This is a genomic window from Rothia sp. (in: high G+C Gram-positive bacteria), from assembly GCF_015265375.1.
In the GTDB taxonomy this organism is placed as follows: domain Bacteria; phylum Actinomycetota; class Actinomycetes; order Actinomycetales; family Micrococcaceae; genus Rothia.
The window spans coordinates 1-57671 of the sequence record NZ_JABZXW010000004.1; the positions used below are offsets into that span (position 1 = coordinate 1).

General features: G+C 58.1%; 35 protein-coding genes (1 of these 35 running past the window's edge). 23 read left to right on the forward strand and 12 right to left on the reverse strand.

The window, feature by feature from the left end:
* Positions 1-57: 57 nt before the first annotated feature.
* From HXO69_RS01230 to HXO69_RS01240, 3 genes are all read right to left on the reverse strand, one after another.
* A complete protein-coding gene (locus HXO69_RS01230; protein ID WP_296544825.1) occupies positions 58-786 on the reverse strand; it encodes a DUF6318 family protein in 729 nt (242 codons plus the stop codon).
* A 130-nt stretch (positions 787-916) separates the two neighbouring features.
* Complete coding sequence (locus HXO69_RS01235) at positions 917-1156, reverse strand: hypothetical protein (RefSeq protein WP_005507323.1); 240 nt, start codon at positions 1154-1156, stop codon at positions 917-919.
* A 237-nt stretch (positions 1157-1393) separates the two neighbouring features.
* A complete protein-coding gene (locus HXO69_RS01240) occupies positions 1394-2056 on the reverse strand; it encodes a hypothetical protein (RefSeq protein WP_296544828.1) in 663 nt (220 codons plus the stop codon).
* 346 nt (positions 2057-2402) lie between these two features.
* Between HXO69_RS01240 and HXO69_RS01245 the strand changes: the two genes are divergently transcribed.
* The 6 genes from HXO69_RS01245 to HXO69_RS01270 all read left to right on the forward strand — a co-directional run bounded on the left by HXO69_RS01245 (position 2403) and on the right by HXO69_RS01270 (position 15272).
* A complete protein-coding gene (locus HXO69_RS01245; protein WP_070614785.1) occupies positions 2403-2894 on the forward strand; it encodes a hypothetical protein in 492 nt (163 codons plus the stop codon).
* Between the two features lie 27 nt (positions 2895-2921).
* Entirely contained in the window at positions 2922-3824 is a 903-nt protein-coding gene (locus HXO69_RS01250; protein ID WP_296544829.1) for a hypothetical protein, read from the forward strand.
* A gap of 348 nt (positions 3825-4172) precedes the next feature.
* Positions 4173-7196 carry a chitinase gene (locus HXO69_RS01255; protein ID WP_296544830.1) on the forward strand — a complete coding sequence of 1008 codons (3024 nt, stop codon included), beginning with the start codon at positions 4173-4175 and terminating at the stop codon, positions 7194-7196.
* Positions 7197-7345: 149 nt separating this feature from the next.
* Positions 7346-8623: a molecular chaperone Hsp90 gene (locus HXO69_RS01260; protein ID WP_239662215.1), complete on the forward strand. Its 1278-nt coding sequence runs from the start codon at positions 7346-7348 to the stop codon at positions 8621-8623.
* Positions 8624-8741: 118 nt separating this feature from the next.
* Positions 8742-13130, forward strand: a complete 4389-nt coding sequence (locus HXO69_RS01265) for an FtsK/SpoIIIE domain-containing protein (protein ID WP_296544831.1) — start codon at positions 8742-8744, stop codon at positions 13128-13130.
* Positions 13131-13247: 117 nt separating this feature from the next.
* The gene (locus HXO69_RS01270; RefSeq protein WP_296544832.1) at positions 13248-15272 is read left to right on the forward strand and encodes a serine/threonine-protein kinase; all 2025 of its coding nucleotides are present in this window, start codon (positions 13248-13250) and stop codon (positions 15270-15272) included.
* A 105-nt stretch (positions 15273-15377) separates the two neighbouring features.
* On the opposite strand, the gene HXO69_RS01275 is transcribed toward HXO69_RS01270, so the two are convergent.
* The 3 genes from HXO69_RS01275 to HXO69_RS01285 form a co-directional block, all read right to left on the reverse strand.
* Entirely contained in the window at positions 15378-16064 is a 687-nt protein-coding gene (locus tag HXO69_RS01275) for an ECF transporter S component (protein ID WP_296544834.1), read from the reverse strand.
* Positions 16064-22243, reverse strand: coding sequence for a DUF6531 domain-containing protein (locus HXO69_RS01280; RefSeq protein ID WP_296544836.1), 6180 nt, complete (start codon positions 22241-22243; stop codon positions 16064-16066). Before HXO69_RS01280 ends, HXO69_RS01275 begins: the two co-directional genes overlap by 1 nt.
* A gap of 317 nt (positions 22244-22560) precedes the next feature.
* Positions 22561-22845, reverse strand: coding sequence for a pyrophosphorylase (locus HXO69_RS01285; protein WP_005507345.1), 285 nt, complete (start codon positions 22843-22845; stop codon positions 22561-22563).
* 304 nt (positions 22846-23149) lie between these two features.
* On the opposite strand from HXO69_RS01285, the gene HXO69_RS01290 reads away from it, so the two are divergent.
* Positions 23150-23620 (forward strand): DUF4190 domain-containing protein, encoded by a 471-nt coding sequence (locus tag HXO69_RS01290; RefSeq protein WP_294626405.1) that lies wholly within the window; start codon positions 23150-23152, stop codon positions 23618-23620.
* A 223-nt stretch (positions 23621-23843) separates the two neighbouring features.
* Here the strand turns inward: HXO69_RS01290 and HXO69_RS01295 are convergent, their stop codons facing one another.
* The 3 genes from HXO69_RS01295 to HXO69_RS01305 form a co-directional block, all read right to left on the reverse strand.
* Positions 23844-24704, reverse strand: coding sequence for an IS3 family transposase (locus HXO69_RS01295; protein WP_365667991.1), 861 nt, complete (start codon positions 24702-24704; stop codon positions 23844-23846).
* Positions 24704-25159, reverse strand: a complete 456-nt coding sequence (locus HXO69_RS01300) for a helix-turn-helix domain-containing protein (protein ID WP_296544840.1) — start codon at positions 25157-25159, stop codon at positions 24704-24706. The genes HXO69_RS01295 and HXO69_RS01300 overlap by 1 nt, the downstream gene beginning before the upstream one ends.
* Before the next feature lie 169 nt (positions 25160-25328).
* Positions 25329-28322, reverse strand: coding sequence for a choice-of-anchor M domain-containing protein (locus HXO69_RS01305; RefSeq protein ID WP_296544842.1), 2994 nt, complete (start codon positions 28320-28322; stop codon positions 25329-25331).
* Positions 28323-28596: 274 nt separating this feature from the next.
* Between HXO69_RS01305 and HXO69_RS01310 the strand changes: the two genes are divergently transcribed.
* The 6 genes from HXO69_RS01310 to HXO69_RS01335 all read left to right on the forward strand — a co-directional run bounded on the left by HXO69_RS01310 (position 28597) and on the right by HXO69_RS01335 (position 36958).
* Positions 28597-30939, forward strand: coding sequence for a TIGR03773 family transporter-associated surface protein (locus HXO69_RS01310; protein ID WP_296544843.1), 2343 nt, complete (start codon positions 28597-28599; stop codon positions 30937-30939).
* Positions 30926-32677, forward strand: a complete 1752-nt coding sequence (locus HXO69_RS01315; RefSeq protein ID WP_296544845.1) for an anchored repeat ABC transporter, substrate-binding protein — start codon at positions 30926-30928, stop codon at positions 32675-32677. Before HXO69_RS01310 ends, HXO69_RS01315 begins: the two co-directional genes overlap by 14 nt.
* Before the next feature lie 93 nt (positions 32678-32770).
* A complete protein-coding gene (locus HXO69_RS01320) occupies positions 32771-33868 on the forward strand; it encodes a TIGR03773 family transporter-associated surface protein (protein ID WP_296544847.1) in 1098 nt (365 codons plus the stop codon).
* A complete protein-coding gene (locus HXO69_RS01325) occupies positions 33865-34743 on the forward strand; it encodes a metal ABC transporter ATP-binding protein (protein ID WP_296544848.1) in 879 nt (292 codons plus the stop codon). Before HXO69_RS01320 ends, HXO69_RS01325 begins: the two co-directional genes overlap by 4 nt.
* The gene (locus HXO69_RS01330; protein ID WP_070833153.1) at positions 34740-35594 is read left to right on the forward strand and encodes an anchored repeat-type ABC transporter permease subunit; all 855 of its coding nucleotides are present in this window, start codon (positions 34740-34742) and stop codon (positions 35592-35594) included. Before HXO69_RS01325 ends, HXO69_RS01330 begins: the two co-directional genes overlap by 4 nt.
* 293 nt (positions 35595-35887) lie before the next feature.
* Positions 35888-36958: an alcohol dehydrogenase catalytic domain-containing protein gene (locus tag HXO69_RS01335; RefSeq protein ID WP_296544852.1), complete on the forward strand. Its 1071-nt coding sequence runs from the start codon at positions 35888-35890 to the stop codon at positions 36956-36958.
* Between the two features lie 560 nt (positions 36959-37518).
* On the opposite strand, the gene HXO69_RS01340 is transcribed toward HXO69_RS01335, so the two are convergent.
* Together HXO69_RS01340 and HXO69_RS01345 are read right to left on the reverse strand one after the other, a co-directional pair.
* Positions 37519-38850 carry a CoA-disulfide reductase gene (locus HXO69_RS01340; protein ID WP_296544854.1) on the reverse strand — a complete coding sequence of 444 codons (1332 nt, stop codon included), beginning with the start codon at positions 38848-38850 and terminating at the stop codon, positions 37519-37521.
* 197 nt (positions 38851-39047) lie between these two features.
* Positions 39048-40613 carry an MFS transporter gene (locus HXO69_RS01345; protein ID WP_049341972.1) on the reverse strand — a complete coding sequence of 522 codons (1566 nt, stop codon included), beginning with the start codon at positions 40611-40613 and terminating at the stop codon, positions 39048-39050.
* Between the two features lie 173 nt (positions 40614-40786).
* Between HXO69_RS01345 and HXO69_RS01350 the strand changes: the two genes are divergently transcribed.
* From HXO69_RS01350 to HXO69_RS01370, 5 genes are all read left to right on the forward strand, one after another.
* Positions 40787-41371 (forward strand): TetR/AcrR family transcriptional regulator, encoded by a 585-nt coding sequence (locus tag HXO69_RS01350; RefSeq protein WP_296544855.1) that lies wholly within the window; start codon positions 40787-40789, stop codon positions 41369-41371.
* A 102-nt stretch (positions 41372-41473) separates the two neighbouring features.
* Entirely contained in the window at positions 41474-41794 is a 321-nt protein-coding gene (locus tag HXO69_RS01355) for a putative quinol monooxygenase (RefSeq protein ID WP_296544856.1), read from the forward strand.
* A 245-nt stretch (positions 41795-42039) separates the two neighbouring features.
* Entirely contained in the window at positions 42040-42852 is an 813-nt protein-coding gene (locus HXO69_RS01360) for an NrtR DNA-binding winged helix domain-containing protein (RefSeq protein WP_296544858.1), read from the forward strand.
* Positions 42853-43448: 596 nt separating this feature from the next.
* A complete protein-coding gene (locus HXO69_RS01365; protein ID WP_296544860.1) occupies positions 43449-45272 on the forward strand; it encodes an ATP-binding cassette domain-containing protein in 1824 nt (607 codons plus the stop codon).
* Positions 45273-45516: 244 nt separating this feature from the next.
* Complete coding sequence (locus HXO69_RS01370; RefSeq protein WP_296544862.1) at positions 45517-46992, forward strand: RNA-binding domain-containing protein; 1476 nt, start codon at positions 45517-45519, stop codon at positions 46990-46992.
* Positions 46993-47127: 135 nt separating this feature from the next.
* Here HXO69_RS01370 and HXO69_RS01375 read toward each other — a convergent pair whose 3' ends face one another.
* The gene (locus tag HXO69_RS01375) at positions 47128-47751 is read right to left on the reverse strand and encodes a superoxide dismutase (protein ID WP_296544864.1); all 624 of its coding nucleotides are present in this window, start codon (positions 47749-47751) and stop codon (positions 47128-47130) included.
* Between the two features lie 1446 nt (positions 47752-49197).
* On the opposite strand from HXO69_RS01375, the gene HXO69_RS01380 reads away from it, so the two are divergent.
* From HXO69_RS01380 to HXO69_RS01400, 5 genes are all read left to right on the forward strand, one after another.
* A complete protein-coding gene (locus HXO69_RS01380) occupies positions 49198-49749 on the forward strand; it encodes a MarR family winged helix-turn-helix transcriptional regulator (RefSeq protein ID WP_296544865.1) in 552 nt (183 codons plus the stop codon).
* Between the two features lie 536 nt (positions 49750-50285).
* Positions 50286-50810, forward strand: a complete 525-nt coding sequence (locus tag HXO69_RS01385) for a ferritin (RefSeq protein ID WP_049333759.1) — start codon at positions 50286-50288, stop codon at positions 50808-50810.
* 243 nt (positions 50811-51053) lie between these two features.
* A complete protein-coding gene (gene nhaA / locus HXO69_RS01390; RefSeq protein WP_296544867.1) occupies positions 51054-52418 on the forward strand; it encodes a Na+/H+ antiporter NhaA in 1365 nt (454 codons plus the stop codon).
* Between the two features lie 38 nt (positions 52419-52456).
* Positions 52457-55807 carry a bifunctional lysylphosphatidylglycerol synthetase/lysine--tRNA ligase LysX gene (lysX, locus tag HXO69_RS01395; protein WP_296544870.1) on the forward strand — a complete coding sequence of 1117 codons (3351 nt, stop codon included), beginning with the start codon at positions 52457-52459 and terminating at the stop codon, positions 55805-55807.
* Between the two features lie 337 nt (positions 55808-56144).
* Positions 56145-57671, forward strand: the 5' portion of a protein-coding gene (locus tag HXO69_RS01400; protein ID WP_296544872.1) for a sodium:alanine symporter family protein. The gene runs 36 nt beyond the window's last position; 1527 of the gene's 1563 nt are visible here — the first part of the coding sequence; its start codon is at positions 56145-56147; the stop codon falls past the right edge of the window.

Genomic DNA, 57671 nt, shown 5'->3' on the forward strand with positions numbered 1-57671 from the left:
TCCACGGGGCGGGCGCCTTTCTGTTGCTAGAAGCTATGCGCTTCTAGACTGAAATTTTTAGGAAGCAGAAGCCGATGCAGAAGCGGAAGCCTCAGAATCAGACTTCATGCCAGTCAGCTTCCATGCACCGTTCTCGTATACACCACGCAGGGTACGCTCGTTGACGTTCTCACGGCCGCTTTCGGGAACCTCCAGAACCTTATCCTTAGATGCCATGAATTCGCCGCGGGTAAGGGTGAAGCGAACATTCCAGGTGTATGCCTTACCATCGCGAGTGGGCTGAGCGGTAAGCATGGTGATGGTGACGGTCGGGTCGTGCATCCAGACTTCGCCCTTGACCAGCTTTTCGCCGAGGGTGCCATCTTCCGGCTCGAGCATCGACTTGAGTTCGCTCTTGTCCATGGCGCTTTCACGCAGGGGCTCGGTCTTGCCGGTGCGCATGTAGTATTCCATGGCTGCGCCGAAGAATGCGATGGACTGGTACAGCCCCTCTACGCTGTTCTCGTTGGCAACGGCAGGCTTGACGGGTACGGGTACGTTCTTGGCCGGCTCAGTGCGGGTTGCCAGCTGGTAGTCGGCAGGCTTGGAGGTGTAGCCGTCCAGGACAGCAGCACCGGAGTAGTCGGCGCGTGCGTTGTTCACTTCGGCGTCCGAGGTAGAAGCGCTACCGGATGCAGATGCGGAGCCGCTGGATGCCTGAGACTGCGAACCGCATGCGGCGAGGAGGGTTGCGCCACCGGCGGCTACAACCAGGCCGAGTGCGGATCGGCGGGTTACGTTCTTCATTTTTCTCTCTATCTGTGGTGTGTTTTCCGCACCGTGGTGCGGGTGATGCCTGCGGCATCTAACGGGAAGACGGCACCACATGAGTGTGGTGCCGTCTTCCAGTATATGTCTTGGGCTGGGACCGTAAGGCTTAGCCGCCGTAATAGTAGTAGTGGCTGTAGGAGCTGCCGTAGTAGTCGCTGATGACGATGCGGCCGCGGCGGCCGTAACGGTGCGAGTAGTAGCCGTTGTAGGGGGTGCGGCGCACGGTGGGGCGGTAGGTGGTTGCCTGCGCGGGGGTGAGCAGTGCGCCGAGGGCGGTTGCTGCGCCTGCGCCTGCGGCGGCAAGTGCTGCGCGGCGGGTGAGGCGTGCGGGCTTCTTGGTGGCCATGATGTGCCTTTCGGGGTCGGTGTTTCTGTGAAGTGACATGGTGCGTGCACGGCGTGCGGCTGTGCGTTGAACCTTTCTTATTGTAAGCCTCAACGTTAATGTTTTTGCGTGCAGAGTGCACCTTCTAGTTGAGGGTTAGACCATGCGGGCTAGTCAACGTTTTTCCGGCAGAAAAACTGCGGAAATATTGGTTGAGAAACACGCCGGGCACGCACTCTATACGGGCTGAATCGCGGGCTACATGTCTACTTCGGCGAGGCCCGAAATTTCCTTATCCTTGATGTGCGGGATGGTGGAGTTCCAGTTCATCCACGCCTTGACCTGGGCGGCTTCTTCGGGGTTGTTCATGTCTGGCCAGCGCTCGTTTTCGATCCTGAATCGGGTCATTGCGAGGAGGTAGTAACCATCATCGCCGGGGCTGAAATTCGTAATTGTCTTGCCTGATTTTGTTTTAAAAGTAACGCTGTCTGACTCGTCACTATCAGAGGCCTGACTGTATGAGACTGCGTCGATTGCGTTGAGCGGGTAGAAGACCGTGTCTAGAAATGATTCACCCCTTTCGATTCCTTCCGGCGAGATTTCGGTGTAATCCTCAACAGGTCCGTAGAAGAAGCAGATAGCCATGCACATGGCGCAGAACGCTGCGATGTCGTAGAAAAGGTGGAATCCCATGTCGCCGAGTAGGTGCGTTAGGAACATTGCGACAGGAAATATGAGAGCTACAAAGCCGGCCAGGATGATATTGCGAAGCTTGCCTCGGATGATGTGGATGTTTTCGGCGCGTAGCTTCTTGTCGTGGCGGCGGCTCATCTCATGGACGATAGCGGTGCGGCAGATTTTGTACATCAGCCCAAGGCATAGTACGCCCCATACGGCAATCATGGTGTAGGTAATTATCATGGTGGTCAACTGCCCTTTCTGTTTATCGGTGACCGGCAGCCTTCCGGCAGCGATGCGGAGGGTGCGGGTTCGTTCTCAGAGTAGCTAACGAAATCGGGTGGTTAAGCCCAGATTCGCGTTATCCGCGGAGTGGTTGCCGAGTCTTCACCGGAGCATTGCGTCGAGTTAACCTTCTGGTCAGATACCGTGCGATAGGCTAAGGATGTACCCGCCACCTCACCGGGGCGAGCACGATTCACCAACCACCACACAAGGACGTACACACCATGAGCACAGTTTTTGAGACGACCCGCTTTGAAGACATCACAGAATAACAGCCTGCAGCCCAGAAAGAAGGTGAAGAGCAGTGAAAAAGAACTCCCCGAGGAAAAAGAACGTTTCAAAGAAAAGAAACAGTTCAAAGAAAAATGGTTACCCAAAGAAAAAATCTATTATCACAAAGAAACCCACAAAGAAAGTCGCTTTCAAGAATTTTCTTCGCTCAAAGGCTAACGATATTTGGCGTGACCGCGAGAGAATCCTACTGATGTTGTGCCTTCTGGCATTTCCTGCATCCTTATATTTCATTTCTTATGTAAATCCGTACAACGACTCCACTATCTGCACTGTTACGTCAGTAGAAATCGTTGAACATGAGGACCCCTACTCAATCTCCGGTGAATTCGAGACGGAAGAGTGCGGAATCATCACAACATCGAACGCCCCCGATGGAGAACGTATCTACCCCTACCTCCAGAACTTCAAGACGGGCAAGAAATACAGGGCATATAAGTCTCTACTGACCCGAAACGATGAATTCGACTTCAGCGTCCTCCGCTTCGAAGAGATCAAAGAGTAACCCCACCCCCGCAGAAAGGATTCCACCATGGAAGATATCGGCGACTTTATCATCGGCTTTTTTGAAGTGGCCCTCGCGTCCTCAACAACCCTGCAGCGAGTATTTCTGTGGATTCTGTTCTCTATATCCATTCTTCTCATGTTTGTCCCCACCGTGACGGGTGAATACGCGTGGAGCATCCTATCCATCTCGATAATGCTTTTTTCGGTCGTGATGATTGACGGCACACACAAGCACAGTGTGCAGGATGCAAAGAACGGCGGCGCGTACCATTACTTTCTGCTGACGGTGGGCACGTTCTGCGTTGCCGCAATTGCTCTGCTCGCTACTCTCTCCCTGGTGGGTGTCCCGCAGGTTGCCTCCACCCCGCAGGTGGACGGCATCAATTTCGCGCCCTGGTATGTGGCGGCGTCGGCGCTGGTTCTGCTGCTGTTCTTCTATAACGCCGCGCAGCCGAGCGAGGAGATCCCTTACCTGCACCGTATGGAGCGCATCAACCGGTACGTGCGCACGGTCGTGCTGGGTGTGAGTGCCCTGATGGCGTTCTTCTGCCTGCTGATTCCGGTGGTTTCGTTCGCCGCTGCCGGTTATGAGCCTGTGGGTGTTTCGGTGGTGCTGTGCCTGGTGCCGGTTTTCCTGATTTTTGTGCGCCGCGCCCTGTTCAAGCTGTGGGCGGCGACCTTTGAGGAGGGCACTGCCGGGTATGGTGTGTTGCGTGGCTTCTGCGTGACCCTGGTGGGTTTGGGTGGATGCTTGGCGGCAGCCCGTCTTGCCGTGGATGTTGTGCAGTCTGGTAGCGGCTTGTCGCTGGTGTACGTGGTGCCGGTGATTGCCTCGTACCTGCTGGTGAAGAGGTACCTGACTGTGGGTGTCGCTATTGCCGAGAAGGAAGATGAGGAGGACCCGGAGGCTGAACCTGCAGCCAGCTAAACCGTGGAACCCCGCGGGCTGAGGGATATTCATTCCCCACTGTAGAACCATACTGTTTTATCGAATCTATAGGCCTAGTACATATATCAGCCAAGAGAATTACTTGAGTGATAAAAGGAGGAGTTGATTTAACTATCACCTCAAGGTTGAATCGAATCTCCTAATGAGGCACCGACTAGGACGAAATATTATCAGTCCTCTCAGATTAGGCTGATAAAGTGGTACCGGGTTCTATCTTTTTGACTGGGCTCAAATCTTCACCTATCTCCTGCAGACATCGCATGATCGCGTTCCGGATATGCCACTATCCATTGTTTGCATGACACATAACTCAACGAAAAGATCATCATGACCGACCACACCACTACACGTCAGCGTTTGCTCCGCTTCCCTTTGATTTTGGGTGTAACGACGGCGCTTATTTTCTCTTCCTGCTCCACGGGTAGCAACAATAACAACCCGTCTCCCGATAAGGGTACTGTTACTTCTCAGAGTCCCCGCCAGGTAGAGAACGCTACTAATGTTCTGCAGAACGTGAATATTCAGATGGGTCGTGACGGCGAGGTTTCGTCGATTGAGTCGACCAACATTTACGTCAATGACAAGGATCGTACGAGCTCCTCGAGCAATGTGCAGTTCAAGCCGAAGGACGTCGTTAATGACCTTCCTGTGCGTGTGAGCCTGCAGTATTCTACTGAGCGCGGTAGCGGCACTAACCTGAATGATTTGAATGGTTACAGTGGCGAAATCACGATTAAGGTTACGGTTGAGAACCTGACGGTGAAGACCGAGGACGTCACCTATGATGCATCCGGTACTAGCCGTACTAGCCCTGCACCGGTTGGCACTCCGTTCTCTATTGCTGCTTCTACTGTTCTTTCGGGTTCTCCTACTCAGGTTATTACGACCCCTGATGCTGCTGATTCGTCGACGAATGGTGTGGTGAGCACCAATGATGAAGGTAAGGCTGTTGTTCAGTGGGGTGCTATTTCGGCGCCTCCTGTGACTGGTAGTTCTTCCTCTTTTGTGTTGAAGGTTAAGGCGAAGGATTTTAGTGCGCCTACCTTCAACATTTCGGTGCAGCCTGGTTTTGCTTCTGATTTGTCTGGTGCGGGAATCATTACTAACGGTTTCACCTCTCAGGATGCGTCTCAGGTGGCGCTCCTGCAGCGCACTATTGATACCGTCAACGAGGTTAATACGACGTTGACTAGCGCTAGTTCGCAGGTTGCTCAGGTGCGTCAGAGCCTGGATGATACGTCTGCGACCTTGGGTAAGGACACTGCCGAGCATCTGAAGACTCAGAATGAATCGTTGACGAAGACTATGCAGGGTCTGCAGGCGAATATTGAGAGCCTGCAGAAGGATCTTTCTGAGGCTTCGCGTACTAATAATTCTCAGCTGATTTCTCAGTTGGAGCGTACTGTTGCTGCTCTTCACTCTATGCTGGGTGATACGACGGCGCGCCCCAATGTGTCTGTTTCACATAGCGGCGGTCGTTGTGTTGTGCATCGTGAGGAGGGTGCGAGTAGCCGTAGCGTGTACGGTAATTTGGTTCAGCTGTCTGCTGTTCTGAATGCGTATGCGGAGGCAAGTTCGGATTGCCAGCAGGATCTTACGGCTTCGATTCGTGAGATTGTTGGCCCGGAACACCCGACCGCTGAGACTTGTTCTTCTAACGGTTCGGTGACCTGCGCCCTGTTCGGTGCGTCGGTGACGGTGCAGAGCTCTCTGATTGCACTGGTTGCTACCGGTGAGAAGATTGTGGATCACCTGCAGCCGGAGTATTTGAAGGGTGCGAACAACAACTATTCGGCGTTGAAGCGTCAGATGGATGAGCTTGTTGCGCAGGTGGAGAAGGACCCGTCTTCTCTTGATGCTGATGCTGTGCGTTCTTTGAGTGAGAAGGTTAGTGCGGCTCGTCAGAACGTGAATCAGATGAAGGAAACGTCGAACCGTCTGATTGAGAGTATCAAGAACGTTCATTCTCGTGCGGCTTCTGCTCGTGCAGAGCTGGTGGACGGTTCTGGTTCTATGAGCGCTCAGAATAAGGAACTGGCGGAGCAGCTTTGTGCTCTGTCTACTGAGCGTGGCGGTTCTCTGTCTGCTGAGCAGGTGGAGCATCTGCGTGGATACCTGACGGCTTCTTCTTGTGGTGGCGCGGCTTCGCCGTCTGCTTCCCCGTCTTCTGAGGCGCCGTCTGAGGCTCCTAGCCCTGCACCGTCTGAGTCTGCTTCTGTTGCTCCTTCTGAGGAGCCGTCGAAGAAGGTTGAGGCTCCTTCCGCCGCTCCTTCTTCTGAGGCGCCTTCCGCCGAGCCTACTGCTACGGAAGGTAATACTCGCGTCATTACGGTGGAGAACGCGAACGAGCGTACCTACACGTCGAACACCCCTGCCGCACGTACTCCGATGGAGCAGCGTATTGCTGCCGCGGTAGCCGCGTGGGATGAGGTTCTTGCCGCCACTTCGATGGATGACCCCAAGGAGGGTCTGGCTCGCGACGCCAAGGACCTTAACGACGCTGTGAACGCGGTAGATGGTGCCCTGGGCGAGGTTGAGAAGACCCTGAACGATGCCGCAAACGCGCAGAACCAGGACGCGGAGAAGAAGGAAGAGCCTACTGAGGAGGCTAAGGTTTCTCTGCGTGATCGTATCCATTCAGCTTCGGATGCTGTCAATGCTTTGGGTAAGAACCTGGAGGATATGACGAACATGCAGGCTGACCTCTCCACCGCTATTAAGGAAGCGTTCAAGGAGTCTGCCGATGAGACTCGCGAGAGCCTGACGAGCATGATTAGCGAGGAGATTCGTAAGGTTTCGAGCGATGGTTCTTCTAGCGCTTCGGCTGCTAAGGAGGCGTTCTCCGCTTCGGTTGCTGGCATTACTGATACCGCGAATACTGTGGTTCAGGTGGCTGGTGAGTCTATCGAGGTTCAGCACAAGGATATGAATGATCGTATTGAGGGCCTGCGTCAGTCTCTGGATTCGGTGACTGAGCGTTCTCTGGTTGCTCTGAGTACCCGCGCTGAGAACGCTACCCGAGATTTGGCTGGTGCATCCGTTCAGCTGAATAACGACCTGTCGAAGCTCATGCTCGATTTGGGCGATAGCAACGCTGAGGGCGCTGGCCTCTTGGGCGCGCTCAAGAGCAATAGCGCGAAGGCTGGTGCGGCTGATTACCAGCTTGCTTTGGCGATGCAGAATGCTCAGGGTTACACGAACCTCCGTTCTGAGGACATCGCTGCTCTGCAGAAGCGTCAGGCGCAGTTCAAGGCGTCCCTGCAGCGTCTGCGTTCGCTGCCGACCTTCCACCTGTCGAATGCTGGCAGTGCAGAGGTGAAGACGGTGTACACCTTCCAGATTGGTGATTAGCCGTGGGGTTTTCCCCTCATTTGGGCTCTGATTCAGGTCCTCACCGCCGCGAGGGCAGGCGGCTCACTCAGCGCACCGTGGTGTGGTGTGTCAGTCTGTGTGTGCTGTTTAGCCTTGCGGTGGTGGGGATCTGGTATGGCGTGCGCGCTGTGACTCCTCAGCCTTTGCCGCTTGGCACGGGTACGAACCCTGCGTCTGCGGTGACGGTTCAGCAGGCTATTTCTCTTCCTGCGTCTGGTCGTGAGCCTGTTATTGGTGTTGTTACTACTTTTGGTGATGATGCTGAGGGGTCTGCGTGGCGTCTGAATGCTCAGGGTGCTCGTGTTGCGCAGTACCGTCTGGCTTTGGGTAAGTCTTCTGTGAAGGTTCTTTATGCGAACGATAAGGGAACGGAGCAGGGTGCCCGTGAGGCGGTAGAGAAGCTCTCTTCTGAGGGTGCTCTGGGTATTGTGCTTGCTTCTCGGGGTGAGCATCTTCGGGGTGCTACGGCTGCCGCTAAGGAACGCAATGTTGCGGTGATTGAGGCGTATGACCGGGTAGATGCTGGCGATGGGGTATGGAGTTTTGCTCTGGACCCTGAGCAGGAGAAGCAGGTCTATACGACTGCTATTCGTTCGCTCGCCGGTGCATCCAGCACGGGTTCTTCGCAACAGCTTAATGGTGTGCGCACCATCCTGCTGGATGCGGGTGAGGGCTCTGCACCGGACCTTCCCTATACGAATCGCGTTCAGGTTTCTGCTGATGAAGACAGCATGAAAGACATTCTCAAGGAGCTGACGCGCCTTCTGGGGGACAAGTCTTCGGGCTCTTCTCCTGTTCTGGTTTTGACGGGTTCGGCGTCGACTCAGGCAAAGGTTCTTCGTTCTCTTCAGAGGGCGGGTATTACTTCTCCGGTGATTGCGGGTGAGGAAGCTTTGACGGAGCCTTTTATACGTCTTCTTCTGGAGAACGGTGGTTCCTTGACTGACAATATTCGCATTGTGGGGCGTGTGCAGGCACGTGCTGCGGCGTTGAGTGCTGATGATGCCGGTCGCGCTTCTTCGGCATTTGTGTCAACGGTTGAGCGTATGAAGAATGATTCTTCGCTCAAGGATTTGTCAGGCGAACAGTCGTTCTCGAAATCGGCAGTGTGGGCGGATGCTCCCTCCCATAACGCGCTTTTGGCTTTTGCGTATGCCACGAGCCAGGTTCGTGAATACACTCCTGAGGCGGTTCGACGGGTTCTAGGAACCCTTCGTTTGGACGCTAAAGATTCTACGGTCGCGTATCCGTTGGATTTTTCGTCTTCTTACGCCGCTGGAGGGCAGGTGGGTCTTCTTTACCCGACCGCGGAAGCTTCGATGATTCAGGGCGGGTCTTCCTCGACGGATGCGGTGAACCCGCCCGTGTGGATGCTTCGCACGTTCACCTCAGAATCTCGCGACTAGCTTTTCCGAGCAAAGCCTAATCCGTACAGAGCCAGCCCATCACACCCCGGCTTTCGGGTATTACTTCTAGTCCGTCCACCAGCGGGGCTCACGATTTATCTATTTTGGAGAACACCTTATGCGCTTTTTCCTTGATCTTGAAGAGCATAACGGGAGCTATGAACTAGACTCCTGGCAGCCTGAGACGACCATCGCTGATCTCATCCAGGCGACCGGTGGCCCCTCTCTGCCTGCCGACGAGCCGCTGTATTGCGATAACCGCCCGGTGACGGCATCCTCCACCCTGGCGGAGGTCAAGCCGATGGAGGGTATGCGCATCTCTAGGGCACCGCTCTCCTACCCTTCCCTGGTGCAGGGCTGGAGCGTCTGCTTGAGCGGCGGTTCGACGGTTACCCTGCCGCGCCCTATCCCCTCTTCGCGTCCTCTGGTGGCGGGTCGTTCCCCGTACGCCGACATTGTGCTGCCCACGGCGAGCGCGTCGTGGGAGCATCTGCACCTGCAGGTGGTTCATGATGAGTCGACAAACACTCAGAAGGTGCGTATCACTGACCCGGGTTCTACGAACGGTAGTTTTGTGGACGGCCAGAAAATCCCTGAGGAGGGTCTGACTGTTTCTGAGAGCACCACTATCCATGTTGGGGATTGTATTCTGACTCTGCAGCCTGCTCCTCAGGAGAAGGCTGCGCCTCGCCCCGGTAGCGCCCCGAATGTGAGCGCGTCGGGTACTGCACCGTTTAACCGTCCGCCGCGTCAGGGTGCGTTGAGCGCCCCGGATAAGGTGGAGGCACCTACCCGCAAGAACGTTTCTGACCCGCCGAAGTTCAATATTGCGATGGCGGTGGGTCCGATTATTATGGCGGCGGCAATGGTCGCCATTATGCAGGAGATTCGTTACGCCCTTTTCGCGATGCTCAGCCCCATCCTGAGTATTGGCATGTGGGTGGAGCAGAAACGTCGTCACGCTAAGGATAAGGTGAAGGAGCGTGTGCGTTTTGAGCAGGAAATGGAGAAGTTCAAGGAACGTATCGCTCTGAGTAACCGTGAGGAAATTGAGCGTCTTCACGACCTTGCCCCGGCACCGGATGCCGTTCAGCTGCGGGCGCTTCTTCCTGCAATGACGCTGTGGCGTCGCCGGAGCACCAGCCCTGACCTGTTGACTTTCCACATGGGTACTGGGCATATTCATTGGGCTCCTGAGCTGACGAAGCCGAGCAATCCTGAGCCTGAGGTTCAGCATATTCTTGAGCACAATACCCTGTGGGATGCCCCGCTGGTTGCTGACCTGCGTGAGGGTGGCGCTATCGGTATTGTGGGTCCGCGTGAGCAGTCTCTTGCCCTGGCGCGTAGCCTGGTGCTGCAGGCGGCGACCCACACGGGTCCTGCTGATATGACGATTGCGGTCTGCGCAGATTCGGCGCGCTCGCAGGACTGGGTGTGGACGTCGTGGCTTCCACACATGCATATGGCGCAGAACCAGCAGATGCGTTGGTTTGCTTCTGGTAAGGAGCAGTCGGACCAGATGCTACGCTCTCTTTACCACGACATTGAGTCTCTTCCGACCCGCGGCCTGTGCGTGGTCGTTGATTCGGATACCCTCACTGAGGGCCGTGAGTCGCCGGCACGCGACCTTTTGGCGTATGGCGATGAGGTGCGTCTGATGGCGAATAAGACTGCTGCTGCGGGCGCTCGCCGTGTTGCCGGTATTGTGTTGGCTTCTTCTGTTGACCGTCTTCCGGCGTCGTGTACTTCGGTCGTGGAGATTGGTGAGGAGGCTTCTATGACCTATTCGGAGCCTCGCCGCCGTTACACGGTTACCGATGGCGTGCTCGCCGGTGTGAGTGCTGAGGATGCTCTTCATGTGGCGCGTACTTTGGCACATCATGAGGACCCTGAGCGTCTGCTGCTGGGTGGCGGTTTGCCTCAGCTGGTGAAGCTGCCTGAGCTGGTTGGTTTGCCGACCCCTCCGGGTGCTGAGGATATTGAGGCATTCTGGTCGCAGGCTAATGGTTTCAGCACCGAGATTGGTGTGGGCGACTCTGGTGCGTTCACGCTGGACTTGGTGAAGGACGGTCCTCACGGTCTGGTGGGTGGTACCACTGGTTCGGGTAAGAGTGAGTTTTTGCGTTCGTTGGTGGCGGGTTTGGCTGCGCACCACGATCCGAGCCGTTTGAACTTCATTCTGGTTGACTTTAAGGGTGGCGCGGCGTTTAAGACGTGTGAGCGTCTGCCGCATACGATTGGTACTTTGAGCAACTTGGATGCTCAGTTGGCGCACCGCGCTATTGAGTCGTTGGAGGCGGAGATGGACCGTCGTCAGCGCCTGTTTGCGGCCGCTGGCGAGGGTGTGGACAACATTAAGGATTATTTGGCGACGAACCCGCCGGAGCCGATGCCTCGCCTGCTGCTGGTGATTGACGAGTTCGCGATGCTGGCAAAGGACTTCCCGGATGTCCTGTCGTCGCTGGTGAGCATTGGTGCGGTGGGTCGTACCCTGGGTGTTCACATGATTCTGGCGACTCAGCGTCCTGCTGGCGTGGTGAATGATGACATTCTGGCGAATACGAACTTGCGTGTGGCGTTGCGTGTGCAGAGCCGTGAGGATTCTTCGAACGTGATTGGTGTTCCGGATGCTTCGGAGATTTCGCGTTCGCAGATGGGTCGCGCCTATGTGAAGCTGGGCCAGAATGATATTTCGCCGGTGCAGACTGCCCTGGTGACGGGTCAGAGTGGCACTGAGGTGGTGACTTCTCTGGAGATTCGTGCAACCGATAGTATCGGTATTCCTCGTTCGGAGCGTGCACGTCCGAAGGTGTCGTCGAGTGATGCGAATGACCTGGATCTGCTGATTGATGCTGTTGTGGCGGCTCATGCGGCTCGTGGTGCGGTTGCTCCTCGTAAGGTGTGGCCTGAACCGTTGGGTTCGTATGTTGATTTGGCTGATTTTGGTGTGCGCGGCTTCCCCGACCCGGACCTTCCTACTGTGGGTGGTGTCCAGGACGGTGTTCTGATGTGCACTTTGGGTGATGAGCCTGAGCTGCAGCGTCAGGTGCCTATGGGCTGGAATATTGAGATGAGCAACCTGCTGCTGGTGGGTGTTGCCGGTAGTGGTACGACCACGACGATTCAGTCTGTGGTGCTGGGTTTGGCTCAGCATTATTCGCCGGAGGACATCGATATTGTTCTGGTGGATATGGGCGCTGATGGCTTGTTGCCGTTGGGTTCTTTGCCGCATGTTGTGTCTGCTGTGGGTACCGGTCAGGGCGCTAGGGAGCGTCAGGCTCGCTTCTTGCGTTTTGTGAAGTCGGAGCTTGATGCTCGCCGTGCTGACGCGTCACGCCGTAAGCCTCTTTTCATTGTTTTGGATGGTTTTGCGACGCTGCGTGATGAGTTCTCTGACGCTGTGAGCATGGATTTGTTGGCGAATTTCTACCGCGTGTATGCGGACGGCCCTGCTGTTGGTATTCACTGCGTGGTGTCGACAAGCCGCGCGAAGAATATTCCGTCACAGATTCTTGACGCTTCGTTGCAGACGTGGTTCTTCCAGCTGAGCGATATTCACGATTATTCGTCGCACGGTATTCGCGGTACGAATGTTCCGGCTGCGGTTCCCGGCCGTTGCGTTGATCCGAAGCGCCTGCGTCAGATGCAGGTGGCTACTCCCGCTGTTGGCGTGGAGGAGGCCGTCTCTATGATTCGTGAGCGTTTCCCGCAGGCTCCCGCTAAGCGTGACGTGATTGGTCAGCTGCCGTCGTGGGTTTCGTGGGAGAGCATGCCTGCCGCTGAGTTTTCTCCGAGCCTGTGGCGTATCCCTGTGGGTATTGCGGAGGCTACGTTGGAGGCGTGCGCTTTCGAGCTGTACGAGGGTGAGCACGCCATGGTTGCGGGTAATCCGCGTTCGGGTAAGTCGTCTCTGCTGGTTGCGTTTGCTCGTCTGGTTTCTCGGGCGAGGGCTGCGGCGGAGCAGGCGGTATCTGCCGCGTTAGCGTCTGGTGATGCTACCGCGGCGGAGAACGCACGCATGGATGCCGCTGAGGTTCCGGAGGTTTGGGCTGTCTTCGATCAGCGTTCGGGTCTGGTGAATGCGCCGGAGGGCGTTTTTGACCGGGTGTTTGAGAGCAAGAACGCTTCTGCTCAGGTGCAGGCGGCTTTGCAGGATGCCGCGGGCCCGGTGCTGTTGCTGATTGATGATGGTGACCGCGTGGATGACCCGATGAACGTTTTTGATGCGATTGTGAAGGGTGATTTCCCGGACGTTCACATTATTGCTACGGGTAAGCCGACTGATTTGCGTCCTTTGTATAGCCATTGGACGAAGGCTATTCGTAAGTTCCGTACTGGTGCTGTAGTTCAGCCGAATGTTGACACGGACATGGACATGTTCGGTTCTATTCCGAGGCGCGCCCCGGTTCAGCTGAGCGTTGGTCGTGGCTATGCGTTCCTTGCTGGGTCGCCGGTTCTGGTGCAGCTGATGAGCCCTGAGGATTCTCAGCACCGTGGCGGGCTGTAGGGCTTGTCTGGCGTGTGGTGAGGTATCGTGTAACTTTACCGGCTATTTTGCTGTAGGGGTCGCCTCGTCTGGGGCGTCTTCCTGCTTGTTGTGAAGTTGATGTTAAGGAGTTAGCCCGTGACTGTACCTGCTGGTTCGCCGCAGTACTCCGGCTCGGAGCGTCGTGATGCTCATCCTGCCCCGCAGGCTGCTGGTCAGCCTGCGGGGGGCTTGGTTGCGGGCGCTCCCCTTGGCTCTTCGTATCGTTTGGTGCGCCGGGTGGGTTCTGGTGCGGTCGGTGAGGTGTGGGCTGCTACGATGAGCGGCTCGTGGGCTCTATATGCGGCGAAGATTCTACGCCCGGAGCTTGCGGAGAACCCTGTGGTTCTTGAGTCTTTTGTGCGTGAGCGTTCGGTGTTGTTGGCGCTGTCGCATCCTCATATTGTGCCGTTGACGGATATGGTGGTTGAGGGTGGCGTGTTGGCTCTGGTGATGGAGTTTCAGCATGGCGGTTCGTTGCGTCAGAAGCTGGATTCTGAGGGTCCGCTGCCGGTTCGTTTGGCGTTGAGTCTGATGGTGCAGGTTCTGAATGCGGTGGAGTTTGCTCACCGTCAGGGCGTGATGCATCTGGATGTTAAGCCGGAGAATGTTCTGCTGAGCGGTCTTTTGGGGGAGTCTCTGGATCAGCAGGTTCGTGTGGCTGATTTCGGTATTGCTTCTTTTACTGGCTCTGCGGGTTCGGGGGCTTCTCGTTCGTTTTCTGGTACTCCGGGGTATATGGCTCCGGAGCGTTCTGCGCATGGTGTGGCTACTCCGGCGGTTGATGTTTATGCGTGCGCTGTGACTCTTCATGAGTTGTTGGTGGCGGCGCGTCCTCTTCCGGCGCGTGGTGGTGCGGTGCAGGTGTCGCCGCAGATTCCGGCTGAAATGGCTGAGGTGCTTCACGGGATGTTGGCGGAGAACCCGGCTCAGCGTCCTGGGGCGGCTGAGGCTGCCGCTAAGTTGCGTCTTTTGGCTGAGGGTTTCGCTACTGATGTGGTGCTTCCTCGGTGGGTTGAGGTGTCTTCGGGTGCTGTGGGCTATACGCCTACGGTGGTTCATGGTGCTGAGCCTGCTGTTTCTGCGGTGCCTGGGCAGAATGTTACGGAGCTGTATGGTGCGGGTATGCCGTCGCTGGGTCAGGCGCAGAATGAGACGGTTATCCGGGCTCCTTTTGCGGTGGAGCAGCCGGTATATGTGCCTGATGAGGTCGGTGAGGAAGAGGAGCCTGCCCGTTCGCCGTTGCGCCGCCCGCTGGTGTGGGGCGCTATCCTGGGTTCTTTGATTCTTGTGGGTGTGCTCGCTTTTGTGGGTTTGAACGGCGGTAAGGGGGCGTCTAAGACGGCTGAGTCGTGGTCTGCGTCGAGCCGTAGTTCGGCGTCTTTGCCGAGTGGTTTGGGTACCCGTATTGAGGGTACGTATAACCCGCGGGATAAGAGTGCCCGCCTGACGTTTGAGTTTTCGTCGCAGAAGTCGGCTCTTCGGGGCGATATTTTGCAGGTGCTTCCCGGTGTTGAGGGTGGTTCGTGTGCTTCAGTGACGTGGGATGCCGGTCAGGTGTCTTCTGGTGTGTCGAAGAATCAGTCGAGTGTGACTGCGGTGGATGTTCCGTGTTCGTGGAATCTGTCTGGGGTGAGTATCCCGGCTAATGGTGTGGTGCAGGTTCGGGCGAATGTGTCTGCTGAGTTTAAGGATTCGCGTGCTTTTGAGGAGTGGGTGAACCGTATTGATTCTGAGACGTCGAAGGCTATTTCTGACAGGGAGGTTCGTTCGACGGCGTACCCAATTCAGCGTTTGCGGTCGATTGAGTTGCGGGTTCCTTCTCGTGTGGTGAATCAGAGTGTTTTGCCGGTGACGGTGGTTCCGGTGTGGCCGAGTGGTGCGGATGAGTTGAACCCGTTGATGGTTTTGCCGCGTACGGGTGAGTTTTCGACGCTGGTTCAGGCGATTTCTCCAGATGCTCAGTTGATTAGTTTTTCGGATGGCTGTTCGGGGCATGTGTTGGTATCTGAGGATCAGCGGGTGGTGACGGCGCTGTCGGTGACGTCTAAGTGCCGCCTGAACGCGCAGATTGGTAATTTCACGAACCTGTCCAGCAGCGACTTCGCGATTATCACCCGATAATGGTGGCGCTTAAATGAGCCGCCGCTGGTACGCAGAAAGCCTCTGGGCTGAGAGGTAATCTCTCAACCCAGGGGCTTTCATTTTTAAGCTCCATTCTCAGAAGACTTACTCTATTTTGCCTCGACGCATCTGACGCTCACTCTTCGTCACGCCCACCACATACTTCGTCTCACACAAGTCATAAAACTGGGCATAAATATCGCGCGAAGAGCCATACATCCCCACCACGCTCATCGCATCCAGGCCGTCCTCCTCAGCCCAACGTCCGTGATCATCACGGTAAAGCACCTGCGCCATAAGGATCGTGGCATCAAACTGATACGGGTCAAAACTACAAGTGCGCTTACCCATCTCAGTACTGCCGATACGCAAGAACCCGTTCTTCATGTTCTTCTCCACATGGGCGAACGTGATGGAGGGGTAGGTGAAAGTGCGTTCCTTCCATCGCCAATTACGCCACCGCACGTGGTCCTCGCGCAGCTCGAGGTAAAAGGCGTAGCAGTGATTCAACGGGATAGCACCCAGCAGGCCTATACCTAAGACACCAATCAGAAGGGCGGCAATAACCAGCCCTGCCTGTGACTCATCAGCAAGGTCATCGTATGCACCTATAGAGAGGAAAATTAGCGGCACGCCAATAAACCCTAAGATGGTGAAAAACCAGAAGGTGATAAACGCCGCGAGGGGCCTCTTCTGCCTCTTGTTTAGGGTGGGTTTGCCGAGCTTAATGCGGTAGCCCGGTATTAGGGCGACGATAAGTCCTCCGAGAAGTCCGTCTTCAACAGCGCTCATTACTTCCTACCTTGTTTCGATTGAGTCTGTTTACCATTAGTATTGTCCTGCTTAGGCTCATTAGGGGCATTTGTATCAGGCGTTTGTTCCCCCTTTGATTCCTTATAGCGGTCATATAAATCCTCAAGGCTATCATTAATATGAAGTCGTTCATCCGCATAACTTGTCACCGAATTACGTGCTTCATCCGCAAAATATTTCCTGGTACTTTCTGCCCGGGACGTACTATTCAAATACGTTCCCACCGTGTACGGACGAGTGCCCATTTGTTTCAACGTACTCGGATCCCCCACGTTACCGGCAGGGGCCTCATAATCCCCATACCTATTCTTTGCGCTTGTTATACCATTCCATACCAGCTCTTCAACACGTACTTCTTTACCCGTACTCCACGAATCAAAGGCGCTCTGACCAGCCGATGATACAGCATTAGCCGTCACATCAATTCCCTTGCGAAGTGCTTTTTCATTCACTCCAGGAATATGTTTAGATGCAACCTTAGACAGGGAACCAGACACCGGACTAATCATGCTGTTGAGGCCACTAAACGCCATGCTAGATGCAACCTTGGTAGCGTGCTCCTTCAGCGAATACTCATGTTTACCGCCCGTAGCCAAATTCAATGCCAAGTCCTTAGTACCATCAACGGCGCTAGTCACACCGCCCTTGATACCTTCAACCGTCATACGAACCCCCGTAGCCTTCAGTACACGCGTCGGGGTAGAGGCTAGTAGCCTACCGGTACCATTCGCAGCGCCTTTGAACAGCTTGGTTGCAGCACCGTTCGCCCACTTGCCCATACCACCGCTGATGGCGCCGAAAATACCACCAATTACGCCTGATTTGGCAACATTACCCCAGTCGACTTTTCCAGTATTAGGGTCTTTATTTTCATCAATAGCGTTAGCTGCCGCCATAGTACCACCGGCGATAGCGCCTAAGACGACAAGAGCAGTTCCACCCGTAACAAAGATAGCAGCGATAGAAGCTACCACTCCGACTACAGTAAGAATGCCTTTAATGCGGTTCGTCCACTTATCTCGAATACGCTCCTCACGGAACTTATCGAAGTCCTCTACCGACACCGGCGACAGGCCCCACGGGTCCACCAAAGAAACCGGGTTACCACCAACCAGCGAGAACGGGTCAGCACCCCAACCAGCACCCACTGGCGCGGCCAAAGGATCAGGCGCCGTAAAGCGAGCCACACGCGAATCCACCACGCGGGCACCCAATACCTCAAAACCAGTAGAACCCAGCACCACGCCCGAAGCTGCAGAAACACCAACCAGCGAATCCGGCAACACAGGCGCACCACCAGTAGCAGAAGCGCCCTGGGCAGACGGCACAGCAGGGGCAGCAACACCCAAAGAATCCCAACCGTACGGATCCAGCAAACCGGCACCAGAACCGGCACCAGGAACCAGTGAACCCACAGAAGGCATCGACGAACCGCCCACGCCCAGCACACGCGGAACAAACGAATTCTCATCCCACACCAGCGGGTGCATCATCGAAGCATCAAAACCAGCCGCAGAACCAACACCAGCACCGGTTGAGGGCACACCAAACTCAGGTGCACCAGTAGGCGCACCACCGGCAGCAAGCACACGACCATCAGTAGAAGCACACAGCAGCGAGAAGGACACGGCAGAATCGTCAGCAGAGCCCCACGATGCCACCGAGTTCACAAACCCAGCCGCACCATAAGTCAAGGACGAGCCGGAACCATCCGAAGAAACCTGCAGAAGACGCGAATCATTACCGTCATAAGAGAACACGCTCGTCGAGACCGGCACCAAAGTGACGCCTTCAAGTTCCACGGACTCCGGGCACTGGCCCAGCCACGCCTGAGCGTCCTCAACAGCAGAGGCAAATTCAGCCGACTGGGAGTCGGTCTTTGCCTCATCCTGCACGCCGTAGACGCACACTGCGCGAACGCGGGCACCCTCATCAGTGACCAGCACCTTCACCCAAGCGTGCTGAGGCTGGGCGCTATCAAAGTACTCAACGCGCACCAGCGCGCCAGCGGCATCATAGGTCCAACGCAGGGTCTCGGTGCCGCGAACGGCAGACGAGAGCATCTGCGCGTCAGTGTAGGTGTACATGACCAGGCCAGCGGGCGAATCCACACCGCTAATACGGCCCAGATCATCACGAATAATCTCAGTGTGCAGAGCCTCAGAAGAGTCTGCCACAGCCGAGTCTGCCTCAGCGGGCTGCTCGGTCACAGAGGTCATGTGTGCGCCACGGTAACCGAACTCGCGAACCCAAGTGCCCGCCAGGTCAGACACCTGTGCACGCACCAGTGCGTCTACCGCGTTGTACTCGAAGGAAGACTCCACACGAGACTCAGAGGTAACGGTGGTTCCTTCCAGGCGATACGCGGTGATGTCAGTCTGCTTGACCATGCGGCCTGCAGCATCATACGCATAAGCGCTCGAACCCAGAGGGTGCACAAACTCAGTGCGCAGACCATCAGCATCGTAAGCGTAGGACAGCTCGTAGCCGCCGGTCTCGTCCATGTAGGCGGTACGGAAAGACTCCGGAATCTGGGCACCAAACTCACGGCGCTGACGGACCAGACGGCCCAAGCGGTCGTAGGACTCGACCGTTACCACGGGAGCACCAAACGCATCAACGCCCGCGTGGTCATAAGTCGTCATCGTACGGCGCGCAGAACCACGCTCCATACGGTACAGCAGAGAGCCGTTCACCGAATGGGAACAGGGAACACCGTCACGGTCATAACCAAAGGAATGTACAGCACCATTACCGTCAGTGCTGGTCAGCAGACGACCGGCAGCATCATAGGTAGAGGTAGTGCGTACACCCAGCGGATCCGTTACCGCCAGGACATTACCCATCAGATCATACTCGTAGCGGGTAATACGACCGGCAGGGTCCATTACGGAGGTAACGTTACCCGCCTCGTCATAGCGGTAATGGGTCACGCCACCGGCGCCATTAGTCACCGCGACCACCTGAGAAGCGGCGTCATAGGTGAACGAACGAGTACCCCACTTGTTATCGCGGATGCTCTTCACGCGGCCGCAGGAATCCCAGGTGTAGAACACCGGAGAAGCTACGCCGGAACCGGTAATGGACAGCACACGACCGCACGCGTCATAGCGAACGCGCGCCTCAGAACCGTCACCGTACACCTGGCGAATCAGTCGGGAGTCAGCGTCGTACTCGTAACGAGTCACAGACTGCTCCGCAGTGCCGGCAGCCTCATAGGTTGCAGCCAGTCGACCGCACGCATCGTAGCTGTACTCGGTCACACGGCCCGCGGGGGAAATCATGCGCACCATCTGGTTCGAACCGTTGTACTCGTAACGGCTCAGACCGCCCTCAGCGTCCAGCACCTCCACGGGGTTACCCGCACCGTCGTAAACCATCGTGGAGACAGTCGGGTCGTCCGCATCTGCACTAACCTGCGGACCAGAATCATCGGAGAGAACCTCGCTACGCACCGGGCGGCCCAGGTGGTCGCACGAGATACGCACCCGGTCAACACCATCATTAGTGGTGAAGGTCTTGCGCGAGGAATCGACGGAATTACGTACGCTCACGCCGGTCGGGTCAATCAACGCGGTCAGGGCGCTCGCGGCATCATACTCGCGAGTCCACACACCACCGGCGGGGTCAATGGTGCGGACCAGACGCATCAAACCATCGTAGGCGTAGTTGAACTGCGCGCCCCCCGGCAAGGTAATGCGGTCAATATTGCCGTTCGTATCAAAGGAACGCTCCATACGGCGGCCCAGCGGGTCAACCACGGCAACAATGTCACCGCTCGGACCATACTCGTACTCAGTGCGAGCACCAGCAGGGTCCACCGATGCTACCAAGCGACCGCCAGCAGCATACTCAAAACGCCAGCGGGAACCATCCGGGTTCTGACGGCACACCATGTGACCGGCAGAATCATAGGTGAACTTAGTTTCATGGCCAAGAGCGGAAATAATCTTCACCAGGTGCCCTGCAGCAGAATACTCGCAACGGGTCAGCTGTTGCTCAGCGTTACGAATACCGGTCAGCAGACCACACTCGTCATACTCAAAGGAGACGGTAACGCCCTCAGGGCTCATTACACGCTGCAGCAGGCCATCAGCCCACTCAAAACGGGTCACATGACCGTTGCCGTCGGTCATGGAAGAGGGATTACGCTCAAAATCATTCGCGTACTCGTAAGTCACCGTAGTCATCGGGCTTACGGCAGGGCTCTGGGCAGACTCCTGCCCTGAAGTAGTCTTATCGAGGGCGTTACCCTGAGCCTTAGCCTCCATACGGGCACGACGAGCCAGACGGGCAGCACGGCGAGCGCGCGGGTCCGTCTCAATAGCACTCATTGCCACGGAGACTACGCGGTCATACTCGTCATAGGCGAAGAGGGTTTCAGCGCCCTCATCGGTGACCTCACGAATAATGCGGCCGCGCTCATCACTGTAGCGAGTAGTACGGGAACCATCGCGGTCCACCACGCTCACACGGTTGCCAAAGTCATCGTAAGCATAGCTAGTACGCCCACCTTCCGCATCAACAATAGCGGTCAGGCGTGCGTACTGGTCATTGACCCAAAGGTTCGTGTAGGAGGCGTCTTCGTTCGAAACATCGGTAATGCCGTTCGGCAGGTAGCGGTAGCGCACACGACGACCGTATTCGGTGTCCTGCTCGGTAATGCGACCGGTCGGGTCGTAGTAGTTCGTCACCTCAACAGCACCGGTACTAGCCACCACGCGGTGAATCAGGCCAGCAGCGTCATGTTCATAACGGCGGGTACCGGCGTCACCGTACACAGCACACAGGTGAGTACGACCGTCAAGGGTGACGTACTCGTAACGCACAGACTGGCCGCGTGAAGAATGAATAGCACCGACAAGACCAGCTTCGGTGTACTCCACGTTGATACGTGCACCACGCTGATGCACGATAGCGCCAACACGATCCTCTTCATCGCGCAGGTACGCGACAGCGGTACCTGCTCCAGCGCTCATGCCCAGGTAAACACCGGTGAGGCTAAAAATGTGCTGAGTGCCAGAGTTGTCGGAAATACGCAACAGGGACGAGGCATCGTAACCCGTAGCGTGCAAAATATAACGCAGGGAGGGGTCAGCACTAGAACCCTCTTCACCCATCAGCTGGGTGAGGGGCAGTTCTTCAAGCCACCACGCTTCACGCGGAGCACGAGCATAACCGTGGGTGCCGTCTTCACGAACAATTCGGTCGAAGGTAACCTCACGGCCTTCAGGCATCGTCCAGACAGCATTCTCAGCGTTCAGCTGCACGCGGCTCTCAATATTCGAGGACCAGCCAGCACCGAACACACCGGATACAGCATGCTGACCGAAGACAGCCACACTGTTGTACATACGGGTCACAGTGCAGGCAGAAACCACACCCGAGAATGCCATATCGGTCTCTTCTTCAATGAAGTTACCGGTCGCAACGTTCACGGGGTCATTCACATAACCACTGGTAGCGGGCTTACCTACAACAGCAGGTGCAGGAACTTCCAAATCATGACGTTCGGTGCTGACACCCGCTGCAGCAATTGCATTGCCCAATGTCTCATTCGAGACGGCGCTAATCTCGCCCTCACCACCAGCCTGTTTGAAGGTATCGGCTACAATACCCAACCAGGTCTTATCGTTGGCGTTCGACTTATTCCATTCCTCAAAGGTGGCAATAAGACTTTCAGCATCAATAGTTCCCCACTGGCACTTAGCCGCAAAGTCAGAAGCAAGGCCACGAATATGACCGGGCTCAGCGTCAAAGCTAGCGCCAAGGTTTCCCAAGGTATTAGAGAGAGCACGCACGGTCGAAGGGCGCGCCGAAGAAACAGCCATACCCGAGGAACGGGTTTCAGTATTCTCACGATTACCCAGTGATTTAGTATCAATCGCGGTATTCGGCACATACGGCTCCACCTTCGCAGGAGCGTTTCCCCAGAAGTCATCCCACGCCTTGTGGAGACCAAACCACTCGTTCTCATAGTCGCGTGCCTTCTGACGGTTCGCCTGCTCCTTGTGAGCCGCTTCCTTCAACTGATCAACGACACTTGCTAACTGGCTGAATATACGGGCAATGTCATAGCCATCGCTTACAGCAGTATCAATGTTAGAAGCAGTAACCTCCGCATAGTGTCCTTCAAAATCCTCGAGAGCAGTTGCCAAAGAGGACTTGAGCCCAGGCATAGCATTATCGATGTTTTGTGCTACTTTACGGCACGCATTCGCCAAGGCATCGGATGTTGCATCGTCGAACTTAACATCCTCTTTATTAGCGTAGGGGGGATTCGGGCCGGAAGACATGATAGGACCTCTGAAAATATCTTAAGTGCGGAAGTGGGGTGATTAAACACGTTATGACAGGCACGCGCACCATGCCTGGAAATAACATGTGTTGAAGCCGGATAACAGAAAACGCCGCCTACCGCACACCGCCCCACAGCTGGGGATCGGGGCGGTAAACGGCGTTTACCAGGGGAGGCTTAGGAGCCGCCACCTGCCTGGAAAATATCGGTAGAAATCTGATTGAGCTGCTCACGCAGGTCGGTCAGTTCCTGAGTCAAGTTACGCAGGGTGTTTTCTACACCGGGCCAGGTGTCATTGCGGAAACGCTCAGCCAGGGGGCCGTCCCAGTTGTTGGGATCCTTCAGCTGGTTACCCTGCTGGTTGAGGTTATTGATTTCGTTCTGCAGGCCGCCGTTGATGATGTTCTGCAGGGCAGTAATAGCATCCTTGGCTGCCTGCGATGAGAGTACGCGATCAGACACGGTGATCCTCTTTCGTCGTTGAGTTGCCGGAAGATGTGCATTAGATACGCGAATATCAAATACGCACCTTTAGTGCTTCGCACCACTTTGAACATTACACCATCTCATGCTAAAAAACACTCCAAACATCCCCTTATGGGAAAAATTTCCAACAGTGGACACTGCGCCATAGCGTGTAGACAAACCCGTTTCTAGCTCACTAAAGAGCTTCTTCAAGTACGGTATGCTTGTGAGATATACGCCACCTCACTAGAGGATATACACATTTAAGCGATTCGCAACCACACACGAAAAGAGGACTTTCATGTCTGAAAACACCCAGCAGCCGGCTGCACCGCAGCAGCCGCAGTTCACCCAGCAGGCACCCGCCGTACAGCCTGCATACGGCGCACCCGTCGAGGCACCGAAGAAGAAGTGGGCGGCAGTAACCGCGCTAGTCCTGGGCATTATCTCTGCCCTGACCGGTATTTTTGTGATTGGTTCGTTCCTGACCATCCCGACCATCATTTTCGCTGTAATCGCTCTGGTCATGGTCAAGAATGGCACCGGTAAGGGTAAGGGCATGGCGATTACCGCCCTCGTGCTGGTTCTGGTGGCATATATTGCGACCTTTGCTTTCTTCCAGATTCGTGCGGCGAACCTTGAGAAGTCTAACCGAGAGGCCCGTGAGGTTATCCAGAAGTGCGAGAACCACGAGCCTGGTTACTACATCACTGAGAAGGACGGTAAGCGTTACTGCAACGCTGGCGGCTGGGTCTACGAAATGGACAAGTAAACCCATTTATATGGTCCGATAAAAGCCTCATTTCGAGACGGAGGGGCGTTCGCACACACGCGGCAGTCGCCGCGCCTGCGAGCGCCCCTCAACCATATCTTTAGTGAGCACTACGCATCTGAATCGTCCAGATAACTCCTGGAGCACCGAATAGAGAAAGCCCCCGTAGCCGAGAGTCATCCTGAACTGCGCCCCGAAACTTGGACGCTTTAAATACTAGCCGTTATGCGGCCTCCTGCAGGGCCTGATCCCGGTACTCTACCGGAGTCAGGCCCCTAAGCTTCACCTGACGCCTTACCGTATTCCAATGCGTAGTATAGGCATCAAGATCAGCTTTGAAACTCTCAAAGGTCTGCCAGTCTTGGCCGCGAAAAAACTCGTCCTTCAGATGCCCAAAGACCTGCTCAGTAGCGCCGTTATCGATGCAGTTACCTTTACGTGACATACTCTGAACAAAACCATTATCAGCAAGCATTCTGACATAGGTCTCGTGCTGATACTGCCACCCCATATCCGAGTGCAAAATCGGTTCAACCCCTTCAGGTTTAGCATCCATAAGTATCTGAAGCATCTCTTGCTGCTGGGCAAGATTAGGGCACATCGAGATCGAGTGGGCAACAATCTCCTTGCTGGCAAAGTCGTAAACCGGCGCCAGGTAGGCCTTACCAAAGGAAAGCTTGAACTCAGTGACGTCGGTACCCAGTTTCTGCCAGGGGCCATCGGCCTTGAAATCGCGACCGATGATGTTCTCGAAACTTTGCCCCACGTCCCCCTTGTAGGAGTTGTACCTGTGGTAGGCCCTCTCACGGCGTATACCGCAGCGCAACCCCATCTGACGCATCATCTTCAAAACCGTCTTATCGGCAATGCGCACCCCTTCCTCAGCGCGCAGGCACATGGCTACCTGCCTGTGACCGCACCCGTTGGGGGTTCGCGAAAAGATCTGTGCGACCTTGGGACGTAGCTGCACTCTGGTTGGCTGTTGGGGGTGAGCCAGTGCGTAGTAGTAGCTCGACCTGGCAAGGCCAGCAGCTTCGAGGAGATCACGCACCGAGTGTCCCTGCCCTGAAAGCTGCGCGACCACTAGGGCTTTGTCCCGGTTTGGGAGCGTCTGTGCGCCTTCAGGGCAATCGATTTTTTTAGGTACGCCACCTGTGCCTCAAGCTTGCGCACACGCTCGGCGAGTTCCTCCTCACGCGTTGGTGGCACCGCCCGCACCGACCCCTTCGGCCTGCCCTTGGGCTTAGGCTTAAGCGCCTGCGCGCCGCCCTGGCGGTACAGCCTGCACCACTGCTTCAACGGTGTCACACTCGCAATACCGAAACGCATCATCGCTTCAGGCTTACTCATTCCACCATCAACCACGGCCCTGGCTGCGGCAACCTTGGTCTCATAGTCGTATCTGGTGTGCTTTACTCCCATGGCAAGAAGCCCGTCCTTCCCGATGACGCGGTACATTTTCTGCCACTCTCTCACAGTCGCGGCGGACACACCAAGCCTGCTGGCGGTCAAACGATAGCCACGTCCCTTCTCAAACATTTCCGCTGCTTGCTCCCGGAGCAAACGATCATGTCTTAATCCCAGATGCACGGACATGAAAAGCCTCCCGTTTCTTGGACTTTAATTTTGTTGTCCAAGAAACGGGAGGCAGTTCATCCTCTCAGCCGCGGGGGCTTTATCGTATCAGCGTGTCCTCACGCGGCGAGCGCTAGGAGGCGCGGCGGCGGGAACGCAGCACCATCACAGTGCCGGCACCAAGCACCAGTGCGCCACCCACAGCCACAGACACCGCACCAAAACCAGTACGCGCCAGGCCGCCCTGCTGGGAGCTCACGCCACCCGACGCGGCAGACACACCGGACTGACCCAGGGAGCCGCCACCGGTACCACCACCGGAAATACCGCCCGGGTACACGCCGCCAGCAGAACCATCAGCCGAACCGTCAGCTGAACCCTGCGCATTCACATCACCGGCAGCACCGGAAGCACCAGCCTGACCGGACTGCGCAGCACCAGACTGTGCGGAGCCGGGCTGGTTAGCACCAGCGGTACCGCCCGGGGTTGCCGAATCCACACGGCGCACACCACTAAAGTCGTCCTTAGCCGCATTCGGTTCCTTCGGCACGGCAGTCTCAAACGAGCACGCATCCGACGCCTTCTTACCCACAGCAACCGCAAGCTGCTGCACCGGGCTGTTCACCTCAGTACCATCAGCCAGAGTCGCGGAATAGTGCACATCAAACATGTACTGGCCGGGCTCAGAGAACACCCAGTTCGCGTGCGCGTGCGTCGCGTAATCAATGTCGATCGTGGTCTTGCCGGTCGTCGAATCCAGTAGCACATCCGCACCATTCAGCGACTCAGTGAACATTCCGAAGCGCGCACCCTCAGGCATGACCTTCGGCACCACGTGCAGGCGCACCGGGCCGCGCAGCTGCGAGTAGTCAATGTCCTGCGTGTTGTAGCCGGGCCAGGGCAGGCCGCTCTGCTGGGTCTGCGGCAGGCCGTAGAAGGCGGTGCCGACCGGGCCCATGAAGTTCAGCTTCTCATCAGCCATACGTTCGGTGCGCACACGGCGAGCGTTCTCGCTGACAGTCCACACGACCGAATCGAGCGGGCGCACGGTCGAATCAGCGTCAATGATGCCGCTGTCATCGCGCAGACCCACGGACAGCTGGCGGTCCTTCAGGGTCGCCTGAATGTCCAGGTGGCCGTGCGAAATCTTGGTACGGCCGTCAATCTGACCGGGCACGCACTGGTTACCGGGGGTTCCGGGGGTGGACGGCTGCGCAGACGGTGCCGGGCTAGTCGGAGCAGGTGCGCTCGGGGTCGGGTTCGCGGGCGCGGGGCTAGACGGTGCCGGAGTGGAGGGCGCCGGAGCAGGCACGCTCGGCTCTGCGGAGGCGGTCGGCACCGCAGGCACGGTCGGAACCTCGCTGGGGGACACCGACGGAACGGTGCTGGGCTCAGCGGTCGGAGCCTCGGAGGGAGCCTCGCTCGGCTCGGCAGAGGGCGCGACGGTGGGCTCAGCGCTCGGCGACGGATCCACCGGAGCAGGCTTCGGCGCATCGCTAATGGGTGCGCTATCGGGAGCCAACGCACCGTGCGCGGTGTACTTGGTGCCCGGCTCGTAGTTCGCCGCAACCTCAGTGGTGGAGGCGGAAGCGTTCATATCCGGGTGGGTCAGCATCTTCACGCGCAGCGCCGTGCCCTTGTAGAACGACTCGTCACGGAAGGTAAAACGTGCCACGCCATCCTCAACGGATCCTTCCAGGTCGAGGTACGGGTAGACCGGGTCATCCTGGGCGTAGAAGCCGCCACGCATGAAGCCGCGCACCTTCGGGTCCTTGAAGCGGACCTCAACGGTGCTGAAGCCGTTGCCGTTCGGGGTGACGGTCACGTCGTAGTCCATGCTGGTCGGCGTGTACTGCTGGGTGCTGAGTACGGTGTTCGCCTGATCCGGGATTTCTTCGGGCCAGGAGCCGTTACCGTCGTCGCTGTACACGCTCTCAGCCTTGCCGGGCTCGTAGGTGAGCTTGTGCGAGATCCAGCGGGACGCCTCCGCGCTGTTCTCGTCGGAGGTGTCGGGGGTGAAGACCGCCTGCAGCTGGGAGCCCTCGCTACCGAGCATTTCAGACCAGGTGGCGGTACCGTTCACGACCGGCAGGTCGGTCAGGAAGTAGCCGTTGTTGTACAGGGTCAGGGTGCCCTTGAGGTTCTTGTTCGCGGCGGTGAAGGTGATGTCGCTGAGCTTGTCGTCGGCATCCTTGTTCTTAGCCGGGTCGGCGTCCAGGCGGTGCGGTGCCACGGACAGCACGTACTTTGCGGCGTCCAGGTCACCGACGGGTGCCGCATTGTAGCGGTCAACCGTGGGCACGGCGGTGGGGGTGCCGTCACCGAGCACGGGCTGCATGCCGCCAACCTGCCAGACCAGCTTCGACGGCTTGGAGCTAATGATGCGGCCGTCGGTGGAGCGCGCCACGGTGCGGTAGGTGACCACGTAGCGGCCGGGGCGGGTGAAGGTCGTGGTGTTGTGCGTGTGGCTACCCTTGTCGAGCAGCCAGGAGTGCCAACCGTTCGAGCTGCTGGAGAGCATGCGGTACACGTCGGCGGGGGCATCGTCCGGGTTGTAGCGGAAGAGCTCCATACGGCCGGGGCCCTCAACAGAAAGGATGTCGGTGGCGAACACGCCGTCACGGAAGCGTTCGGTGGGCACCTTAGCGGAGGCGCCCAGGCCAGCCCAGATGGGGTCCTGGTTGCCGGAGGTTAGGTGCGGTGCCATGTAGAGGGTCTGGCCAGGTTCGCCGAGGAACGCCAGGGAGGGCGAGTCGCCCAGGGTCATGGTGTACTGCGACTTGCCGTCGCGGCCGCTGTAGCCCTTGCCGACCCAGTTAACGGTCTTGTCCAGTTCGTAGGTGTCTGCGCCAGTCTTGTAGGGGTTCGCCTCGTTCATGAGGACGAAGGTGCCGTTCTGCTCGTCCCAGTAGGCCTTGGGGGCGTCGACGTGGCCCTTGGTGGTGACAATTTTGCCGTCGTCGGGACCTGCTGCGGCGGGCAGGGAGGGGGCAGCGCCGGCAAGCGCGAGCAGTGCTGCAGCGGAGAGGAATGCGGCTGCGCGGCGGAGGGCGGGCTTGCCGCCGGGGATGAAGAGTGCGGGGGTGTGTGTGGTGACCCGTCGTTGGGTCTGCTTCTGAGAGCTCATGACAACCTTTCTCATTTTTCTATTTCCTAGGGTAGCTCTTTTGCAAATAATTGTCATTTAGAACCTAAGTGAGTATAGTGATTCTCAGAAACACGTGTGCGCCGAGGCGCGCCCAAAAACGCACACCACGTACATCCACAAAGAGAAAAACACGGCAGAGCGCACCCCGGACGCAGGGGAGAAACCGGCAACAGGCCGCCGGACCCAGCACCGGGCAAGCCCCGAAAGTATCGGGCAACGCGCCAGCCAACGAGCAGTCATCCAAGGAGCCACCATGCAAGGACGCACCAAACCCCTGAGCCTACTCAGCGCAACCACCCTCGGATGCACCCTCGCACTCGGGGCGCCCCTCGCCCTCCCCCAGGTCGGCACCTTCACCGCCGCACAGGCACAGGAAAACCAGGCAGGTACCCAGGCGCAGGAAAACCAGACCGGCACCCAGGCGGGTACCGAGTCGCGCGGTTACGTCAACTACGAAGGCGACTACGTCATCGCCGGTGTGCACACCGAAATGCTCAACGCATTCCTCGACGGCAACCAGTTCACCCTCGGCACCCTCGCAGACACCGCCCCCGGCCAGCAGGGACGATTCAACCCCGCCCGCACCGTCTTCCACCTACCCGACGTCGAAGACGCGCACACCAACGTCGTAGCAGGCTACGACTACATCGCCCCCGAAGGCACCGACATCTTCTACATTCCCTCCACCCGCACCCGCGGCCTGCTCTACCCCGGCCTCGGTGCGGAAGGAATCCGCCCCGGCGCACTCAAGGACAACACCATCAACCTTGAACTCGTGCGCAGCAGCGTACCCGAAGGCGGCCGCGCCGAGGTCTTCACCGAATCCGGCCGCGACAACCCGCGCGTTTTCAGCACCAACGACCAGCTCGCACCGCACACCATCACCGCTGGCGGTCACGAACACCTCAGCTGGGCGTTCACCCGCAAGGGCATCTACCAGCTGACCTTCCGCGCCACCGCAACCCTTGCGGATGGCACCCCGGTCAGCTCCGAGGCGACCTACACCATCGCCGTGGGCACCAACGCCGAGGACGGCTTCAAGCTCCTGAACGCGCAGAACGCCGCGAAGGAAGCAACCAGCAAGGCAACGAAGGAAGCGACCGAAACCCCCGAGGCGAGCGCTACCGCCACCGAGAGCGCCACCGGCAGCCCCAGCGCATCTACCTCCGCAAGTGCTGAGGCGAGTGCTTCTGCTGAGGCGAGCGCATCCACCGGTATTCGCCGCGTGGACGGATCCGTGAACGGTCAGAATGCCACGCAGGTGACCGACCCGAACGGTGCGAAGGCAGCGGCGAACGGTGAGCAGGCATCCCAGGGTGGATCCGGTGTTACCGCCATCAGCGGCACCGACAACACCACCAATAACGGCTCTGACAAGGGTGAAAACAAGAGTGGCAAATCCCCCAGCGTGAAGGGCTCCAACGCCCAGAACGTCAGCGCCCCCAGCAACGGCGGCGGCATCACCGGTAACGGTGTGCTGTCCTCCGGCCTGCCCGGCAGCCTGAACCAGCAGTGCATCGCCACCGAGGTTCCCGCCGAAGACGCCAAGGACAACAAGGACGCTCAGAAGGACAACAAGCAGAGCAACCAGGCAGCCCAGGCACCGACCAGCATCCCCACCCTCGCCGTGGTCAACACCGCCGAGCACAGCGGCCGTGAAGAAGTCACCCACGGCCACTTTGACGTGGGCCCGATCCTCAACGGCGGCAACCTCACCAGCAGCGTGAAGGACGACCGCACCAGCCCCGCCCGCCACGTCTCCCCCGGCGCCCTCGAGTTCGTGCTCAATGACGCCGCGAAGATCAACCTGCCCGCAGGCATGGAGAATATCGCCCCGGCGGGCACCCCCGTGCACATGATTGGTGCAACCCAGCAGCAGGGCGTGCCCTGGCTCGGCTGGAGCACCCAGGACCCCGAACTGCTCAAGCAGCTCGACGGCCCCGTCACCATGAGCCTCAACGGTTTTGAGGGCCCCGGCACCATGTCCACCTTCCTCTCCGGTAACTTCGGTTCCGCCGGTCAGCAGGTCTTCGATTCGCGTAGCGGCGGCTCCTTCCAGGTGCCCGCGAACACCCACCAGCACAGCAACTGGGTGTTCACCGCCGAGGGCCGCTACACCGTAACCATCGGCTGGACTGCACGCCTGAAGAACGGCCAGCAGGTCAGCAGCGAATCGGTTCTGCACTTCACCGTCGGCAACCCCGATAACGCCCCGGCAAGCAACAACGGCCAGGGTGCGGCAGAAACCAAGCAGGACGGCGGCAACTCTAACAGCGCTAACGGCGCCAACACCGGCGGCGAGAAGAGCACCGCAAAGAACCCCGTCAACGGCACCGTGGACGAAGCCACCGGCATCGTCACCAAGCCCGACGGATCCAAGGTGCGCATCGTTGGTAAGACCGCATCCGGTGAGGATTGCGCCCTGACCAGCCAGGAACTCGCGAACGCACAGAAGGCAGCCGCGGCGGGTAAGCTGCCGAACACCGGTGTGGTCATCGACCCGTTCATGGTCAGCACCTCCATTCTGGCGCTGGCGCTCGGTGCCATGATTCTGCGTTCGGCACGCCGAAAGGGCCGCAGCGGTGACACCGCATAGCGGGCATACCGGCAAGGGGTCACACACCTATAGTCGACGCGCCGCCCTCACCCTCGCCTCCCGCATTGCGGCAGGTGCCGGGGTGGGGGCTGGCGCCTTCGCACTGAGCGGATGCGCCACCACCGAGAATGCCTCCTCCGACCGGATGCGTGTGGTCGCCACGACCCCGATTCTGGCGGATTTGGCACAGCAGATTGCAGGGGAGCGCGCCAGCGTGCACTCCCTTGTGCCCGCCGGTGCTGACCCGCACTCGTACGAGCCGAGCCTGCGCGATATCCGCGATGTCGCCTACGCCCGTTGCGCTCTGACGAACGGTCTGCTGCTGGAGCAGCGTAAGCTCAGCAAAATGGTTGAGGCGAACCTGCCCGCAGGCGTTGTGTCCGTGGCGGTTGCGGAGAAGATTGAGCAGTACGGCGGCAAGCTGGAAGCCATTGTTGAGGATGCCTCCCTGGACTCCATCTGGCTGGGTTTACGTGTTGAAGAGGGCGGGCAGAACGAATCTGCCCCCGCCGATTCTTCGGATGCAGGCATGCGCTTTGAGGTGCAGAGCGTGCGGGCGCGCACCTCTACCGATTCGTCGAATGCGCAGTTGGCGGCGTTCATTACGCAGACCTTCGGCGCGGTGGAGATGCTGTGCGATTCGCATGCGCGCGGCGTGAACCTCACCCGTGAGGGGGACACCGCGATCCGCACCGGCGATATGGGTTCACTGGAGCTTCCGTTGCAGGCGCATACGCACCTGTCGTGGGCGTTTAGTGATGCCGGCGAGTACGCCATTGAGCTGATCGCCACCGCGGTCAATGCCCCGGAGTCGGTGCGTTCTTCGCGCGGCACCCTGTACTGTGCGGTCGGTCGTGACCCGCAGCAGCTGGTGGACCGTCTGGCGAAGGAGCAGAACGTTTCTACCTCGGACATTAAGGTTCTTTCCGCAGGTCACGCCGATATTACGGCGCGCACCGGCGACGGCAGGCTCGTGCTTCGCGCGGATTCCTCCCAGGGCGCCGTCGAGCACGAACTGAACCGCACCGTGGTCGCGGTCCCCTCCCGCACCCTGCAGGAGGTGCCCGCGGGCGGTAGCTACCGTTTCCTGCGCTCGGGCGCTTCGGAGCATCGCGGCCAGGTATACCTGCTCGCGCAGGCGGTTCTGGGCAAGCACGTACACGGCGAAATCGACCCGCACATTTGGCATTCGGTGCCGAACGCGAAGGCGAGCGTGCAGGTCATCCGCGATGCGCTGACCTCCGCCGATCCGGCGGGCGCGAGCGAGTACGCGACCCGCACCGAGCAGGTCATGAAGGAGCTTGACGCCCTGGACGCTCAGCTACGTCAGGTGTACGGGGCCCTGCCGGAGGCGGCACGCAACCTGGTCACCACGCATGACGGTTACCGCTACCTGGCGAGCACCTACGGGCTGCACATTGCCGGTTTTGTGAGTGCCAGTGCCAGCGGCGAGCCGAGTATTCAGCAGCGTCAGCGTCTGCGCCGCACGGTCGAGGATTTGAAGGTTCCGGCGATTTATCTGGATAAGTCCACGGCGATGCGTTCACCGGTTCTCACGGAGCTGGCTCGGGAGGCTCAGGTGCGTACCGGGGTGCTCTATTCGGACACCCTGGATGCGCAGGCCCCCCACTACGCGCAGATGATGCTGGCGAATGCTCACACGATTGCGCTGTGCTCGGGGGCTAGTTCCGGCGGCGATTCTTCGGGCGCTACTTGCTCGGAGGCAAGCACCTCATAACCCGACTCTAAGCTACCCACAAGCCCATATAGCCGTATCAGCATATAGATAATCTTTCACACACCGTTTCGGTCATGATCCAAGGAAGTCCTCATGATGAACTCAACCACCCGCTCTTCTCGTAGCCTGTCCGCCCTGGTGCTGGGCGCCAGCCTGATGCTCGCACCCCTGGGCGTGGCACACGCGGAAACCACTCCGGCAACCACCGAGAGCGCCTCCGCTCAGCCGAGCGACAGCAACCTCAGCCGCGGCGATCGCGCTCTCACCCAGACCCTGTCGGCTGAGCAGCCGGTCGCATCCGGCCGCATTGAAATTTCCGCCGGTCACGTGGATATGGGTCCTCGTTTCAACAACGGCAAGTTTGAGCTCATGCTCCACGACGACCACGGCGAGACCCCCGTCTGGCGCAGCCTGGACGAGGTCATCTACCGCGGTAGCGATAAGGCCATCCTGGAGGTGCCGAACGATCCGCGCTACTCCTTCGTGGGCGCACCCGCCGGCTCTAAGGTGTACGTGATTCCACAGACCGAAACCAAGGGCGTCATCTGGCCGGGTTGGAACACTCAGGATCCGCAGCTGGTGTCCAAGCTGAACCGCGGCGTGAACCTGACCCTGGAGCAGGTGAGCGGCCCCGGCACGTTCAGCCTGTACCTGGAGAACGGCAATTTCTCGGCACCGCAGGTGCTGTGGTCCTCGACCAAGAGCGAGCCGCAGAAGCTGTGGGTTGAGAAGAACACTCACACCCACGCGAACTGGGTATTCACCGCCCCGGGCGAGTACCTGCTGAAGGTCACCGCGAGTGCTGAGCTCTCTGACGGTTCGACCGTGACCGATACCCGCTACCTGAAGTTTGCGGTGGGTGACTCGGCGAGCACCGATGCCCTGTACGCGATGGAGGCGCAGGCGCGCGGTTCCTCAAACTCCGCTTCTTCTGCATCTTCCGATGCTTCCTCTAGCTCTGCTTCTCAGGCATCCGGTACTCAGGCGTCCGGTACTCAGGCGTCCGGTTCTTCGTCTGCCGCCGCGGCGAGCGACCAGAGCGGTTTCCGTGCTGAGTTCACGATTTCCTGGAGTCCTATTGTTGCTGGCATCGTGATCGTGGTGGGCGTGGGCGCGTTCATCGTCTCCCGCCGCCGCCGTTCCTCCGCGCAGCGTGAAGCACTGGATGAAGTGCGCGGTGACCGTTCGTGAGCGCGTCGGTAACAGCGGGTACTGAACCCGTTCTAGAGATTTCGAACCTGTACGCGGGCTACGCGCGCCGTTCCATCCTCAAGGATCTGTCCCTGACCCTGGAGCGCGGCGAGTTTGCGGGTCTGATTGGTGCTAATGGTGCCGGTAAGACCACGCTGCTGCGCACCATTTTGGGTCTGATTCGCCCGGCATCCGGTCAGGTTCGCGTGTTGGGCGAGTCGCCGCGTGTGGCGCGTGCGCACATCGGTTACGTGCCGCAGAAGCACCAGTTCCAGTGGGATTTTCCGCTGACCGTCAAGGACACGGTGATGACCGGTCGCGTGCGTGAGATTGGGTTCTTCCGCCGCCCGGCGAAGAAGGATTGGGTGCAGGTTTTTTCGGCGATGGAACGCACCGATGTTCTGCACCTGCAGGATGCGTCCATTGCGGAGCTTTCAGGCGGTCAGCGCCAGCGAGTGCTGCTTGCGCGCGCCTTGGCGGCGAACCCCTCCCTGTTGCTGCTGGATGAGCCGTTCACGGGCGTGGATGCGCCCACCCAGACCACGCTGACCCGTCTGTACCGTGAGCTGGCGGATGAGGGCATCACGATTCTGATGTCTACGCACGACATGCTGGCGGCGCGCGAGTCCTGCTCGCGTCTGTGCGGTGTGCGCGGCAATATTCACCTGGATGGTCCGGCGGACTCCTTTAGCCTGGAGCAGCTGCACACGTGGTTGCACGGTCACGATATTGAGGAGGCGCAGGGCCACGCCCGCACGGGCTTCACCTGTGCCGGTGGTGCGCTGGATGAGTACGGCCACGAGCTGCCGGATTCCTGCGCTTCGGCTGCTTCCGCCTCCCCCGCCCACGCTACTTCTACCGGGGGTGCCCGTTGATTACTCCTATCGATTTTCTTGCCGACCTGTTCAACCCGTCGCTGGCGTTCCTTCCGCGCGCCCTGGCGGCGGTGCTGCTCGCGTCGGTGGTCACCGGCGTGGTGGGTTGTCACGTGCTGATGCGCGGCATGGTCTTCATTGGCGATGCGGTGGCGCACTCGGTGTTCCCGGGTCTTGCGGTGGCGTTCGTGCTGGGCGGCAACCTGATGGTGGGTGGCCTGACGGCGGGCGTGGTGACGGCTATTCTGGTGGCTATTTTTAGTCAGAATCAGCGGCTGCGCGAGGATTCCGTGATTGGTATTTTCTTTGCCGCATCTTTTGCGTTGGGTATTGTGATTATTTCGTTGGCGCCGGGCTATTCGGGGTCGGTGCAGGACTTCTTGTTCGGCTCGATTGTGGGTGTCTCGAATGAGGACATTACCAACGCCGCGATTATGGGTGCCGTTATTCTGCTGGTGCTGTGGCTGTTCCACCGCCAGATTGTGACGGTCAGCCTGGACCGTGAGAGTGCCCGCGCGATGGGCCTGCCGGTGCTTGCCCTGGATATTGTGCTGTACGTTCTGGTGACCATTTCTGTGGTGCTGGGTCTGCAGACGCTCGGTAATGTGCTGGTGTTGGCGCTTCTGGTGATTCCGGCGTCGGCAGCCCGCCTGGCGTGCCGCCGACTGGGGTCGATGATGGTGTTCTCGCCGGTGTTTGGCGGTATCTGCTCGATTATTGGCCTGTACCTGTCGTGGGCGTTTAACCTGCCGACCGGTGGCACGATTGTGCTGTCGATGGTGGCGGCTTTTGTGTTGGTGTGGGCGGTGACGGCGGTTCGTTCGCGAGCGCGCGCCCAGCTGAAGAGCTAAACCCAGTTGAAGGACTAACCCCAGCTCAACCCAACTTTTCTACATATAACGCACGAGGCGCATCCCCGTTTGGAGGGGGTGCGCCTCGTGCGTTATTTACAGGTATTAAATACCCAAACTGAATCATGTTCATGTTTAAAGAACCAAAAGATACACTCCGCGTAATAAAAGCGCATAATTCAACACGTCGGGTTTAATGAAAATACAACCTATCAAATATTTCTTATGGGTTGATACATGTAGTGATAAAGCAGTCACTGCACCCTCATTAGAGCTTCAAAGAAGGAGTCATCATGAAGGCATATGTATACCACGGCCCCGACCAGAAGGGCGCCTGGGAGGAAGTCCCGAACCCCACCATTCTTGAGCCCACGGACGTTATCGCCCGTGTCGACACCACCACCATTTGCGGTACTGACCTGCACATCCTGAAGGGCGACTGCCCCGAGGTGGACCACGGACGCATCCTCGGCCACGAGGCTGTCGGTACCATTACCGAGGTTGGCTCCGCAGTGACTGACCTGAAGGTCGGCGACCGCATCATTATTCCCGCCGTGACCAGCTGCGGTAAGTGCTCCTACTGTAAGGCGAACCAGCCTTCGCACTGCCAGACCGTTGGTGGTGTCGGCTGGATTTTCGGTTACATGATTGACGGTACCCAGGCGGAGTACGTGCGTGTTCCTTACGCTGAGACTTCGGTTCACCTGGTTCCGGAGGGTCTGAGCGATGAGGACGTCCTCTTCCTCACCGACGCTCTGCCCACCGGTTTTGAGATCGGTATTCTGAACGGTCACACCAAGCCCGGAGACACCGTCGCTGTGGTGGGTGCAGGCCCCGTGGGTCTGGGCGCTATCATGACCGCTAACCTCTGCGGTGCCGGTCGCGTCATCACCGTCGATTTTGACGATAACCGCATGAACAAGGCGCTGGAGCTGGGCGCAACCGATAAGGTCAACGCGGGCGACCCGGACTTCATCGAGAAGATTAAGGCTCTCTCCCCCGACGGCCTGGGCGTGGATGTGGCAATTGAGGCTGTGGGCGTTCCGCAGACCTTCGAGACCTGCACCAAGATTGTTCGCCCCTATGGCAACATCGCGAACGCCGGCGTGCACGGCAAGCCCGTTGAGCTGCCCCTGAACACCATGTGGATTTCGAACGTTCGCATCAACATGGGTCTGGTCAACTGCAACACCGTCGGTAACCTGCTGAACATGGTCCGCTCCGGCCGCCTGAACGCTAAGGCGATGGCAACCCACCGCTTCACGTTCGACCAGTTCGAGGAAGCCTACGACCTGTTCACCCACGCTGCTGAGCACAACGTGGTGAAGGTTGTTATCTCCCGCGACCCGGAGGTTGCGGCATAGACTGCGGTAGGCTCATATACCGCTCATACTGAAACCCCGAACGTTTGTGAGGGATTTCGGTGGGATGTATTCATGACACTGCGAACATCCCTAGGATTCGCCTCCGGGTGGGAGTGGGTAGGTCCCACCCGGAGCGCGAATCGTCCTCCCCTACCCCGAGATGCAGTTATTTTCTGAAGAGACTAGATTGTCTGAAAATTCAAGAGATGCGTCAGCTCGGGGTTTTCTGTTCCCTCAACCCGTTCTTTGGGCAACCCGTTCTTTGGTGGGTTTAGGGGCGGTTCCTCAAGCATGATGCACCCTCCACCGGGCGCTCTGCCGACCCGCTCTTGCGGGTTCTTCTGCCAGGCAACCTCTACTGGTGGAGGGGCGCATCATTTGACTCTTCTTGGTCGGGCGGTACCTCCGATTCTGCTCTTCCTTGAAGGGAAAGGAAAAGGGTCGTACGCTTACGGTTCAATGGCGAACTCGTAGGCTGCGACCCTTTTCTCATGCCCGGTTTTTCGGTGCCCCAGGGATTTTCTATGCTCCGGGGATTTTCCGTGTTCCGGGTGGGCTATTTAGTTTTTGGGTTTCTCGCTGGCGGCTTTATCATCGCCGCTCTTCTCATTACTAGCGGCGTTCTGCGTGATGGGGTTGAACGCCTCCGTGGGGTCGTCTGCCCCAGATGCGGCAGAAGATTCGGTGGCGCTTCCGGTGACGGGCTCGGTGGGTGCATCTGCTAGATCCCCGGCAAGCACGTCAGTAGGATTATCGGCAGGCGCTTCAACGGGCACCTCCGCAACGATGGGTTCTTCCGAGGCGGGCGCCTCCGGAGCCTTCTGCGCATCCTCCTGCTTATCCTTAGCCGGCGCCTCTACAGGCTGCCCAGAAACACCCTGCTCAGTAGCTACCGGCTCACCGTGCGCGGATTCCTTCTTCGCATCCTTGTGCGCGTCCTTATGTTCGAGCCTGTAGATGATGCGCGGTTCCAGGCGCTCAAAACCAATCTTGGAGCGCACCCAGTTCACGAAGCGGTCGATACGGTCCTCACCCTCGGTGGTTTCCGCAACCCGGTAGTTGCGCGGCAGCATCACGCTGTCGCTGAGCACGCGCGGGTACTCATCAATCTCCTGAATACCCGCCATGTACATGTTCTCGCGGAACTGGTGAGCGAACTCCTGCTGACCGAGGAACAGCTGGTCGGCGTAGGTTTTAGCCGCCAGGCGCTCGCTGTAGGCGTCCTTGGAGTCGCGAGCGCCCTTCTTGGAGCCGTAAATATCCCAGAAGTAAAAGTACACATTGTTCGCGATAATGGCGGAGATAATGCGGTTCTGCAGGTACACGAGGGCACCGACGGCGACCGCACCAACAATCAGGAGCACCACGGCGAGCGGGGAGAGTGCAAAGTCAGACAGATTGCCGCGGTGGTTCGTGAACAGGCCAATCAGGTAGGCGATGGTGACCACGATGATGGGCACGCCGATGAAAATCACGGCCAGCGGAACCCAAATGTACAGCAGGGCACGTAGAATCAGGCGGTAGTAGCTAATCGAGTCGCCAATGGGGATGGGCGTAGGCTTCACGGAAGAGTGCGCACGCTTCATGAGCAGGCTGAAGATACGGTTGCTATCGATGCCGACCTTACGCAGCTTCGATTCGAGGGACGCACGTTTGAGGAAGACCCGGTAGTTTTCGAGGACGACGCGCTGGTCGGAGGTGAGCTTCTCGGGGTCGGGTAGGGCGTTGAGGTCCAAGCCGGCTTCGGTGAGGAGTTTGCTCCACAGTTCCAGTCGCGCCAGTTCGGAGGGTTTTGCCGCCGCCTGCGCCTGGTAGTTCTTGTAGGAGATGAAGATGGTGCTGGCACCGATGAGCAGTGTAATGAAGGGTGCAATCCAGTCTTTGAGTCCCATGGTGGCGTTCCTCCTTGATTGTGTGGAGCCGCTGGTTCCTCTGTCTTTTTCGGGCGACTTTTTCGGGCGTGAGCCCACTGTTTTTACCGTACCACCGGCACCTGTGCTGAACCTTTAAATGCGCAGGTGGGTGCGTAAATTAAGCCCCGCCTCCCGATGCTGCGGTAGCGTCAGGAGGCGGGGCATATGTATGTGGGTTAGTGTTCTGCGGGCTTCATTTCGCGCGGTGCCTTACGAATCATGAAGTAGCTAATGACGGCCATAACACCCATGAGCACGGCGCTGAATGCGGAGCTCAGCACCACGCCGGAGTCGAAGGCAGCGAATGCGGAGGAGAGCAGCTGGTTCGCCTGCTCGCCACCCACCTGGCTTGCGACCGTCACGGCACCGCCGAGGGTTTCGTGGGCGTGGTCGGCGAGAGTCTCATCCAGGCCGTCGGGTACAACCACATTTGCGCGGTAGACGGCGGTGAGCATGCCACCAATGATGACGGTGCCGAGCACCGTACCTGTCTCGTAGGAGGTCTCCGAGATCGCGGATGCCGCACCGGCCTTACGCGGCGGCACGCTGGAGAGCATCAGGTCGTTCGAAATGGTCTGCGCAATACCGATGCCGGTACCGAGCACAATGAAGATCAGGATAATCACCAAGTCGTTGTGCGCACCCAGGAAGGCGAGCACCGCGAACGCGGCAGCGTGGAGCGCCAGACCGAAAGACACCACCTGCGCCGGGTGGAAGTGCACCGCCACGCGCGCAATCACCAGACCGGCGATAATGATCGCCAGGGTACCGGGAATCAGCAGCATACCGGCGTACATGGGCGGCAGACCGGAGACCAACTGCAGGTGCTGGGAGGCGAAGTAGATGAAGCCAACGTCCACCATCATGGAGATGAGGTTTGCGGTAATCGCGCCGGTGAACACGGTGTTGCGGAAGAGGCGCACATCCAGCATGGGCTGAATATCGTTCTTCTCGCGGTTGAGCTGACGCAGCACGAACAGGACAATGAAGCACAGGCCGGCAAGGATGGTGCTGATAGCCACCGCATCGAACCCGGTTTCGGAGGTGTGAGTCAGACCGAAGGTAATGCCGGTCATGCCGGTCATAATCAGCAGGATGCTCAGCGGATCCACCGGGCTGGGGTTCGGGTCCTTCGACTCGGGAACCATAATCGGGGCGAGAATCAGCAGAGGAATCAGAATCGGCACAGCGAGCAGGAACACCGAACCCCAGTCGAAGTGCTCCAGCAGGAAACCACCCACAATCGGGCCCAGCGCCGCACCCGCCGAGAAGCCCGAAGCCCACACGGCAATAGCGATGCGGCGCTCGGTCGCATCCACAAAGATATTGCGAATAATCGACAGGGTTGCCGGCATGAGCATGGCGCCAAAAATGCCAAGCAGGGCGCGGGCAACCACGAGCATCAGCGCGGAGGGCGCGAATGCCGCGAGCGCAGAGATTGCCGCGAAGCCGGTCGAGCCGATGAGCAGCAGCTTGCGGCGACCGATGCGGTCACCGATAGCGCCCATGGGCACGAGCAGGGCGGAGAGCACCAGGGAGTAGGAGTCAACGATCCACAGCTGCTCCGCGGAGGAGGGGCTCAGCGCCTTAGCGATTGCGGGCACCGCGAAGGCAAGCACTGTGTTGTCGATGGAGACCAGGAGCACCGGGAGCATGAGCACACCGAGTGCCGCCCAGCGCTTGGTCTTCTGGTCGGGGGCGTGAATGGGCAGAGCCGTGGTGTGCGGATTGTGATTCGTCATGGGTTGTTTTCGTGCGTCTATAAGGTGTCGGCTGATGCGGCGGACGCGGCGGCATCAGCTCGGCCTGTCTTTTTTGGGGTGGTCCGGGACGGTGTGCTCCCGGCGCGGCCCAACAGGCGAAGATTAACTATACCAACTGGACGGTATAGTTTCAAGCGGTTAGACTGGTACCCATGAGCACTCCCAACCACCGCAAACAACGAGCTAACAACTCTAGCGAGCACATCCTCGACACCTACGTCGACCTGCTGATTCACACCGGAGAACGCGCCGCAACCCTCGACGCCGTCGCCACCGCCGCGAAGGTGTCCAAGGGCGGGCTGCTCTACCATTTCTCCTCCAAGAAGGCCCTGCTCGAGGCGCTCGCAGAACGCACCCTCGCCCTGGCCGAAGAGGACTTCGCCGCCATGGCGCAGGCGCCCGAGGGGGCAAGCGCCTACTACATCAATTCCTCCACGCCGGATAACACCCCCTTCGACCGTGCCCTCATCGCCCTCAGCCGCCTGGCGCAGAACAATAATGAGCTCGCCCAGCAAACCCTGGCCCGCGTGCAGGAGGGGTGGCACTCGCTCATTCTTGCCGAGCTCGGCGACGAACGCATCGCCCGCGCCGTACTACTTCTGGGTGACGGCATGTACTACAACGCGGCCTTCGGAGGCGGCTCCGCCAACCCGCAGACCGCCGACATGCTCACGTCCGACCGCGCCGCGCTGGAACGCGCACTACGGGTTCTCAAGGCCGCGGTGGTTGCCGATTAACGACCCCCGCACGCGCGACCACCCCGATGAAAACCCGAGCACCGACAGGCACCGAGGGTTTAAACTGAAGTAATACGTCATCACCCCAACCAAGGAGTTCCCATGATCTTTATTGCCGTAAAGTTCCCCGTCAAGCCCGAATACGCAGACCAGTGGATTGAGAAGACCCGCGCTTTCACCGAGGCAACCCGCGCCGAGGAGGGCAACAAGTTCTTCGAATGGTCCCGCAGCATCGAGGACCCGAACGAGTTCGTTCTGCTCGAGGCATTCAACGATGACGCCGCCGGCCCGCACGTGAACTCCGAGCACTTCCAGCAGGCCATGAAGGATATGCGCCCGATGCTGTCGGCAACCCCGAAGATTGTTTCTCGCCTGGTTGACGGCGAGGGCTGGGACGCCATGGGCGAGCTGCAGATCGACTAGTCTGCACCCCAACTCCGCATCTAAACTGCATAGTTAGACCCTCGAGTGCCCCTCCGTGCTGTTCTTGTGGACAGCGCGGAGGGGCACTTTCACGTGCGCCACACCTGAACTTTTTCCCTTGACACAGCACAGATGAAGCACGTTTTCTGGGCACTAGGCGCCTTGCGTGCATTTTTACCCTATTAACCCCTTAAAATGAGTAGAGTATGCACCCCTATCGATACCCATTCGCACAGGAGGCCTGAATGAGCATCGCATCTGAGCCTCTTCCCGGCGCAGTCGCCGTTGAAGAGCACAACGACGTGGACCACTCTTCCGTATCCCTCGCCGTCTCAACCGTTATCCTAGCCCTGCGCCCCAAGGAGAACGAGACCCACCCGACCCTGTGGCTACCGCTGGTTCGCCGCCTCCGCGAGCCCTACAAGGGCCAGTGGGCGCTTCCTGGCGGTCCGCTCAATCCGAATCTTTCTCTGGAAGAGGCTGCCGCTTCGACCCTGAAGCGTGCCACCAACCTACAGCCCGGCTACCTGGAGCAGCTCTACGCGTTCGGCGACGTTCTGCGCGCCCCCGAGGCACGTGCCGCCCGCCTGAACGGCGCCCCGGTTCCCACCCCCGCCGCCGATCACGAGCGCGTGGTGTCCGTGGTGTACTGGGCATCGATTCCCGCCACCGAGGTTGCGAACACCCGCGTGCACGAGAACATCCGCTGGTTCCCGGTGGATGAGCTGCCCGAGCTCGCCTTCGACCACAACGAAATCATTGAATACGCGCTCTACCGCCTGCAGAACAAGGTCGAGTACTCGCGTATTGCGCACTCCTTCCTGGGTGAGGAATTCACCCTGGCGCAGCTGCGCGAGGTGTACGAGGCAATTCTGGGCCGCACCCTGGATCCGGCGAACTTCCGCCGCCAGATTGCGGCATCGAAGTCGATTATTGACACCGGCCGCCGCGTGGAGGGCACCCGTCACCGCCCGCCGCGCCTGTACCGTTACAACGATGCTCAGGCGTACGCGGATGCGGGCCCGCTGGGCATGTACCGCGAGCGCCGCGAGGCGTAGTAGCATTTCGCGTGTTGTACGCGCGCAGATTTAATGCCTAAAAGGAGGGGCGGCGCCGATTGGTGTCGCCCCTCCTTTTGTGTTCTCTAGTACTCTCCAGTGCTCTCTAGGGGGTATCGGTACTTGTCAGAAGGTTTTGCGGGAGGGTGTTTGACTCAGCACCCGCACGCTCCCTATGCTGGAGCCATCAGCTCTCTCTCCATACTGCCCCGCCGTGGGGGTAACCTAAGGGGCTGAACGCAATGTTTGACCGAAGCCACCCAAGGCGCGACCGGGGTGCCCTTCGGAATCTAGGAGGCATCAAAGAAATGACCCACCGAGCATAAGCCCGGACTCAGAAGAATTTTTCGTGCGCTCACGCAGCAGCTCTACGGACACGTTTCCTACGTGTTCCAATCAGCGCGCACGCACCCGGGCACAGGTACATCCACCGTTACGCTCGGGTTTTTTCGCGCTCTTTTTGGGGCGATCCTCTTACCGCCACGCGCTCAGCATAGGCACCCCCAAACCGCCGGCACACTACTGCAACGCACCACCGCCAGAGTTCGAGGGCACCCGAGCATCCATGACTCGCATCTATGATTCAAGGAGCTCGTATGACACACGTACTTCAGCCGCAGGCGACCTTTCCCCGTTCCGCTTCTTCCCGCGATGCCCGCTCGCACGCCACTTCCCACGCGGCGGCGCACATTAGTATCGCTCATCTGCACTTTGCGCACCCGAGCCAGCCTCCGCTTTTTGCGAACCTTTCGGCAGTATTTTCGGCACCTCTGACCGGACTCATTGGTGACAATGGTTGCGGAAAAACAACCCTTATGCGGTTGATTTTGGGCGATTTGACCCCGAGTTCCGGTTCTTTGGCGGCGCCGGAACACATGGCGTATCTACCTCAGGATATGGGTCTGAATCGGAATCAAACCCTCGCCGAGCTCTGCGGAATCACCGAGATTCTGTGGGCACTGCAGGCGGTGGAATCCGGCGAATACTCCCCCGAACTCTACGAGACCATCGGGGATAACTGGGACGTTGAGGAGCGCACCCTAGCGGCTCTTGCGACCTACGGATTCACCCCGGCGGCACTGATTGATCGCGACAACCCGCAGGCGGTTCGCGCACTCTTTGCTCGCAGTATGCGCAGCTTCTCCGGCGGTGAGGCGGTCATCGCCGCGCTTGCCTCGCTGATGATTTCTGATCCCGAGTTCATCTTGCTCGACGAGCCGACAAACAACCTGGACTCCGCGGCGAAGGCTCAGCTCTTCACCGCACTGGAGGCGCTACCCTGCCCGGCGCTCATCATCAGCCATGACCGCGATCTTCTGGAGCGTGTAAACGTGATTGCGGAGCTTCATGCCGACCGCCAGGGGCTGGCGCATCTGCGCCTCTTCGAGGGTAACTACAGCACCTACCGGCAGGCATTGGAGACCGAGCAGCAGGCGGCTCAGCGTCGCGTGACCGAGGCGAAGAACCGGGTGCGTTCGGCGCATCGCGAGTGGGTACAGGCGCAGGAGATTATCTCGAAGAACATGGCGCAGGTCTGGAAGGACGACCAGCCGGATACGATTCTTGCCCTCACCAAGGACGCCTCACGTCAGGCGGCGGCAAAGCTTCGAGTTCTGCGCATCGGCAAGCAGGAGCAGGCTCAGGAGGCATACCAGAACGCCCAGGATGAGGTGCGCGTGCAGGAGAAGATCTACGCCGAACTGAGCCAGCAGCCCCTACCCGCGGGGCGCAAGGTACTGGAGCTGCACAGGGTTGATTCTCACCGTGTTGATTTTCGGGTTTCACGTGAAACATTTGCCATTAAGCAACCCACTAAGGTTGATTCTCTGCATTTTTCACCTGCCGAGGCTGATAGCGAGAGCAATCAGGGAACCCCGGCGGAACGCCCAGAACACCTGATTCTCAGCGGCCCCGAGCACCTGCGCATCACCGGCGCGAATGGCAGCGGCAAGACCACCCTCCTCGAGGCCATCGCCCACGCCAAAGACCCGGAGTACCGCTCCCCCGTGCAGCCCACCTACCGCGTCGGCTATTGCATCGAGGGGGCCTACATTCCCCAGCGCATTAGCCTTGACCCGGAGCTCACTCTTCTGCAGTGCGTGCAGCGGGCTAACCCCGGCGTGAGCGAACAGCATCTGCGTGACCAGCTGGCGCGCCTGCTCTTCCGTCGCGAGAGCGTGCACCACAAGACCGGCGAGCTCTCCGGTGGTGAGCGTTTCCGCGCGGCGGTGGCGCAGGTGCTTCTGGCCGACCCGGTGCCGCAACTTCTCATGCTGGATGAGCCGACGAATAACCTCGATATTTCTTCGGTGGATTGGCTGGTGCAGGCACTCGAAGCCTACACCGGTGCGCTCATCGTGGTGAGCCACGATGAGGATTTCTGCCGCCGCATCCGCATTGACCGCACGCTGGCGCTCTAGAATTCCGCACCAAACCCCGCGGGGCAACTTCTGAATACAACAAACGGGTGCCCGGCACCTCCGAATATGGAGGCGCCGGGCACCCACCATGGCAGCAGTCGGAACACGTTCACCTAACTTCACAGACTGCCTCATATTTATGTAACAAATCCTCCTCGATAGTTACATATTTGTCACTAAAATCCATCTTATTTGTAATTAATGTCCCGCATGAGGCTCAAAATGTCACTCCAGGAATTACAATATGTACATGTATACGCCTGAAGAACTAACACAAACACTCAACGAGCTACGGCTTCTAGGCAGAGACAGCCTGACCGTAGAGGTTAAATCAGCCCACATGGGTTACCCCTCTTCCGTGGCGGAAACTATCTGTAGCTTTGCTAACCTTCCCGACGGAGGCACAATCATATGCGGTGTCGACGAATCTCAGGAGTTTGCACCTGTAGGTGTTTATGATGTTGAAGATTTGCGGGCAAAGATTATTGATGCTGCTCAAAATCTTAAGCCAAAAATCGTAGTAGAAACCGACGATATAACTTTGGATGGCCATCAGCTACTCATCGTAACCGTTCCGGGTCTGCCGGTGCAGGAACGTCCCTGCTTCAAAGGTAATATAGCCTACCAGCGACTCGGAGACGGCGACTACCCAATGGATGGCTACGCGCTCAGTCTAATGTACGCGCAGCGCCACAAACCACACAATGACCTACAATCAATTCCCAACACATCCAGTGAAGATTTGGACAAATCCTACACCGAGGATTTCCTACACCAGGTGCGTCTTTCCTCAGCGCGTCTACGTAATGACTCCGACGCGGAGATCCTGCGCAAACGCAACGTCATTGATGCCCATGACGAGTTGACCTTAGCCGGGCTATGCGCCCTGGGTGATTACCCGCAACAATTCTATGCTGGGGCAAGCATTATCGGCATAGTTTCTGTAAGCGGCAACGCCCGCAATGATGACCGTTTTCGAAGTGAAGGCCCTATTCCCGCCATGCTTGAAGATACCCTTGCATGGCTTATGCGCAACATCAAGAACCGCACCGTCACAGCTCCCAATGGTGCGGGGCTCATCGATCAGCCAGAAATCCCCCTGGTCGCTCTCCGTGAGTTCGTGGCTAACGCACTCGTCCACCGGAGCTATGAACGGGATGCATCCGGAAAATTTATACAGATTTTTATCAAACGCGGCCGTATTGAAATCATCAGCCCCGGCGGTTTTTGGGGTATCCTGCCGAGTCAGGTAGGCCTCGTGCATCGCCCCGTGGCTGTAAACGAGGCGCTCTATGCTATCTGCCAGAACATTCGTCTCAGTGACGGTCACCGACTAATCGAAGGCGAAGGCGGCGGTATCCTAGCTGCACAACAGGCCCTGGTTGATGCCGGGTTGCGTAAGGCGCATATTATCGACGAGGGTATCCAGGTACGCGTCATTATCTACCGCCCTGCCGATAACACGCAGCCTACGAGCATAATGGAGGTATCCTCGCCTCCTCAACGTGCTGAGATACCGGAAAATCTATCCCCCACGGAATCCCAGGTGTACGTTGCTTTGACCCGAGGGCCCGCTACCGTCGCTGATATCGCGGAAAACACCGAGTTGAGTACACGGCAGGTACGTTACGCGCTACCCAAGCTAATCCAGCGAGGCTTGGTAGAGCAAAAAGCGCGTTCGGGACGCCGCGGTTTGGTGTACCGCACGCTGGCGCTCTAGAATTCCGTACCAAACCCCGCGGGGCAACACCTGAATACAACAAACGGGTGCCCGGCACCTCCGAATATGGAGGCGCCGGGCACCCGTTTCAGTTATCTCACCGCGGCTACGTCACCGCGCTGGCGAAAACTTAGATTAGAGGACCAGGCCCTTGGTCTGGGACACTGCGCGCTCGAAGCGAGCCTGAACGTCAGCCCAGTTCACAATGTTCCAGAATGCCTTGACGTAGTCGCCCTTGACGTTCTGGTAGTCCAGGTAGAATGCGTGCTCCCACATGTCCAGCTGCAGAACGGGGATCAGTGCAACGGAGATGTTGCCCTGCTGATCGTAGAGCTGCTCGATGATGAGGCGCTTGCCAACGGTGTCCCATGCGAGGATTGCCCAGCCGGAGCCCTGAATGGTCAGTGCAACGTTGGTGAAGTGCTCGCGGAACTTGTCGAAGGAGCCGAAGAACTCGTCGATTGCTGCTACCAGCTCGCCGGTGGGCTTGTCGCCACCCTCGGGGGACAGGTTGTTCCAGAAGATGGAGTGGTTGGTGTGACCACCCAGGTTGAATGCCAGGTCCTTGGAGAGCTTGGAGACGTTGCCGTATGCACCGTTCTCGCGTGCCTCTTCGAGCTGCTCGAGAGCTGCGTTAGCGCCTGCAACGTATGCTGCGTGGTGCTTGTCGTGGTGCAGCTCCATGATCTTTGCGGAGATGTGGGGCTCGAGCGCCGCGTAGTCGTAGGGGAGCTCGGGGAGAGTGTACTTTTCAGCCATGATGATGCCTTTCATTAGAAAACTTGGCTCGTATTAAAGATTACCAGCGTAGCGTTTACTTTACTTTTCACGAATTGGGGAGCGTCACATTTGCGTACCAACCCGCACGGGCCTGTGGATTTTAGCCGGGAACTTTTCCCCAAACCTGTGGATAACCCTGTGTATCAATAGGTTTTTCAAGCTCGGTGCCCCGTTCTGCCTTGAAATACCGGGGTATACACTCGTGTGAATAACAGTGCTGTAAGTTCTCCACACTGTGGATAACCCCTGTGGATAACACCTCTTTTTGGGGATGCGCGGGGGATAAACCGCAGAATTTTTACTTCCGTTCGGGGCGTTTTTCCCTCTACTAGCCAAAATATTGAGCCCCAAAAGAGGCTCTGAACAGCCTTATACGCTTCTTCTAGCCGGAGGCGGTGGATTAAGTGCACAGGGTTATCCACAGGTGTGGAAATTCTTGAGTTCCGCGGATTTAAAGGTGAAAAGCCCTTCTGTTTAAGAATTTACCCTCGGTTTTAACACCCGTAGAAGCCTGTAATTACAAGAATTTCCCTGCTGCACCCTCATTTTTAACACTCAGCGAGCTCGATACCGCCTCCATAAAATCACACGCGTGTAAGTTCTCCACACTGTGGAAAACCTCTGTGGATAACCATTTCGGCACGATACGGCACAGTAGAACTGCAGCCGCACGGTACAGATGTGCACACCGCCTCATACAGCCCTCCCCCGGCTCCCGCAGCTCCCTTGTCGGCGCACCTACATGAGGGCAAAAGAAAAGAGCACCCGATCATTGGATGCTCTTAGAGTGAGTTGATAGATATTCGAGTTAAAAAGATACGGTACGGAATGCAGCCCAACCACGAACTGCACCCGCACCGCACATCCGTCGGTAGAAATACGAGTTACTCGTACACCGACGACAATCACCGATAAATAGAGAGTCGAACCTATCGAAGCGAGCTTCCGGTCTCGCCTCGGAGGCTTCCTTCGACCCCGTTATGTAATTAGTGTACACGGTTTCATTACGGTTGCAAAGCCAAAACCGTGATTTTCTTAAAATTTTTGTTATCGTTTCGTTATTTTTCACCCCTGGCAACCTCTTTGCACCCCTCAGAATTTTCATTCACACCCCTAAAACCCTTGATATTCCGCGGAATTCGGCTCGATGCACGAGTGTGCTTCTTGGTACGTTCTCATCTATACTTGTACCGGAAATCTTTTTAAATATGTCGTGTATCACCTACCTACCCAAGGTTTTTGCAGTCACTGCGTGCAAAAAGATGACCCTAGCACCCTCTAAAAAATTAGCACCAAAGTGTCAACCATTACTTGACCGTACCAATTTCAGGTTGCGAGTAAGACCTTTCGCTACAATGGGTGCCAACACACCGCATCTCCCCTTAATAAGGGAGCTCCATATCCGATAAAAGAGGAACCAATCCCGTGTCCACACCAACCACGTCTGCGCAGCGGTCCGAAAATACCGCACACAGCGATTCCATCCAGTGGCTCTCCCCCCAGGAGCGAGAAGGCTGGCTCTTTATCAGCTCCATCATTTTCAACCTCACCCGCAAGCTGGAAAACCAGCTACAGACCGAAGCCGGCATTAGCTTCGTTGAATACATGGTGCTCGCGATGCTCTCCGAGTCCAAGGACAATTCCTTGACCATGACCGAGCTGGCAATTACCACCAACACCCTTCCCGCACGTCTCTCCCGCGTCGTGGCACGCTTGGAGAAGGACGGATACGTCCGCCGCTCCCTCAGTGCAGAAGACCGCCGCGTCAGCATCTGCCACCTGCTCCCCGCAGGCGAACAGAAGGTGCAGGAGGTCGCACCCGGCCACGTGAGCGAAGTACGCCGCCAGATTTTCGACCACCTCACCACCGAGCAGGTTGAGCACCTCGCAGAAATCGGCGAGGCAGTCCTCGGCAACACCCCCTCAAACGTCATCTCCATTGATGCACTGAAGCGTGGGGACTACCCCACACAATAACCTCCTCCACCTGCCCTGCGGGTGAGAGTTGAGAGAACCAGAGATAAGGCACATTCCCACCGGGAACGTGCCTTATCTCTTTAACAAATCTCTTGATCAGGCCCGTGTAGCCGCGAGCGCTACAGCACGCGCGAACCTTAAAACCCCTAAAGTAGCCACAAAGTAGCCCCAAGCACCGTCATCTGCGAAGAATTTTTAAAAATTTTTTACGCCGTAACGCACCGCCCAGAAACGCCGGATGATCAGCTACCGGGCACAAATGCATCGTGTATGTGCGTGGGAAATCTAGGCGATTCATGCCGCCTTAAACCGCGAAATATCAAGGAAACACACCAAATACCACCCAAACCAAAGGGTATATTCAGGTCACCCACACTAAGGGTAGTGGTGACAATATGTCAGGAATACCTTATCTACCCCACCGATTAGCCTTTTCTCTCTGTACACAACCCACTGCACGCCGTACGATAAACATCAACAGGTTGCACCGCGCCATCCGGCGCCTACGAAGCAATCACCATATAAGGAGAAACCATATGTCTAAGTCTTTCTACGACCTTCTGAACGAGCAGATCGGCCACGAGTTCGCAGCATCTCACCAGTACCTGTCCATGGCTATCTGGCTCGACGGCGAAGACCTGCCCCAGCTGGCTAAGTTCTTCTACCGCCAGTCCCTCGAGGAGCGCGAGCACGCACTCATGATGGTTCAGTACAAGCTGGACCGCGGCCACAAGGTCGAGATCCCCGCTGTTCCCGCAGTCAAGAACGACTTCGAGAACGTCCAGGAAATCGTTGACATGTCCCTGGCACAGGAGAAGGTTGTCACCGGTCAGATCGAGGCACTGTTCTCCGCAGCACGCGCTGAGAACTACGCACTGGGCGAGCAGTTCATCCTCTGGTTCCTGAAGGAACAGGTTGAGGAAGTTGCAACCATGGAGACCCTCGTGACCGTTGTAAAGCGCGCAAACGGCAACCTCTTCGACCTGGAGAACTACGTTGCACGCGAGCTGGGCGACGACCACGGCCAGGAGTCCGGCGCACCCGCAATCGCAGGCGCATAATCTCGCATTCGTGCGGCTAGGCCCCTAGTCGAACCCGCAGAATAGTTGCAGAATATTAAACGTTCCGCCCTCACCGCACACCGCGGTGGGGGCGGAACGTTTATGCATTTATCACCTGAAAACTCACCACAGTGCACCGTCCAGGAGCTAAAAGCCACCAGCGGGTACTCGAATACTCATACAGCGCAGAGTAAACTTAAAAGCCTTAGATGCCGCATAATACCGCGGCAGAAAGAGGAGAGAATGACTCACACCAACCCAGATACCCTCAGCCGCGGCTCATATAGCAACTCACGCCGCGTAGCCGATATTCTGCGTGCAGAATCCGTCGGCGGTACCGTCCTGCTCATCGCAACGGTGCTGGCAGTAGTACTCGCCAACACCCCCGCCTCCAGCTTCTACTTTGGTCTGCGAGACACCGTTGTTGGCCCGGTCATCCCCGGTTTCAACCACCTGCAGATGAGCATCGGCACCTGGGCGGCAGACGGTCTGCTCGTCGTTTTCTTCTTCCTCACCGGTCTGGAGCTGAAGAAGGAATTCGTGATTGGTGACCTCAAGTCGCCCTCCACCGCTATTGTGCCGATTGCGGCTGCCTTCGGTGGTGTTGCAGTGCCTGCCATTATCTACACGGCGCTGAACTTCACCAGCCCCACCGCTCTGCACGGCTGGGCTATCCCCACCGCAACCGACATTGCGTTTGCGGTGTCCGTTCTCGCCGCCGTGGGCACTTTCCTCCCCTCGGCGATGCGCGTCTTCCTGCTGACCCTGGCTGTTGTCGACGACCTCATCGCAATCTGCATTATCGCGATTTTCTACACCAATAACTTCCACGGCGAGTACCTGCTCTTCGCGCTGATTCCCCTCGCCCTGTTTGCGTTTATCGCATACCGTGGCGAGACCATGCTGCACCTGAAGCCTCTCGCCGCATGGGTTCTGCTTCTGCCCCTGGGCATTATCACCTGGGCGCTCTTCCTCGAATCCGGTATTCACGCCACCATTTCCGGCGTGGTTCTGGGCTTCCTGGTGCCCGTGAAGATGTCCGCACGCTCCGAGGCAGCGCACGCTGAACACGGCCTGGCGGAGGTGCTGGAGCACCGCTTCCGCCCCCTCTCTACCGGCATCTGCGTGCCCATCTTCGCGTTCTTCAGCGCGGGTGTGGCTGTGGGCGGTTTTGAAGGCCTCGGACGCGCCCTCACCGACTCCGTGGCGGTCGGCATCATGGTTGCGCTGGTTGCAGGTAAGACCATCGGTATTTTCGGCACCACCTGGCTCGTGACTCGATTCAAGAACGCTAACCTCGACCCGGACATCGCCTGGATTGACGTGGTCGGTCTGGCTGCAACCGGCGGTATCGGTTTCACCGTGTCCCTGCTGGTCGCTGAGCTGTCCTTCCCGCACGGCTCCCCGCACACCGAGGACGCCAAGATTGCGATTCTCGTTGGCTCTGTTCTGGCTGCCGTTGTGGGTGCGGCTATCCTGTCTCGCCGTAACAAGCACTACCGTGCCCTGGCTGAGAAGGAAAGCGTGGACGCTGACGACAACGGCATCCCCGACGTCTTCGAGGGCACCTACCGTGACCCGAAGGCTGAGCCGACCCAGAACTCCTAAGGTCTAGTACCTTCCCTACACCCCGATTCCCGCTGATAATGATGTCTCACCGCACTACCTCACGTCGCCGTCCAGCACGAGCAGAGCAGGCACCCGCGCCTCCCTCAAGGTATGCAGAGATATCAGCACGCGTGGTGATCGGGGTGTATTCTTTTGCCGCGCTACTGACCACGTTCGCGTGGATTATTACTCCTCTGCGGCACGGCCGCGGCTTCACCTGGTGGGAAGTCACCGCCGATCTGCTGAATATTCCCTCCACGCACACTCTGCCCAGCGCCATCACGATGATTGTGATGGTTTCCGGGCTGATTGTGCGCAAGCGTGCCGCCCTCATTGCCGCCATTGTTTTTCAGGTGCTGGGTGTGCTACTTGCGACCCATAGCGCCTTCACGCTGGTGTTCCCTGAGGGAATCATGCATAAGGACCGTATTTTCTCCTCGACGGTCGATACGCTCTCCATCGTGTTTGCGTGCGTGCTGGTGCCGTTCCTCTTCTCGATTCGTTCGGCGTTCCCGGCGCGTATTGGTCGCCTCTCGTGGGCGGGTGCGGTGTCTACGGCGGTGGGTGGCATCCTGCTGACTACGCTGGCGCTCTGGTACCTGTGCCGTATTGGCGTGTGGGAGCCGTTGCGTTCCATCACCCCGTGGGAGCTGCTGATGCACGGCATGGGTATTGAGCGTACCCATCCTGGCGTGTGGGCCGCCGATGTGGTCGCTTTCTTGGCGTCTTTTGGTTACGGTGCTTCGCTGGTTGCGGCGCTGTACCTGTTGGCGCGTGGTTACCGCGCCCCGGACGCGTGGACCGGCGAGAAGGAGCTGAAGATTCGCGCCCTGCTGCAGCAGTACGGCGCCAATGATTCGCTCTCCTATTTCGCGACGCGTCGCGATAAGCAGGTGGTTTTCTCTCCGGATCAGAGGGCGGCGATTACGTACCGTTCGGTCGGTTCGGTATGTTTGGCGTCGAGTGACCCGGTGGGTGACCCGGATTCGTGGGATGCCGCGATTGAGCAGTGGATGTTGCAGGCGCGTAGCTACGGCTGGGTTCCTGCGGCGCTGAGCGTGAGTGAGGCGGGCGCGCGCGCCTACAACCGTGCGGGCCTGTCGATTATTCAGATGGGTGAGGAGGCGGTCCTGGAGGCGGACCGCTTCACGCTCAATGACACATCGATGCTGCCGGTGCGTCAGGCGGTTCAGCGTGTGCGTCGTGGCGGGTACACGGCGCAGATGCGTCGCTTTGCGGAGCTGGATGAGCAGCAGCGTCAGCAGGTGGCAGAGAATATTTCGGCGTGGCGTCATGGCCGCGTGGAGCGCGGTTTTTCGATGGCTCTGAACCGTGTGAATGATCCGGCGGATTCGTCGTCTCTGCTGGTCTCGGCGCATGATGAGGCCGGTCAGATGGTGGCTCTGCTGTCGTTCGTTCCGTGGGGTCCGACCGGTCTGTCGCTGGATGTTATGCGCCGCTCCCCCGAGGCACCTAATGGTGTGGTGGAGTTTATGGTGGCGTCGCTGATGGAGCAGGCGGCGTCGCTGGGTGTACGTCGGGTGTCGCTGAATTTCGCGATGTTTGGCCATATTTTTGAGGCTGCCGATCAGGTGGGCGCTTCGGCGTGGAATCGTTTGGCGTCTCGTTCTTTGGGCGTGCTGGATCGTTTTCTGCAGTTGCGCCGTCTGTATCGTTTCAATCTGAAGTTTGCCCCGCTGTGGGTTCCTCGTTTTTTGGCGACGGAGCCGACTTTGGCGATGGCGAATGTTGTGGTTGCGTCGGGTATGGCGGAGGGCTTTTTACCAAATTTGTCGGCGCGCCGTTTGCAGGATCAGGAGCAGGTTCTTTCTGCAGATGAGTTGGAGGCTCTTCGCCAGTTGCAGGTATCTGCTGTGGAAGAGCTTCCTGAGGTGTCACGTAGTGATCAGACTCAGCATCGTCTGCGTCATTTGGAGGCGCTGCGTTCGGCGGGTATGGAGCCGTATCCGCTGGGTGGTGAGATACGCAGTAATGGTGCGCCTATTCTAGGCGTGAAGGATGCCCTGCGTATATTCTCTTCTGAAAATATTCCTGATTCAGAATTTATGGTTTCGGGGCGTATTCGCGCGCTTCGCAACCACGGTGGAGTCCTCTTTGCGACCCTGATCGAGGGTGGCGAAACCCTGCAGGTCATCATGGAACGCGCCCTCGTGGGCGAGCGCCTGCTGAGCATTGCATCCCGCAACCTGGATACCGGTGACATCATCACCGTGCAGGGTGCTTACGGGGCGAGCCGCAACGGCACTCGATCACTGATTGCCTCCAGCTGGCACATGGCGTCGAAGAGCCTGCACCCCATCCCCTTTGATTCGTTTACCGACCCGGAGGCGCGTCTGCGTCGCCGCTCCACGGACCTGCTGGTGCATCCGGATCAGATGCAGAATCTGCGTCTGCGCACGGCGGTGATTAAGGCGCTGCGTGCCCGTCTGGATGCGGAGGGCTTCCTTGAGGTGGAGACCCCGATTCTGCATACGGTGCACGGTGGCGCGAGCGCGCGTCCGTTCCGCACGTATATCAATGCGTACGGTGAGGATTTGACGCTGCGTATTGCGCCGGAGCTGTACCTGAAGCGTCTGGTGGTGGGCGGTAGCGGTCCGGTGTATGAGCTGGGTCGTGATTTCCGTAATGAGGGTGCTGATGCGACCCATAATCCGGAGTTTACGGTGCTTGAGGCGTATCGTCCGTACGCGGATTATGTGCAGATGCGCGAGTTGACGGAGCGTCTGATTAAGGATGCCGCCCGGGCGGTGTTTGGTTCGGTGTCTTTGCCGTTGGGTCATAAGGCTTCGAGCGAGCGCACGGTATCTGATGTGTCGGGTCCGTGGCGTGTGGTGTCGGTGTGTGATGCTCTATCGGAGGCGCTGGGTCGCCGCGTGGATGTGCAGACGGATTTTGAGGAGTTGCTGGCTTTGGCGCAGCAGCATGGTGTGCGTGTTCACGAGGGTATGGGTCCGGGTGCCATCGTTGAGGAGCTGTATGGTGAGCTGGTTGAGGCGCATACGGTGGAGCCGACGTTCTATACGGATTTCCCTGCGGAGACGAGTCCGCTTGCGGCGCCGCATCGTAGTGTTCCGGGTTTGGCGGAGCGTTGGGATTTGGTGATCAATGGCATGGAGATGGGCTGTGCTTATTCTGAGCTGGCGGATCCGCTGGTGCAGCGTGAGCGTCTGACGGAGCAGTCGTTGAAGGCGGCTTCGGGTGACCTGGAGGCGATGGAGGTGGATGAGGATTTCCTTTACGCCTTGGAGACGGGTATGCCGCCGACGGGTGGTTTGGGTCTGGGTGTGGACCGTTTGGTGATGCTGCTGGCTCAGACTCAGATTCGTGGGGTGTTGTCGTTCCCGTTTGTGAAGCCTGAGCGTTCGTAGCCCGACTGATACCCCCGCTTCTTCGTTATGCCCGGTGCGAGGTTTTGTGCCTTGTGCCGGGCTTTTTGCGCCCGCCCTGCCGGTGCCGTCAACACCTCCACGGAGTCTATATTTACTCTGCCCATATATTAAGTATTCGTTACATTTTGGCTTGGGCCCCTTTTTTAAGTTGCTCCGTGAGGGTTGCGCACCCCACAATGAGGTGACTAATCATACGGAGCGTATGTGCCTCCGTTACGCGGCTTTGAGTCCGCACCACCCAGCAATGTAGCCCACACGTTGCCCGTCTTCCGGGTTTGAGCGTGCGGGCTTTTTGCTTTCAAGATTGGAGTGCCGAGTGGATTTTCTTCTGAATATCATCGGGGACATTAATACGCAGACTGCGGAACTGACTTCCTCCGTGGATGCCGTGCAGAACTGGATGTGGAGTAATTTCCTCTACTACGCTCTGATTGCGGCTGGTCTGTACATTACGATCCGTACTCGCGGTGTGCAGTGGCGTTCCATTAAGGAAATGGTCCGTGTCCTGGGTGACCCGGTTGCTCGTGAGGCTGACGGTAAGAAGAGCATTTCTTCGTTCCGTGCGTTTACTGTTTCGGCGGCTTCTCGTGTGGGTACCGGTACTGTTGCGGGTGTTGCTTTGGCTATTGCTATGGGCGGCCCGGGTGCTGTGTTCTGGATGTGGGTTATTGCTGCTGTTGGTGCGGCTTCTGCTTTTGCGGAGTCCCTTCTGGGTCAGCTGTACAAGGAGCGCGGTAAGGATTCCTACGTTGGTGGTCCGGCGTACTACATGAAGCGCGGCCTGAATGCTCCGTGGATGGGTTACATCTTTGTGGCGTTCATTGTGGTCACTTATGCGTTCGTGTTTGTGGCGGTTCAGACGAATGCTGTGGTGGATGCTGCGGCGAACTCGTTCAGCATTGATGTTTCGGGTACTAACTCGATGGGCTTCCGCATCACTATTGGTCTGATTATGGTGGCGCTGACTGCGGCTATTATTTTCGGTGGTATTCGCGCGATTTCTTCGGTGACTGAGTGGCTGGTTCCGATTATGGCGGTGCTGTATCTGCTGCTGGGTCTGCTGGTTGTTCTGCTGAACATTGGCAAGGTTCCGGAGATGCTGCTGATGATTTTCCAGGGTGCTTTTGGCATTAAGGAGTTTGTGACCGGTGGCGCGATGGGTGCCGTGATTTGGGGTATGAAGCGTGGCCTGCTGACTAACGAGGCGGGTATGGGTACTGCTCCGAACGCTGGTGCGACCGCTACTATTTCCCACCCGGCTAAGCAGGGTTACGTGCAGACTTTGGGTGTTTACTTTGACACGATGATGGCGTGTACTGTGACTGCGTTTATTGTTCTGCTGTCGAACCCGACCTATGGTGATCGTTCTCGTGGTGCGTCGCTGACTCAGTCGGCGCTGGCTATGCAGCTGGGCGATTGGGCGGTTCACTTCCTGACTATCGCGATTTTCATGTTTGCGTTCTCGACTGTGATTGGTAACTACTACTACGGCGAGTCGAATATGCGTTTTGTGACTGAGCGTAAGCTGCCGATGAATATTTTCCGTGCGCTGGTTCTGGTATTCGTGTTCTTCGGCGCGATTTCTTCGCTGGATCTGGTGTGGACTACCGCGGATATGTTGAATGCCGGCATGGTGATTGTGAACTTGACGGCGGTTCTGTTGATGACTCCGCAGGTTGTTGCGGTGTTGAAGAACTATGAAGCTCAGCGTAAGGCTGGTTTGGAGCCGATTTTCAAGGCTTCGGATATGCCTGAGTTGAAGAATCTTGCGGCGTGGGATGGTACTGATGCGGTGACTACCCGTGAGTTCTGGGCTGAGTATGATGCGAAGGCTGCTGAGCGT

Bases quoted from the DNA above. Each gene is read 5' to 3' on its own strand.
- HXO69_RS01230 (WP_296544825.1), bottom strand. From the start codon at position 786: ATGAAGAACGTAACCCGCCGATCCGCACTCGGCCTGGTTGTAGCCGCC.
- HXO69_RS01235 (WP_005507323.1), bottom strand. From the start codon at position 1,156: ATGGCCACCAAGAAGCCCGCACGCCTCACCCGCCGCGCAGCACTTGCC.
- HXO69_RS01240 (WP_296544828.1), bottom strand. From the start codon at position 2,056: ATGATAATTACCTACACCATGATTGCCGTATGGGGCGTACTATGCCTT.
- HXO69_RS01250 (WP_296544829.1), top strand. From the start codon at position 2,922: ATGGAAGATATCGGCGACTTTATCATCGGCTTTTTTGAAGTGGCCCTC.
- HXO69_RS01255 (WP_296544830.1), top strand. From the start codon at position 4,173: ATGACCGACCACACCACTACACGTCAGCGTTTGCTCCGCTTCCCTTTG.
- HXO69_RS01265 (WP_296544831.1), top strand. From the start codon at position 8,742: ATGCGCTTTTTCCTTGATCTTGAAGAGCATAACGGGAGCTATGAACTA.
- HXO69_RS01275 (WP_296544834.1), bottom strand. From the start codon at position 16,064: ATGAGCGCTGTTGAAGACGGACTTCTCGGAGGACTTATCGTCGCCCTA.
- HXO69_RS01290 (WP_294626405.1), top strand. From the start codon at position 23,150: ATGTCTGAAAACACCCAGCAGCCGGCTGCACCGCAGCAGCCGCAGTTC.
- HXO69_RS01300 (WP_296544840.1), bottom strand. From the start codon at position 25,159: ATGTTTGAGAAGGGACGTGGCTATCGTTTGACCGCCAGCAGGCTTGGT.
- HXO69_RS01305 (WP_296544842.1), bottom strand. From the start codon at position 28,322: ATGAGCTCTCAGAAGCAGACCCAACGACGGGTCACCACACACACCCCC.
- HXO69_RS01310 (WP_296544843.1), top strand. From the start codon at position 28,597: ATGCAAGGACGCACCAAACCCCTGAGCCTACTCAGCGCAACCACCCTC.
- HXO69_RS01320 (WP_296544847.1), top strand. From the start codon at position 32,771: ATGATGAACTCAACCACCCGCTCTTCTCGTAGCCTGTCCGCCCTGGTG.
- HXO69_RS01335 (WP_296544852.1), top strand. From the start codon at position 35,888: ATGAAGGCATATGTATACCACGGCCCCGACCAGAAGGGCGCCTGGGAG.
- HXO69_RS01340 (WP_296544854.1), bottom strand. From the start codon at position 38,850: ATGGGACTCAAAGACTGGATTGCACCCTTCATTACACTGCTCATCGGT.
- HXO69_RS01345 (WP_049341972.1), bottom strand. From the start codon at position 40,613: ATGACGAATCACAATCCGCACACCACGGCTCTGCCCATTCACGCCCCC.
- HXO69_RS01350 (WP_296544855.1), top strand. From the start codon at position 40,787: ATGAGCACTCCCAACCACCGCAAACAACGAGCTAACAACTCTAGCGAG.
- HXO69_RS01355 (WP_296544856.1), top strand. From the start codon at position 41,474: ATGATCTTTATTGCCGTAAAGTTCCCCGTCAAGCCCGAATACGCAGAC.
- HXO69_RS01360 (WP_296544858.1), top strand. From the start codon at position 42,040: ATGAGCATCGCATCTGAGCCTCTTCCCGGCGCAGTCGCCGTTGAAGAG.
- HXO69_RS01365 (WP_296544860.1), top strand. From the start codon at position 43,449: ATGACACACGTACTTCAGCCGCAGGCGACCTTTCCCCGTTCCGCTTCT.
- HXO69_RS01370 (WP_296544862.1), top strand. From the start codon at position 45,517: ATGTACATGTATACGCCTGAAGAACTAACACAAACACTCAACGAGCTA.
- HXO69_RS01375 (WP_296544864.1), bottom strand. From the start codon at position 47,751: ATGGCTGAAAAGTACACTCTCCCCGAGCTCCCCTACGACTACGCGGCG.
- HXO69_RS01385 (WP_049333759.1), top strand. From the start codon at position 50,286: ATGTCTAAGTCTTTCTACGACCTTCTGAACGAGCAGATCGGCCACGAG.
- nhaA (WP_296544867.1), top strand. From the start codon at position 51,054: ATGACTCACACCAACCCAGATACCCTCAGCCGCGGCTCATATAGCAAC.
- lysX (WP_296544870.1), top strand. From the start codon at position 52,457: ATGATGTCTCACCGCACTACCTCACGTCGCCGTCCAGCACGAGCAGAG.